Source organism: Bacteroidota bacterium (assembly GCA_016722565.1).
GTDB lineage: Bacteria > Bacteroidota > Bacteroidia > 2-12-FULL-35-15 > 2-12-FULL-35-15 > 2-12-FULL-35-15.
The window spans coordinates 173015-230685 of sequence record JADKIU010000002.1; the positions used below are offsets into that span (position 1 = coordinate 173015).

Annotated in this window: 49 protein-coding genes (2 of these 49 running past the window's edge); 25 read left to right on the forward strand and 24 right to left on the reverse strand. The window is 35.6% G+C overall.

Going from position 1 to position 57671, the window contains the following annotated elements:
* From nhaD to IPP64_06120, 6 genes are all read right to left on the reverse strand, one after another.
* Positions 1-910, reverse strand: the 5' portion of a protein-coding gene (nhaD, locus tag IPP64_06095; protein ID MBL0328979.1) for a sodium:proton antiporter NhaD. It extends 371 nt beyond the left edge of the window; 910 of the gene's 1281 nt are visible here — the first part of the coding sequence; the start codon lies at positions 908-910; its stop codon lies beyond the left edge, outside the window.
* Between the two features lie 329 nt (positions 911-1239).
* Positions 1240-1524: a hypothetical protein gene (locus IPP64_06100; protein MBL0328980.1), complete on the reverse strand. Its 285-nt coding sequence runs from the start codon at positions 1522-1524 to the stop codon at positions 1240-1242.
* A 62-nt stretch (positions 1525-1586) separates the two neighbouring features.
* Positions 1587-1739, reverse strand: coding sequence for a hypothetical protein (locus tag IPP64_06105; GenBank protein MBL0328981.1), 153 nt, complete (start codon positions 1737-1739; stop codon positions 1587-1589).
* A gap of 51 nt (positions 1740-1790) precedes the next feature.
* Complete coding sequence (locus tag IPP64_06110) at positions 1791-1952, reverse strand: hypothetical protein (protein ID MBL0328982.1); 162 nt, start codon at positions 1950-1952, stop codon at positions 1791-1793.
* A complete protein-coding gene (locus tag IPP64_06115; protein MBL0328983.1) occupies positions 1953-2297 on the reverse strand; it encodes an aspartate 1-decarboxylase in 345 nt (114 codons plus the stop codon). It lies immediately after the preceding gene.
* A 4-nt stretch (positions 2298-2301) separates the two neighbouring features.
* The gene (locus IPP64_06120; GenBank protein ID MBL0328984.1) at positions 2302-2997 is read right to left on the reverse strand and encodes a Crp/Fnr family transcriptional regulator; all 696 of its coding nucleotides are present in this window, start codon (positions 2995-2997) and stop codon (positions 2302-2304) included.
* Positions 2998-3146: 149 nt separating this feature from the next.
* On the opposite strand from IPP64_06120, the gene IPP64_06125 reads away from it, so the two are divergent.
* Both IPP64_06125 and IPP64_06130 read left to right on the forward strand, forming a co-directional pair.
* Positions 3147-3356: a hypothetical protein gene (locus tag IPP64_06125; GenBank protein ID MBL0328985.1), complete on the forward strand. Its 210-nt coding sequence runs from the start codon at positions 3147-3149 to the stop codon at positions 3354-3356.
* Positions 3357-3435: 79 nt separating this feature from the next.
* Complete coding sequence (locus IPP64_06130; GenBank protein MBL0328986.1) at positions 3436-4773, forward strand: lysine 2,3-aminomutase; 1338 nt, start codon at positions 3436-3438, stop codon at positions 4771-4773.
* A gap of 160 nt (positions 4774-4933) precedes the next feature.
* Here IPP64_06130 and IPP64_06135 read toward each other — a convergent pair whose 3' ends face one another.
* Positions 4934-5395 (reverse strand): hypothetical protein, encoded by a 462-nt coding sequence (locus IPP64_06135; protein MBL0328987.1) that lies wholly within the window; start codon positions 5393-5395, stop codon positions 4934-4936.
* Between the two features lie 224 nt (positions 5396-5619).
* Positions 5620-6132, reverse strand: coding sequence for a hypothetical protein (locus tag IPP64_06140; protein ID MBL0328988.1), 513 nt, complete (start codon positions 6130-6132; stop codon positions 5620-5622).
* A gap of 123 nt (positions 6133-6255) precedes the next feature.
* Between IPP64_06140 and IPP64_06145 the strand changes: the two genes are divergently transcribed.
* Complete coding sequence (locus tag IPP64_06145; GenBank protein ID MBL0328989.1) at positions 6256-8034, forward strand: chloride channel protein; 1779 nt, start codon at positions 6256-6258, stop codon at positions 8032-8034.
* A 164-nt stretch (positions 8035-8198) separates the two neighbouring features.
* Here IPP64_06145 and IPP64_06150 read toward each other — a convergent pair whose 3' ends face one another.
* Positions 8199-9647 (reverse strand): hypothetical protein, encoded by a 1449-nt coding sequence (locus IPP64_06150; GenBank protein MBL0328990.1) that lies wholly within the window; start codon positions 9645-9647, stop codon positions 8199-8201.
* A 362-nt stretch (positions 9648-10009) separates the two neighbouring features.
* On the opposite strand from IPP64_06150, the gene IPP64_06155 reads away from it, so the two are divergent.
* The 3 genes from IPP64_06155 to IPP64_06165 all read left to right on the forward strand — a co-directional run bounded on the left by IPP64_06155 (position 10010) and on the right by IPP64_06165 (position 11156).
* Positions 10010-10312 carry a hypothetical protein gene (locus tag IPP64_06155; protein MBL0328991.1) on the forward strand — a complete coding sequence of 101 codons (303 nt, stop codon included), beginning with the start codon at positions 10010-10012 and terminating at the stop codon, positions 10310-10312.
* Positions 10313-10408: 96 nt separating this feature from the next.
* Positions 10409-10630 (forward strand): hypothetical protein, encoded by a 222-nt coding sequence (locus IPP64_06160; protein ID MBL0328992.1) that lies wholly within the window; start codon positions 10409-10411, stop codon positions 10628-10630.
* A gap of 124 nt (positions 10631-10754) precedes the next feature.
* The gene (locus IPP64_06165) at positions 10755-11156 is read left to right on the forward strand and encodes a hypothetical protein (protein MBL0328993.1); all 402 of its coding nucleotides are present in this window, start codon (positions 10755-10757) and stop codon (positions 11154-11156) included.
* Positions 11157-11223: 67 nt separating this feature from the next.
* Here IPP64_06165 and IPP64_06170 read toward each other — a convergent pair whose 3' ends face one another.
* From IPP64_06170 to IPP64_06195, 6 genes are all read right to left on the reverse strand, one after another.
* Positions 11224-12474, reverse strand: coding sequence for a hypothetical protein (locus IPP64_06170; GenBank protein MBL0328994.1), 1251 nt, complete (start codon positions 12472-12474; stop codon positions 11224-11226).
* Positions 12475-12478: 4 nt separating this feature from the next.
* Complete coding sequence (locus IPP64_06175; GenBank protein ID MBL0328995.1) at positions 12479-14902, reverse strand: DUF2339 domain-containing protein; 2424 nt, start codon at positions 14900-14902, stop codon at positions 12479-12481.
* 81 nt (positions 14903-14983) lie between these two features.
* Positions 14984-15376: a hypothetical protein gene (locus IPP64_06180; protein ID MBL0328996.1), complete on the reverse strand. Its 393-nt coding sequence runs from the start codon at positions 15374-15376 to the stop codon at positions 14984-14986.
* A gap of 81 nt (positions 15377-15457) precedes the next feature.
* Positions 15458-16054 (reverse strand): DUF255 domain-containing protein, encoded by a 597-nt coding sequence (locus IPP64_06185; protein MBL0328997.1) that lies wholly within the window; start codon positions 16052-16054, stop codon positions 15458-15460.
* Positions 16055-16148: 94 nt separating this feature from the next.
* A complete protein-coding gene (locus IPP64_06190; GenBank protein ID MBL0328998.1) occupies positions 16149-17837 on the reverse strand; it encodes a peptide MFS transporter in 1689 nt (562 codons plus the stop codon).
* 107 nt (positions 17838-17944) lie between these two features.
* Positions 17945-20131 (reverse strand): S9 family peptidase, encoded by a 2187-nt coding sequence (locus tag IPP64_06195; protein ID MBL0328999.1) that lies wholly within the window; start codon positions 20129-20131, stop codon positions 17945-17947.
* Positions 20132-20237: 106 nt separating this feature from the next.
* Between IPP64_06195 and IPP64_06200 the strand changes: the two genes are divergently transcribed.
* Positions 20238-21644 carry an FAD-binding protein gene (locus IPP64_06200; protein ID MBL0329000.1) on the forward strand — a complete coding sequence of 469 codons (1407 nt, stop codon included), beginning with the start codon at positions 20238-20240 and terminating at the stop codon, positions 21642-21644.
* Between the two features lie 84 nt (positions 21645-21728).
* Positions 21729-23177: a T9SS type A sorting domain-containing protein gene (locus IPP64_06205; GenBank protein MBL0329001.1), complete on the forward strand. Its 1449-nt coding sequence runs from the start codon at positions 21729-21731 to the stop codon at positions 23175-23177.
* A gap of 64 nt (positions 23178-23241) precedes the next feature.
* Here the strand turns inward: IPP64_06205 and IPP64_06210 are convergent, their stop codons facing one another.
* From IPP64_06210 to IPP64_06235, 6 genes are all read right to left on the reverse strand, one after another.
* Positions 23242-23637: a hypothetical protein gene (locus IPP64_06210; GenBank protein MBL0329002.1), complete on the reverse strand. Its 396-nt coding sequence runs from the start codon at positions 23635-23637 to the stop codon at positions 23242-23244.
* Positions 23638-23714: 77 nt separating this feature from the next.
* Entirely contained in the window at positions 23715-24758 is a 1044-nt protein-coding gene (locus IPP64_06215; GenBank protein ID MBL0329003.1) for a DUF2235 domain-containing protein, read from the reverse strand.
* Between the two features lie 13 nt (positions 24759-24771).
* Complete coding sequence (locus IPP64_06220; GenBank protein ID MBL0329004.1) at positions 24772-25917, reverse strand: hypothetical protein; 1146 nt, start codon at positions 25915-25917, stop codon at positions 24772-24774.
* 36 nt (positions 25918-25953) lie between these two features.
* On the reverse strand, positions 25954-26505 hold the full coding sequence (locus tag IPP64_06225) for a C40 family peptidase (protein MBL0329005.1): 552 nt from the start codon (positions 26503-26505) through the stop codon (positions 25954-25956).
* A gap of 89 nt (positions 26506-26594) precedes the next feature.
* On the reverse strand, positions 26595-28019 hold the full coding sequence (locus tag IPP64_06230) for an energy transducer TonB (GenBank protein ID MBL0329006.1): 1425 nt from the start codon (positions 28017-28019) through the stop codon (positions 26595-26597).
* Positions 28019-28603 carry a sigma-70 family RNA polymerase sigma factor gene (locus IPP64_06235; protein MBL0329007.1) on the reverse strand — a complete coding sequence of 195 codons (585 nt, stop codon included), beginning with the start codon at positions 28601-28603 and terminating at the stop codon, positions 28019-28021. The genes IPP64_06230 and IPP64_06235 overlap by 1 nt, the downstream gene beginning before the upstream one ends.
* Positions 28604-28717: 114 nt before the next feature.
* Between IPP64_06235 and IPP64_06240 the strand changes: the two genes are divergently transcribed.
* The 16 genes from IPP64_06240 to IPP64_06315 all read left to right on the forward strand — a co-directional run bounded on the left by IPP64_06240 (position 28718) and on the right by IPP64_06315 (position 54259).
* Positions 28718-30406, forward strand: a complete 1689-nt coding sequence (locus tag IPP64_06240; GenBank protein ID MBL0329008.1) for a DUF4139 domain-containing protein — start codon at positions 28718-28720, stop codon at positions 30404-30406.
* A 202-nt stretch (positions 30407-30608) separates the two neighbouring features.
* Positions 30609-31139: a YfiR family protein gene (locus IPP64_06245; protein ID MBL0329009.1), complete on the forward strand. Its 531-nt coding sequence runs from the start codon at positions 30609-30611 to the stop codon at positions 31137-31139.
* 27 nt (positions 31140-31166) lie between these two features.
* Entirely contained in the window at positions 31167-32054 is an 888-nt protein-coding gene (locus IPP64_06250; GenBank protein MBL0329010.1) for a tetratricopeptide repeat protein, read from the forward strand.
* Positions 32055-32086: 32 nt separating this feature from the next.
* Positions 32087-33877, forward strand: a complete 1791-nt coding sequence (locus IPP64_06255; protein MBL0329011.1) for a SpoIIE family protein phosphatase — start codon at positions 32087-32089, stop codon at positions 33875-33877.
* Between the two features lie 97 nt (positions 33878-33974).
* Positions 33975-35138 (forward strand): hypothetical protein, encoded by a 1164-nt coding sequence (locus tag IPP64_06260; GenBank protein ID MBL0329012.1) that lies wholly within the window; start codon positions 33975-33977, stop codon positions 35136-35138.
* Positions 35098-36582: a gliding motility-associated C-terminal domain-containing protein gene (locus tag IPP64_06265; protein ID MBL0329013.1), complete on the forward strand. Its 1485-nt coding sequence runs from the start codon at positions 35098-35100 to the stop codon at positions 36580-36582. The genes IPP64_06260 and IPP64_06265 overlap by 41 nt, the downstream gene beginning before the upstream one ends.
* A gap of 25 nt (positions 36583-36607) precedes the next feature.
* Positions 36608-38686: a collagen-like protein gene (locus IPP64_06270; protein MBL0329014.1), complete on the forward strand. Its 2079-nt coding sequence runs from the start codon at positions 36608-36610 to the stop codon at positions 38684-38686.
* Between the two features lie 23 nt (positions 38687-38709).
* Positions 38710-40587, forward strand: coding sequence for a hypothetical protein (locus IPP64_06275; GenBank protein MBL0329015.1), 1878 nt, complete (start codon positions 38710-38712; stop codon positions 40585-40587).
* On the forward strand, positions 40550-42592 hold the full coding sequence (locus IPP64_06280; GenBank protein ID MBL0329016.1) for a hypothetical protein: 2043 nt from the start codon (positions 40550-40552) through the stop codon (positions 42590-42592). The genes IPP64_06275 and IPP64_06280 overlap by 38 nt, the downstream gene beginning before the upstream one ends.
* A complete protein-coding gene (locus IPP64_06285) occupies positions 42525-43952 on the forward strand; it encodes a tail fiber domain-containing protein (GenBank protein MBL0329017.1) in 1428 nt (475 codons plus the stop codon). The genes IPP64_06280 and IPP64_06285 overlap by 68 nt, the downstream gene beginning before the upstream one ends.
* Positions 43953-43989: 37 nt before the next feature.
* On the forward strand, positions 43990-45696 hold the full coding sequence (locus IPP64_06290; protein MBL0329018.1) for a tail fiber domain-containing protein: 1707 nt from the start codon (positions 43990-43992) through the stop codon (positions 45694-45696).
* A gap of 19 nt (positions 45697-45715) precedes the next feature.
* Positions 45716-46489, forward strand: coding sequence for a gliding motility-associated C-terminal domain-containing protein (locus IPP64_06295; GenBank protein MBL0329019.1), 774 nt, complete (start codon positions 45716-45718; stop codon positions 46487-46489).
* A gap of 27 nt (positions 46490-46516) precedes the next feature.
* Positions 46517-47482, forward strand: a complete 966-nt coding sequence (locus IPP64_06300; GenBank protein MBL0329020.1) for a type IX secretion system membrane protein PorP/SprF — start codon at positions 46517-46519, stop codon at positions 47480-47482.
* Positions 47483-47512: 30 nt separating this feature from the next.
* Positions 47513-47890: a hypothetical protein gene (locus tag IPP64_06305; protein MBL0329021.1), complete on the forward strand. Its 378-nt coding sequence runs from the start codon at positions 47513-47515 to the stop codon at positions 47888-47890.
* Positions 47891-47925: 35 nt separating this feature from the next.
* On the forward strand, positions 47926-50199 hold the full coding sequence (locus IPP64_06310; protein MBL0329022.1) for an OmpA family protein: 2274 nt from the start codon (positions 47926-47928) through the stop codon (positions 50197-50199).
* 172 nt (positions 50200-50371) lie between these two features.
* On the forward strand, positions 50372-54259 hold the full coding sequence (locus IPP64_06315; GenBank protein ID MBL0329023.1) for a hypothetical protein: 3888 nt from the start codon (positions 50372-50374) through the stop codon (positions 54257-54259).
* Positions 54260-54328: 69 nt separating this feature from the next.
* Here IPP64_06315 and IPP64_06320 read toward each other — a convergent pair whose 3' ends face one another.
* From IPP64_06320 to IPP64_06330, 3 genes are read right to left on the reverse strand one after another with little or no spacing between them, the layout of a single operon-like run.
* Positions 54329-56437, reverse strand: a complete 2109-nt coding sequence (locus tag IPP64_06320; protein ID MBL0329024.1) for a T9SS type A sorting domain-containing protein — start codon at positions 56435-56437, stop codon at positions 54329-54331.
* Positions 56438-56491: 54 nt separating this feature from the next.
* On the reverse strand, positions 56492-56938 hold the full coding sequence (locus tag IPP64_06325; protein MBL0329025.1) for a hypothetical protein: 447 nt from the start codon (positions 56936-56938) through the stop codon (positions 56492-56494).
* 56 nt (positions 56939-56994) lie between these two features.
* Positions 56995-57444, reverse strand: coding sequence for a hypothetical protein (locus tag IPP64_06330; protein MBL0329026.1), 450 nt, complete (start codon positions 57442-57444; stop codon positions 56995-56997).
* 41 nt (positions 57445-57485) lie between these two features.
* Between IPP64_06330 and IPP64_06335 the strand changes: the two genes are divergently transcribed.
* On the forward strand, positions 57486-57671 hold the beginning of the coding sequence (locus IPP64_06335) for an oxidoreductase (GenBank protein ID MBL0329027.1). It continues 819 nt past the right edge of the window; only the first 186 of its 1005 coding nucleotides appear in the window; the start codon lies at positions 57486-57488; its stop codon lies off the right edge, out of view.

Here is a 57671-nt window from a genome sequence, read left to right on the forward strand (position 1 = left end):
CAGAAATAGAAATAAGAATTCCAAGAAAAAACAGGACGCTCGGCATATCAATTTTACGAAGAGCATGAAGAACGGAGTATGTATTCTTATCAGATTCATCTTTGTCTTTGTGAATAAGTTCTGAGATTATCCATAGTATTCCCAAGCCGAAAAGCATTCCCATAAATGGTGGGAGATGAGTAATGGTTTTGAAAACAGGAACAAAAAGAAGAATTCCTAATCCTGAAAAAAAGATGGTGTTTCTTTCAAAACGAGATGCAATAGATTTATGGTCATCACCAGACAAAACAGGTCTTTTTATGCTTCCTTTCATATTAAAAGAAATGGCTAGAAGCGGAACGACTAAACAAACCAGACTTGGAATAAACAGATTTAAGATTATATTTTTTGTTGTTACTTGACCCCCTATCCAAAGCATAGTTGTTGTAACATCTCCAATTGGAGACCAAGCACCACCAGCATTAGCTGAAATTACCACCATCCCGATAAACAACATTCTGTCATTCTTACTATCAATAAGCTTTCTTAAAAGAGAAACCAAAACGATAGTTGTTGTAAGATTGTCAAGAACAGCAGACAGAAAAAATGCGAGAAAGCAAATTATCCAAAGAAGTTTTCTTTTACTTAGTGTGGTAATAGCATTGGTAATTACTTCAAACCCATCGTGCGCATCAATAAGCTCAACAATAGTCATTGCTCCCATAAGAAAGAAAAGAATTCCAGAGATTTCACCTAAATGCTCAGTTAATTGTTCATTAATAAGATGGCTGTCTGTCGAAAATAATATATATATAGTCCAGCAAAGAACACCAGTAAGAAGAGCAATTGCAGCTTTGTTTATGCTAATCGAATGTTCAAGAGTAATGAATAAATAACCAAGAATAAAGAGTGTAATAATGGCAATCCCCATAAGTATCTATATTTCAATTAAAAAATCATTGTCAAAAAAACGAAAGAAGGCGAAGTATTGAATCAGCAAAACAATACTTACACCTTCAATCGTAAAATCACAATAAAATTAAAATTCACAAACAAAAAAGTAAATTTATTATTGCGTATCATTAAAATCAATTATAAAATATTTGCTCTAGCTCCAGTTCAATCTGCACTTTAACTATAACTAGCGATTCTGTAGTCATCTTTTCCAAATCCTCTCTCACAGCAATCTTACTATACTCTAATATATATTTTATCAAATATTCTCTATCCATATAATTAAAGCAAAATCATTAAAATTTGTTACAAATTAATCTTTTTCTTTATATAATTCATGGCAAACAACTCAATTTCTTCTTCGATTAAGAATATTTTTGGCTTTCTATCTCCATCCATAATAAGCTCTCCTTGAGTGAAATTAACTATCTCTCCTTCATGAAAATCATAAGGACTAGAGAATTTAAAATAGCAAAGAAATCCACCATCTTGAATAGGCTCTGGCTGCTCTTTTTGAAAACAATATAAAGGCTGTATGATTAACCATACAGTAATGTTATTAATATTAAAATTGGACACTATTATGTTCATTTCTGTTTTTTTGCAACGAAAAAAATATATTTAAAACTACTAGCGATGAAAAATTAAAAAAGCTAATTAGACGCTTTGTAATTTTTTTTCATTATTTCTATTTCTATATTCACCTGAATCATTTTAAGAGCCTCAATACTAAGTTTTTCCAATTCTGTTTTTTCAGCGTTGACATTAAAAACTAAAATAAAATTTATTAAATCTTCCTTTTCCATAACATTCTAAATTCTTTGGTTTCGAAAACCAACTAGCAATGATTCAAACCGTCAAGAAGACACTTCTCGAATACTAATAATTTTACCACCTGGATAAGCAATCAAAACTTCGACATAAACATCCGAATAACGCTCTCCTGTGAAGATTTCTTCCTTTATTTCATTATTATACTCAAAAATCACCATCCATTGTTTCATATTACTCTTAGACAATTAAATTGAATTATCTCTTTTAGGAAAAATAATTTTAGGCTTAAATGTTTTCGCTTTTGTTAAAGTCATTCCAGCATAAGCAATAATAATTACCTTATCTGTTTTACAGATTTTTAGGGCAGCAGGACCATTCATGCAAATTTCACCGCTTCCTCTTTTACCTTTGATTACATAGGTTATTAATCGTTCACTGTTTCTGTGATTCACCACATGAACTTGCTCACCTTCAATAATATCAACAGCTTCCATTAAATTTTCGTCAATTGTAATGCTCCCTATATAATCTACATTTGCTTCCGTAATAAAAGCATTATGAATTTTTGACTTTAAAACTTGTAATTGCATACTCTTATAATTCTGAAACAAGGTTCAATAAAGCACGAGGTTTAAGAATAATTATTTTAGTGCCTTTAGATGTAATAATTTTGTCATCTTTAAATATTCTAAGCATTCTAACCAATGTTTCTTTGGCTGTCCCAACAAAACCTGCAAAGTCATCCCTGTTAATTGAAATTGCTATCGACTTTGATTTATCTTCATCGCGCTGATATACTTTATTAAGTATGAGCAAACTTAATGCAACTCGTTCTTTCACTCCATATTGAGAGAAAACAGTCATTTTGTTTATCCAAACAGAAAATTCTTTTGAAAGAGTGAGTAGTAATTCATTTGCCAACGTAGAAGACTTGTCTAATAAACTTAAAAACAACTCTCTTGAAATAAATGAAACAACTGTATTGTCCATTGCAACAGCAGAAACAGGATGAGGCTCATTCGCTAATATTGGCCTGTACCCAAAATAGTCTCCTTTCTTGTATATGTATACAATGCTTTGCTTTCCTTCATTGTTCATTTGAAAAATTTTCACTTTCCCTTTTCTAACAATATAAACTCCGCGAGAAAAACTTTTTTCTTTAAAAATATATTCTCCTTGTGAATACTCTTTCCTAGCTAACCTTCCTTTTACAAGCCTAGATTCTTCCTCTGTAAGATAGTCAAACAGAGAAGACGATTTCAAATGATAGTTATCAATATTCAGCTCCATGATGTAAGTTTAAGAATCTTTATATAAATGAAAATTGACAAATGTCAATTTATACTTCAAAAGTAGGATGTATATTTGTGTCGTTAATAATTTTACAACCCCCATATGACCTGTTAATGCGCTACGGCATTAACAGGTTTTTTTCTTTGATGAGCAATTTTCAAACTAAAATATTACAAAAGGTGCTGAATGCCATTGATTCTGATGACATTCTTACAATTGCTTTGCATGTAGAATCTAATTTATCAAAAGAACAGATTGATAAATTACAAAAAATGTTAAAAACAGAACTTCAACAAAAAAATGAATCTTCCGATAACATTCATTGCATAAAACAATTTCTAAATTTTATAGAGTAATCAATTTTCGTAATTGACAATTATCAATGCATTTAAAAAGTTGTATGCTTTTCTTTGCAATATAATTAATTTAATTCCAATGAAACTACAATCCTATTCACTTCACAATTATAAAAACATTCCACAGATTAAAAATCTTTCAGCTGAACAGATTGAGGCAATAGAAATTGTAGGTAATGTTCTGCCATTTAAAACGAATAATTACGTAGTAAATGAATTGATTGATTGGAACAACTTAGAAAATGACCCAATGTTCAAACTTACATTTCCTCAAAAAGGAATGTTAAGTAAGGAACATTACAAAGCAATGAAAATTGTTTTAGACCACACTACTAATAAAGATGAAATAAAAAAAGTGGCAATGGCAATTCGGAATGAATTGAATCCACACCCAGCTGGACAAATTGAACACAATACCCCTGAAGTAAATGGCGAAAAACTCATGGGTATGCAACACAAGTATAAAGAAACCGTATTATTTTTTCCAAGTCAAGGGCAAACATGTCACGCCTACTGCACGTTTTGTTTTAGGTGGCCTCAGTTTGTAGGTATGGAAGAATTAAAATTTGCTACAAAAGAGGCTTCATTACTGAAGCAGTATGTAATAGAAAATCCACAAGTAACAGATGTTTTATTTACTGGTGGAGACCCGATGATAATGAAAGCAAAAATATTTGCAACATATATTAACCCACTATTGGAAAGCAACATCCCCAACTTGCAAACCATTCGAATAGGAACAAAATCATTGTCCTATTGGCCTTATAAATTTACAAATGATGATGATGCCGATGAAATGTTAAATCTTTTTGAAGCAATCATAAAAAAAGGAATTAACTTATCTATCATGGCACATTTCTCTCATCCTGTGGAACTGGAGACAGAAGCCGTAAAACAAGCAATTAAAAGATTGAGAAGTATTGGAGTACAAATCAGAACGCAGTCTCCGGTTTTAAAACACATTAATGATTCGCCTGAAGTATGGGCTGATATGTGGAGAAAACAAGTCAATTTAAATTGCATTCCATATTATATGTTTATTCCGAGAGACACAGGTGCGCAAGATTATTTTGCTATCACACTTGAAGATGCTTGGAATATTTTCAGAAACGCATATCAAAAAGTAAGTGGCGTTTGCAGAACTGTTAGAGGGCCTAGCATGTCATGTACGCCTGGCAAAGTACAAGTTCTTGGGATTTCAGAAGTAAATGGAGAAAAGATTTTTGTTTTACGCATGTTACAAGGAAGAAATCCAGATTGGGTAGCCAAGCCATTTTTTGCAAAGTTTGATAAAGATGCAATATGGATGGATGAGTTAAAACCTGCTTTCGGGGAAAATAAATTCTTTTTTGAGGATGAACTCGAATGGCTTTTCAATGAACATGTTTATGATGATGAAAAAAATCGATTTGAATAAATGAACTATTTGCACATAACAGGATTTATCTTTTTAACAGCACTTGGGATAACAATTTTTCTCGGGATTGTATCGTATTGGTATTTAAAAGGTAAGAATAAAAAAAATAAAAACAAAAACGTTGATGCAGAATCCGATGATCCTCATTTTGGAATATAAACTAAATAAGATTATCCAACTTTTCATCATACACCGTTTTAGTTGACATAATTCCAATCATCATCATTACACTAGAAGCTATAATTACAAAAAAGAGAATTCCTTCATTAAAATAGCTTGTTTGAAAGTGTGATGGAATACTGTAGAAAAGAACAATTGTAATAAGGCCTCTCGGAGCAATAAAAATTTCTGGGAAGACATTTGATTTAGAAATAAAACGAAGGAAGATAAATCGTGTTAAAAGAATGCAAATTGTTATTAAGCCTCCAATCAAAATAACGTTTATATCATTCAGCAAAATCAAGTTGATAGAAAATCCAAATAAAATAAAGAAGAACGTTCGAACTATAAATGCGGTTTCTGCTGTTATCTGACTTAGTTCTTTTGTTACAGATTGTAACCTTTCTAAATGCAAATAATTAGCCAATTTACCTTTGATAAATTTGTCGACATTATTAAGCATTAATCCGAAAATGAGAATGAACAGCAAAGAAGGCAAATGAAACATTTTACTAATTGAATAGATTAAAATGAGTATCGCAAAAATTAAATAAAATTTTATGTGTGTTCGTGTATAATTTAAAAGAAACAACAGAATGATTGTGCTCACAGCCGAAATTGATAGAATTAGTAATAGATTAATAAAAAAGGACAAGATGGAACTTCCGCTTGTTACGTTACCAATTATTATATAATTAAAAAGCATAATCCCAATAATGTCTGAGAAGGTGCTTTCATACACAATAAACTCCTTTTTTCTTCGGACAATTTGTTTACGCTGGGTATTGCTATTGCACTACTAATAACACCTAATGGAACAGCATACACAACTGCAATTTGTAAAGTTAGTCCAACAAATTCAATCAATATCAATGCGATAAGGCTCGAAGTAGCCAACAATATAAGCAAAGCAGAAAGGAATGATTTTCCTATCAAGGGGAGTTTTTTACGAGTAATTTTTAAATCTAAAGAACCTTCAAGCACTATAAAAATTAGCCCAATAATTCCTAAAAGCTCTAGAGGAAGCTTTGTACCTACAAAATCAAATCCTGATTCTTTTGCAAGAAATTGCAATCCAACACCCGTTAACAATAATAAAATAACAGAAGGGACTTTAATTTTAGCAGATACCAGATTAAAAAGGTATGACAAAATAATTAAAACACTAACAATAATAAGGATATGATATGGATTACTCATTTTGTAAAATTAAGCATTTTATATCACTAAAGTGCCTATATTTGCTATCATTTAAGCACTATTATAAAATAATGATTAATATTATTTAATCGAAAAATAGAATTTCAAGATCAAATCGTTAATATGAATTTAAATAAGATTAATTATATTGAAAAAAGCATTAATTGGATTCATGAAAAAACGAATGAAAAACAATTTTTAATATTTTCTAGTGTTTTAGTTGGATTAAGCGCAGGACTTGCAGCAGTTATTTTAAAATCATTTGTATTTATTATCCGACAATATTTTTTGGAGGATTATTTATTAAAATTTGATTACAAATATTTATACCTCATTTTGCCATTAATAGGAATTGGTATAACGGTATTAATTGTAAAATATTTTTTTAAAAATCAATTTGAACGTGGTACATCTTCCATTTTATATACAATTGCAAAGAAAAGTAGTTTTCTTCCTTTTCATCAGATGTATTCTCATATTATCACAAGCGGTTTAACGGTTGGATTTGGTGGGTCAGCTGGACTTGAGTCTCCAATTGTAAGTACAGGTTCAGCCATAGGTTCAAATTTTGCAAAAACATATAAGTTAAGTTACAAAGACCGTACGCTATTATTAGCAGCTGGTGCAGCTGGAGGTATAGCAGGAGCATTTAACGCACCCATTGCAGGTGTTCTCTTTGCTTTAGAAGTTATTTTGGTAGACATTAGTATTTCAGCATTCATTCCCTTGCTAATTGCAGCTGCATCGGGAGCCTTATTATCAAAAATAATTTTAAATGAAAGCAATTTATTGTTTTTCAAATTGAAACAGCCATTTGATTATCACAACGTTTTACTATATATCATATTAGGATTATTAGCAGGTTTAGTTTCTTTGTATTACGTAAACTTCTTTGATAAAGTAGAATCAAAGTTTTCTAAAATTAATTCTAAATTTTCAAAATGGATAATTGGAGGAATTAGTTTGGCCTTTTTATTCGCTCTCTTTCCTTCATTGTTTGGGGAAGGTTATCAAAGTATTAAAGCCCTTTCAGAATCAAGAGCAATTGATTTATTTAAAGATAGCTTGCTAATAAGTTTTATTAATGATAAATGGATTTTATTAATCTTTATCACAATTACATTACTGCTTAAAGCTGTAGCAACAGGACTGACATTAGGAAGTGGAGGAAACGGAGGGAATTTTGCGCCCTCATTATTTGTTGGTGCATATTTAGGATTTGTATTTGCTTTTTTCCTATCATTAATTGGTTTTGATGATGTTCCTATCAGCAATTTTACAATTGTTGCAATGGCTGGTATATTGAGTGGGGTATTTCATGCGCCACTAACAGGAATATTTCTTATTGCTGAGATTACGGGTGGATATGAGTTAATTATTCCTTTAATGATTGTTTCTTCTATTAGTTATGTAGTTGTGAAATATTTTCATCCAGAATCGTTAGATGTTAAAAGATTAAAAGAAAAAGGTGCTGTTGTATCTGACAATAAAGACACAAACATTTTGAGTAAGATAGATGTAAAGGAAATGATAGAAACAGATTTTGCTACGATTCATTTTAAGGCCACTTTACGTGATATTGTAGAAACGATTAAACATTCTAAAAGAAACACATTCCCGATAGTTAAAAAGAACAATAAGCTGATTGGTATACTATTTCTTGATCATATAAGGGAAGAAATGTTTAATACAGAGCATTATGATACTGTAACGGCAAAAGAACTGATGAGAAAACCATCAACAGTTATTGATTCAAAAGAAGATATTTTTTCTATCATGAAGAAATTTGAAGAATCAGGTCAATGGAATTTGCCTGTAGTTGAAAATGAGATATACATTGGATTTTTATCTAAATCGACCATTCTTGATAAGTATAGACATGAATTATTGACAACGATATAATCCATCTATTCTATAGATGTCGTTGTTTTAATATTTCTCTATTTGGTGCTTCTTATTTTTTCAATTAACCTTAAAAAGTGTTCAATTTCATTCCCATTGGCCACCCTTAAAAATCTCAGCGAAAGCTGAGATTTTTTTTATTTAAATGAATGAGACTTTCTCTGTTACTTCTTACCCTCTAACCATTCATGAAAAGGAATTAATTCTGGACTATAATGCTCCCAAGAGGTAGGTTTATCTTTTTGGGAAAGAATTTTAATCATTTTTGTTACCTCTTTGTTTTTGATATCATAATTAAATCCATCCTTTTCCAATTCTCGTAGGGTTCTTACAATTAGTAAATCTCGTTGTTTGATTTCGGACGTTTTTTCATGACGTTCTACATATTTCCTCAATGATTCCAATAATCGGGAGGCTTCATTGATCTTATTGAGTTCAATGCAAAGCATAATGTTCGTGATTCTCAACGAAATGTTCCAACGAGATTTATCTTTTTCAATTTCTAGCGATTTATTTAGTAGAGCGTATGACTGTTTATATTGCTTTTGTGCAAATAGTAATGCAGATTGATAATAGATATATTTAGCTCGATTGAACTGACCGCTATCTATAAGTTTGTGGGTTAAAAGCTCTTTCATGCACTCGGTTGCTTTTTCATATTTTTTATGATAAAAGTAGATTGTAAATTCCTGGTCTTTAGAGGTAAGGTAATTATTACTGTTTTCTAGATAATGTTTTTGAGATTCTTTTGCATATTTAACAGCTTCATTATAGTTTTCTGTAAACGTCCTGTATTGGCTTAAGTTGATAAGAATATTTCCCAATCGCTCTTCTCTGTATACAATTGGTGAGTTTTTGACAATATTCAATAATAACTTACAATATTTTGCGGATAATACATATTTCTTCTGCTTTTCGAAATAGTACATTAAGATAATATGCAGGTAGTAATTAATTTGTTGGGACTTATATTTCTGATAGTCTAGCTTTAATTGGCGGATGGATCGGAGAATATAGTTATGGAAAAGTCGATCATTTTTTATTTTTAGTAGATTGTTGTTAAAAATGATTTTGAAATAACAATCATTAGCAAAATAGGCCCTTTTTTGGCACATTTCGTAGTATGAAATTTTTTCATCTAACTTTTGAAATTGATGCACCCCTTCCTTTAAAGCGAAGTAATATTTTTTTAATAAAAGGGCTTCTATTAAAACCTCATAAACTTCATTTTTTTCAGCTTCAGTAATAATTGAGTTTAAAATTGTTTTAAACGGAGCAGTTTTACCTTGATTTAGGTTTTTGGAAAGGATCCTTGCTAAAAGTATTTTTTTCTTTAACCTCAGTAATATTTGATCATGCGAAGCGAAGTTTTCCTTGTTTTGGATGTGATAGTTAGATGTTAAAATATCTGTTATGCTTTCAAAGGCTCTGGATTTTAATGTATAGTTTATTTTTTTATTTATAGGTTCTGAGTTAGGTATGGTAGACACTTCAATATATTTTCTAACCAATAGTTCATCGGAATTACCTTTGTTAGAAAAAAAGTGGGAGATTGATTTTTTCTCTGATAAGTTAAGATTACTAAGTAAATCTTCAATGTAAGGAGATGGCATAGATTCGTTTTTTAATTTCGTTCGATGTAAAAAAAATGTATGTTATTTTTAAAATGCTAATAAAATCAATTGTTTCATAGATGTTGGATGGATAGTTGATTTGTCCATTGAAAGCAATGATTAATGTCTAATCTTTGTAAAAGCAAAAATAGTTCTTTTAAATATTAAATATTTCTTTGTGATTGCAAATATAAGCAGAACTGATTTCTAATACTGTAAAAAAAAGCCATAATTTTTGACTAAATTCAATAAAATTAGCCTTTTTGAGAATGTTGGATGGATGCTTCATTTGTCCATGGATTATGTACTTCTGTGTTGTTTCTTTGTAGTATAATTATTACTCATACTTAAAATTCTACAACATGAAACGTACAGCAAATTTTTTACTTAAAGGATTATTAGTAATTGTTCTTTTTACAAGCACAACAATTGGATTATCAAGTGTCGGTGTTAATACAGTGTCTGAAGCTAAGGCCGCAGTATCATACCAAGAAGTATATCAATATCTAGTAAACCGAGGATATGAGGTCATTACTTTAAATCCGATTGTTGGTTATAAATCCGAAAATTGGATTGCACATACAATATTAAATGGTAGACATTGTATGACAACCATTTATGTGCAGGGAAATGAAATAATTGGAACAACAGATGTAATAATGTAATTTTTTTAATGCAAATAATACAATTAAGTCAGTCAAATTTGGTTTTTATAATCGCTTTTAGCTTAGCAATATTAAGCTTATTAGCAACCATGATGTATGAACGCTATAAAGGAAATTAAATTAAATAAACAAGAACCTCTTTTTTCAAAAAACATCAAACGTTTTTTGAAATCTAAAGGATACCATGTTTGTAATGTCATTAAAATGACAGATAGTAATAAATGGATGGCAGTTATTACGAAGAATAAAAATTTTATCGTAGCCACAATTAGTGCAAAAGATGAACACATTGCCGGTTATGAACTTTCAATATTGTGACATAATGGGTTAACATTAATTTATTACTCATTATAGGCATTTTGACGATATATCGGCTTCTCTAGGAGTAGGGAGTACCATATTAAGTTGAAATGCCTTTTTTATTTTTCTAAATTTTTTCAATATGGAAATAAATAATCTTCCTCAATCGAATTCTGCTTTTTTGGAAAATCGATTTTCTCCTGAACACAGTAGAAAAAACGGAATTTTTGCCGACTATTTTATTTCTTCAACACAGTTGCTGAATCAAGCGAATAACTTTATTATGATCCTTTCACCGGAAGGGAGAATAAAAAGTGTTTCTAACTCTTTTACAAACCTAGTAGGTTATACCGAACTTGAAATACTTACACTGCAGATGGAAAAATTGTTTGCAGAAGGAGCGTTTTCAGTAGAACTTCTCCCAAGATATTATTATTTCAATAGTTGTATTGTAACGAAAGAGAAGCATTCTAAAAAAATTGTCTGGCGACTGCTTCCCGATGTGCTGATAAATTCTTACGTATTTATTGGGTATTTAGAATAATTGCTAAAGTTTTTGAGATGAAACGAAACTAAATCCGAAAGAAAGAGTAGTTTAGAACTTTAATTATTTATTCTTTTTCACTTTGCTCTTTCTTTAGCATCGTCAATGCAAAATATCCAATAATTACTAATACCACACCCATTGCAATCCAAAGCCAAACTTTGCTTTTGATCAGTGGTTCTGAATTATTGGCCAATGTAACTTTGATTTGCTCTGCCCCATAATCTGCGTTTGAAAGTTCGTTAGGAATTTTATCCTTAAAATGAACTAAATCATACTTAGGCGAATTATCATTTTCCTTGCCGTATACTAAATATAAATTTTTAGAAACAGGGAGTTTAGCGACTAATTGACATTGTTCTGCAAATGCTTTTATTTCATCTATTACTATAGGCTCGTTATCATAGTTGATGATTTCTAGTTTTAGTTTTTTTGTTTTTGAATTATTGCAAAAAATAATATTGTCTTCTAAAGATGAAAAAACAGAGGTAGTAATAATGTACCAGCTTTCTAATTCTCCTTTTTCTGTTTTTATTGTTCCATCCGAACCATAGATATTTATGTTTCTATAAAAGTCGTTTTTTGAACTATTTCTTAATGTAATGTAATTCACTAAATATGGAAAAGAGAAATCAACAATGATTTCAGATGTTTTTTCTTTTTTGTTTTCACTTTGCTTGGTGTCAGTAATTTTTAAATTGTCGTATTTCCCTTCAATTAACTTGTTTTCGAAAGCATAGGCTTCAGTGACATTAATACGTGGACTTCCATCATCGTCAAATTTTATTCGGAAATACGTAAATTCTGAGCGATTAAAGTTTAGAGTGGTGTAGGAGTAGTCTTCAGAAGCATTTCTAAAACGAACAATCCTTAAATGCTCTTTTATTGTAAACCATTGTTTGGTATCATCACTGCCTTCAATTTTTAATTGTTTATCAAAATTTGAATCCGAAACATTCAATTTGATTTGATTGATACTTTGTTTTTTAGGAAATTTTAATGTAACATAAGAACAACACTTCTCATTGTAAGTATCATTTATTAATTCGAAGGGGATAGAAACTTCCTGAATATTGCTTCCCATCCAATTCAATAAATATGGTGCTTCGGTGGTATCTTGCTCAATAATATTGTATATTCGAATGTCAGATAGATTGCTTTGGCAACGAGCAGTTATTTCAGGTGACAAAGAAACTTTGTAATAGTCCTCCTTCTCAATCTTGTTAATAGGTCGTTTAAAAGAATAGCTTTCAATTTGCGCAAATGTGATGGATGCGCTTACCCACATGAATAATGTAATAATTGTTTTTTTGCTCATGGTATTATTTGTTTTCTTCTCCGAATATAAAACCTTTAAATTTTTGATACAAGAATGCTACAACTAAAAGAATAACTCCCAAAAGCATATATGCAATAACCTTATATCCTGTTGATAAATCCCATGTGTCAAACGTTAATAATTTTATTAATGTTATTCCAAAAAGCAAAATTGCTGAAATGCGCATAATTTGATTCTTTTTATACATCCCAATAGCAATCATTGCAAAAGAATATACTCCCCACAATGCCGTAAAACCAAGTTTGTATACTGTATTGTTTGCGTAATAGTGATATACACTATTTCGTGCTTCCTGCAAGAATACAAGCTCGTAGCTCAAAACGACCAATATGAAGAAGTGGACAATTGCTCCGATGTAAATTTTTGAAATTGTAAATCGTTGAAAGGTTTCTGTTTTTAATAATCTATAATTTACATAGAGAAATAGTCCAAATAAAGCATAAGAAACATAACGCAGATAGGTTAAAGATGTATTTAATACGTAATATTCTGTCTCTATATGTAAAGAATGGTCGAGTGCTCCCAGGTTACTCAAGCCTTCTGTAATAAAAGCGATGGCAATAAAGAGGTTGAGAGTTAAGCATGTCCAACGTACTACATCTGTTTTGAATTTTGAAATGACAAGCATGCAAAATCCGGAAAAGAAAAGGAGATTGTACATTCCAAGAACCACTGATTTGATATTAAGTGTCGAATAATCACGGATTTCCATAATTGCACCTGGATCTGCCCATGCTTCAGTGGATGGTACTTTGATGAGCGACTTATTATAAAGCATTTCAAAATATAAAGATAGCTCATTGCTAAAGGTGAAATAAGTAATAAGAAAGAGTGAGATGCCCATTGCATATTCTGTAAACGAATAAATAGAGAATTTTTTAGTTTCTATATCAACTAGCGGCTTCTTTTTGTTCACATAGATCATAGTGCCAAGCATCATAATCACAAATACAGAAGTAAATAATGAAATATTTGCAAAAGGTGTAGATTGAGCATATAGTTCAGGATAATAACGATACGAATCAGCTATCACTGTCCAATCTTGTAATAGACTTAATATGGCTAACAGAATCATCGAATAACCCATCCATTCATAAAAACGAATCCCTTTATATCTTCCGATAGAAAATAATATAACGGCTTCTGTTGCCCAGAATAATGTAACCCAATCACCTTCAAGTTGAACAGGAACCGCAATTGTGATAAAACTTAATACAAGTGCGATTAATAAATAGAATAGTTTTCTATCAAGTAGTTTGTTTTTGAATACGATGAATGCAAAAACGAAATGAACAAGTGCATTGGCAACTGTAAATACGCCTAGGTAATCGTTGGTGTTCTCGTAGTTAAGAGTTGCATATCCTATTCCGAAAAAAATGAAGCTATTCGAAACAATGCGAATCACATCCCACGCACTAAATTTTTCCTGTTTAATAATTTTATAAGCCATATTGCTCATGTAAAAAATTATAAAAAACAAGGAAGAAAAGATGATTGAGATTTTAGAATAATTCTCAAAGCGATAATTGGTTACCATCCATATGAAAAAAATCAACCACGTAAAGCCAAAGGCAAGATGGTTGAGCACTTGCCAATATTTCTTAAAGGATAAAAACAGGATTCCAATATTCACAATCACCATATACGAAAACATCACTTCAACCTTTCCAGATCCATCACTCAAGAGCATCGGAACAGCATAAGCACCAACCAGTCCAATAATACCGATTACTTGTAAATTGTAAACCGTGGCCGCATAAACTGTGAACATGGTAAATACAACCATAATAGCAAATGCCGGAATTTGTCCGAACATGCCATATAAACTATAAGCGATAAAAGTGGTAAAGTAGAGTGAAGCCATCCCGCCACTAAGTAATACTGCACTAAATGCTTTATAATTGGGTTTTAAGCGCAATGCAATAAATAACAAAATTCCTCCTGCTACATAAGCAAGTACAATGCGTGCGAGTGGCCCCAACATGTCGTTGTCAATGGCATATTTAACACCAATCCCTAATCCAATTACCAATATTACGATACCGATGATGGTAATTAGTTTACCACCCACAAATGCTTCAAAATTAAAATCAGATTTTGGTTTGGGTGTAATAGGTGGAATGTATTGTTGCTGAACAGGAGTGACAATTGGTTGTTCTAGTTTCACAACAGGCGTTTCCTCTTTCACTTCTGGTATCACTTCCTTTTTGATTTCAGGAACGATTTCAATTTTAGGTTCCGGGACAATTACAACAGGTGGAATACTGATTTTTTGTTCCGTTGTACCTTTTTGAAGTACTTCTAATTGTTGTTTTAAAGCAGCGAGTTCTTGATGGTATTTATCTAAATTGTTTGATAAAATCAACATCTTCTGCCCGATGAGATTTATCTTTTCTTCGTTTGTCATATTTTATTTTATCCGATATTAGTTTCAAAAAAAATGCTGATTCTAAAGAAAATCAGCATTCAATGGTTGATATTAGGAAATCTATTTTTTTATAATCTGTGCTTCTAAAGCATCAATCAATAAATCTTTTTGACGAACTTCCGCACGCAATTCTTCAATTTCTTGGCGGAGTGCTTTTAATTCAAGTGTAAATTTTGCTTCTTCCTTACTCCAAATATTTACGTTATAGTAAGGCTCTTTTTCAAAATCAAACCCTTCAAAATTTTCACGAAAAAAGCTATATAAAGGGATTCGTAATTCTTTCGAAATTAATTCGAGTGTTCGTATTTCGAGGGTGTTATTTTCAAGGGCATAATCCAATTCCGACTCGGAAATGTTCAGATACGATGCTAAATCAGCATACGTAAACTTCTTCATCTCTAATACTTGAAGTATTTTAGATTTCAAGTTCATCATATTCTCTACAGTTTTCATAAATCAAGCACTAAGTTACAAATTTTAACTTTAATACGGATTTTAGTCTATAAAAGTTATGAATTCAGCGATTTATTTCGATTATTTACCCGGAAAAGTAGCCGGCTCTGGTTCTTTGGTCTCTGCAACAAAGGTGTTTAGAAAGTCCTCCCATTTTGTATCTTTATATTTCCCACTTCCAAAGAATTTCAAATATGGCTCAAATTGATCGGCTTTGTAGTAGCCAACTACTGTATGAAGCTTTTTGATGTCTTCGTTTAAAAAAACAACGGATGGATAGGAGAGTTTGCCTTCAAGTATGGATATAGCAAAGTCGTGAACCGGTCGTGGTGTTCCTTCCGGATTTTTATTCGCAAATACATATCCATTAAATTTAACGCTATCACGCGTTTCTGCATCAAATTTAACAGGATAATAGTGTTCATTCAGATATTTGGCAATAATAGGGTGTCCAAAGGTGTTTTTTGACATCATTTTACAAGGCCCGCACCAGCTGGTATAGATGTCTACCATTATAGGCTTGGGATTTTTCTTTTGAAGGGCTACAGCTTCTTCAAATGTATACCATTTTACTGGTCCGGCTGTTTCATCCTTTTCAATCATGGCTTTGTCAATAAAACTTTGAGCAATAACCACAATTGTTGCAATTCCTAAAGCGAAAAGTATTTTTTTAATCATGACTTTAATTTTAGTTGAGTAAAGGTAGCGTTTTAATGCAAAAAGGTCAAACATTGTACCAATGTTTGACCTTTTTTGTGATTAATTAAGATTCTTATTGTACTCCGTGCATTAGCTTTTTTAATACCGGTTTTAATGAGAATAGTAAAATGGCTGCAATACCTGTTAAAACAACAAATACCATAAAGAATTCGTACAAATTGTGGATTTCAAATCCTACAAATACAGGGTTTTCTGCACTAATGTGGTTCTTAGATAAGATGTCCAATTGTTCTGCAGTAGGAACAACTTTTTTATCCAATACATCTTGTAAGTTAATACCTAGTTCAGTCGCTTTTAAAAATTTATCACCAGTGTTAGGTAAAATGGAACCAAGTGTTCCTGCTAAAGCATATCCGGCAGCATTGGATAGGAAAAACACACCGAATAATAAAGATGCGAATCGTTTTGGAGATAATTTACCCACAAGTGATAAGCCGATAGGTGATAGACAAAGCTCAGCAAAGGTTTGAATCAAATAAAGTAAAATCAACCATTTGATTCCTAATAAACCACTGTTTCCTAAATCTTTTACATTGTTCGCAATAATGAAATAACTCACAGCAATCAATGCTAATCCGATGGCTTGTTTCATTGGAGACATTGGTTCTTTCCCTTTTGCTCTTAGTTTGTCCCATAAAATACTAAATGGCAAAGCAAATGCAAATACGAATACCCCATTGAATACTTGTACCATGGAAGCCGGCATGTCCCATCCAAAGAAATTTAAGTCCGTTTGGTTATCTGCAATAAACGTTAGTGACGATCCTGCTTGCTCAAATGCTGCCCAGAAGAAGATAACAAAGAAGGCAACGATATAAATTACGATGATTCGGTCTCTTTCTACTTTTGTTAATGAGCTATCGGAAATAATCAATCCAGCTAACGTAATACCACTAGCATAGATAATCGGATAAATTAATGTTTTGATAAAGTTATTTCCATCCAGAATGTAACGGAAAAGGAAGAATAAAGCAATAAAAGAAATAACTGCAATGATCAAAGATTTTGTAGAGAAAACAGCTTTTTGTGCTTCTCCTTCTTCATAATCTGAATGATCATTTTTAGAAGGTAATCCTCCTAACGGTTTTCCCTCAGGAGTTACTACATATTTGTTTTTTAAGAAGAAGAAAACCAAGGTTCCAACAATCATTGCAATTGATGCAGCAAGGAAGCCCCATTTGAATGCATGTACATCTCTAATTCCACCAACTTCAACATCACCAATATAAGGACAAATGGTTTGACCTAAAAAAGCTCCTAAGTTGATACCCATATAGAAAATAGTGAAGGCTGTATCTAGTTTACTTTTTTCTTGTTTTGGATATAAACTTCCAACCATACTTGAAATATTCGGCTTAAAGAATCCGTTTCCAAATACAATCACCCCCAATGCTGTCCACATTAATGTATTGGCTAACCCCAAATTTGTAGAAAAAACGCTTGCACTAAAAAATAATAATAACTGTCCGGCAGCCATCATTGCCCCACCCAACATAATACAATTTCTATTTCCGAAAAAACGGTCAGAGATAAATCCACCTAACATCGGAGTTAAATAACATAAACCAAGAAAACCACCATAAAGTAAGGAAGCATCTTCCTCTTTCATCATTAGTGAGTTTACCAAGAATAAAGTAAGAATTGCGCGCATTCCATAAAAGTTGAATCGCTCCCACATTTCTGTTCCAAATAATACCCATAATCCTTTTGGGTGACCCTTTTTAGCTGTTGCTGTAGACATATATTTTATAGTATTTATTAATTGAACCCTGCGAATATATATAAATTAGCATAAAGTACAAACTCTTATGCATTCATATTGCCTTACAGCGGTTTATTGTCGATAGATTAAAGGTTATTCAAGATGAAGTCCGTCATTTTTGTGTACAGGTGGAAAGAAGTGTTTCCTCCATAAATGCTATGATTTTTATCCGGATAAATAAACAAGTCGAATTGCTTATTCGCTTTCACTAAGGCAGTTATCATCTCCATCGTATTCTGATAATGCACATTATCATCTGCACTTCCATGAATTAACAAGTATTTGCCTTTTAATTTATCTACATGATTGATAGGCGAATTATCATCATATCCACTTGCGTTCTCTTGTGGCAAACTCATAAAACGCTCAGTATAGATATTATCGTAATACCTCCAATTCGTAACCGGTGCTACAGCGATTGCTGTTTTAAAATAATCGGCTCCTTTGGTAATACAAAGTGAGCTTAAATAGCCGCCAAAGCTCCAACCCCATGTTCCTATTCTGGATTTATCAACATAAGGTAATGTGGCTAAATATTTAGCTGTTTCAATTTGGTCAGTTACTTCTAATTTTCCAAGTTGTTTGTAGGTACTATGCTTAAATGCTTTTCCACGATACATTGTTCCTCTGTTGTCCACACACATAACAATGTATCCCTTTTGGGTTAACATTTGGTGCCAGAAATAATTTCTTCCTGCAAAGGAGTTGTTTACCTGATTGCTTCCCGGGCCACCATAAAATGTTAAAAATACAGGGTATTTTTTTGTGGGATCAAAATTAGATGGTTTCATCATCCATGCATTTAGCTCAATTCCTTCAGATGTTTTGAACATAAAGAGTTCTTTTTTACTCATGTCAAATTCCGCCATTTTTTTTACCAATGCGTCATTATTTTCAAGCACACGTATTTGTTTTCCTTGTGCGTTGTAAATAGCTATAAAAGTAGGTGTGTTTGCGGTTGAAAAGAAATTGATATAGTACTTCATACCGTTGCTGAAATCAGGGGCATGCGTACCTTTTTCTGTAGATATCTTCTTCTTGCCGGTGCCGTCCAATTTAATAGAGTAGATGTCCTTTTCAGTTGGCGTTGTTTCAGAAGCGGTATAAAAAATGGTTTTTGTTTTTTCGTCAATGCCTTTGAAATTGACAACATCCCAATGCCCTTTGGTGATTTGATTCAATAATTTACCGGTCATATCATACCTGTAAATATGGTTAAACCCATCTTTTTCATGCGTAATGATAAAACTACTTTTGTCTGCCGTAAAATAAACATAATCTCCTTGTGCCTGGTGAATGTCAATATACGTATCACAACTTTCGGTGTATACAACTTTGGATTCACCGGTTGTTGCATTGTTAAATAATAATTCCAATTTATTTTGATAACGAATCATTCTAACAATTGAAAGGGTATTGGATTCCATTGTCCACTTAATTCGAGGAATGTACTGATTTACTTCTTTCCCGATATCCATTATTTTGTCGGAAGCACTGGCTAAATCAAACGTATGAATGGTTACGATTGAATTGTCCTCTCCAGCCTTAGGATATTTGAATTGATAAGCAGAAGGATAAAGTTGGTTGTTAAATTCGTCAAACGAAAATTCTTTTACTTTGCTTTCATCAAATTTATAATAGGCAATTTTTTTGCTATCAGGGCTCCAGAAATAGGCAACTGAAAATGCAAACTCCTCCTCGTGTACCCAATCTGTTGCACCATTGATGATATTGTTGTGCAAACCGTCTTTGGTTACTTGTGTTTCTTTACCAGAAGTTAAGTCTTTGATGTAGATGTTATTTCCTCTCACAAAGCCTACTTTACTACCGTCAGGTGAAAAGGTAGCATACATTTGTTTTTCACCCGTGCTTACCGGAGTTACTACTTTTGTTTTTCTATCATATACATAATAGTTTTTTCGAGTAGAATGACGATAAATTTGTTCCGTTTCAGATGCTAGAAGCATTTTTGTTTCATCCGGACTAAATTGATAACTATCGATACTGATTGATTTGCCATCTATTTTGAGGTCAGCCTCTGAAATTATCACTACCGGATCAGATGCTTTGGCATATTCATATTGCAAAATTTTACCGCCAGCCATTGTCGAATAATGAAGTCCATCCTTCATAGAAACAAGTCCATATACACTGTTTGCTGTAAATGTTCCTGTTTTAAAAATATCCTCTAGTGTAATGTTCTTTTTTTGTGCATTCAGGTTAACTGAAAACAAGAGTGTAAAAGCGATAATAAAAAGTCGTTTCATAATCATTTTATTTATTTAATTTTGATTGGAACGAAAATAGCAAAATTCACTTGAAGAAACAGCAAAAAAGTGATGAGCGGTTGGGTAAATGGATACAATTATTAAAACAGATATGAATTATAATAAAATAACACCATTGATTCTTAAAAAACTAAAGGAAATAGTTGGCGAAAACTATGTTTTAGTTGACACAGATAGTTTAAACAATTATGGACATGATGAGACGGAGTCGCTTGTTTTTTTACCCGAAGTGGTTGTGAAACCCAAAACCGCAAAAGAAATATCTGAAATACTAAGGCTTGCAAATATAGAATTAATACCAGTTACTGCTCGCGGAGCCGGTACCGGTTTGAGTGGGGGAGCTTTACCAATTTATGCAGGAATTATTTTGTCAATGGAACGATTCAACCAAATTTTGAAAATTGACGAACGTAATTTACAAGCAACTGTTGAGCCGGGAGTAATCAATGAAGTTTTTCAAAATGCTGTGAAGGAATTAGGTTTATTTTATCCGCCCGATCCTGCAAGTAAAGGCAGTTGCTTTTTAGGTGGCAATGTTGCAGAAAGTAGTGGAGGTCCTAAGTGTGTGAAATATGGAACAACAAAAGATTATATTTTGAATTTAGAAGTTGTATTGCCTACAGGAGAAATTATTGAAACAGGCGCCAATACGCTTAAAAATTCTACAGGATATAATTTAACACAATTGATGGTGGGGAGTGAAGGAACATTGTGTGTCGTAACAAAAATCATTGTGAAATTATTACCGCTTCCTAAATACGATTTATTAATGCTTGTTCCCTTTAAAAGTTTGGACGAAGCATGTGCAGCAGTGAGTGAAGTTTTTAGAGCCGGATTTACCCTAAGTGCCATGGAATTGATGGAACGTGATGCATTGGATTGGGTGAGCAAGTATGTGCAAAGTAATGTCGTAAAGTTAGAAGATGATATTCAAGCACATTTACTTATTGAAGTGGATGGAAATGATTTGGATGTATTGATGAAAGAAATGGAAGCCATTGCGGAATTAATGAATAAATATCACATTGCGGATATTCTTTTTGCTGAATCTGCTGCTCAAAAAAATGAATTGTGGCGGTTGAGACGTGGTATAAATGAAGCTGTTAAAAATAATGCAATCAGCAAAGAACAAGATACTGTGGTTCCAAGGGCTGAACTTCCCAAATTGGTGAAGGGAGTAAAAGAAGTAGGGGAGCGGTATCATTTTAAAACGGTTTGTTATGGTCATGCAGGAGATGGAAATCTTCATATTCGATTGATAAAAGGTGATTTAACCGATGAACAATGGAATGGTGACTACATTAAAAAAGCGATTGCTGAAATATTTACAATTTGTAAACAACTAGGAGGAACAATTAGTGGTGAACATGGAATCGGTTTGGTACAACAGGAATACATGCATCTTGTTTTTTCGGAAAAGGCATTAGAAATTCAACGAAATATTAAAAAAGTATTTGATCCGAATGGGATATTAAATCCTGGAAAAATGTTTGGATAGTTTCTCTATTCAATAGTTGGCAATGCAACTATTCTAAAAGAGAATGCATCCTGTACATGAACCCGAATTAAAATCTCCATCCTCATGAAAAGATTCTACCTTATAGTTTGTTTTATTTGCTTTTCTAAAATAATTCAAGCGCAATCTCCTTTAATTGATTATTCATTTTTGGCTGTGCCGCCTAACGTAGTTGTTTATAAAATTGTTGAACAAACGGATGGGAAAATTTTGGTAGGTGGAGGGTTTTTCAATTATGCAGGTTCTGGTAAACAAAATCTGGTTCGCCTTAATTATGATGGCACCGTTGACACAACCTTCAATATGGGAGGAGTAGGTCCAGACAATACCGTTCGTGACATTATTCTTATGAATGATGGACGAATTATTGTTTGCGGAAATTTTGTATCTTATAATAGTACAGGATGTTGTTTTGTTATAAGATTACTTCCTGATGGTTCAGTAGATAATACTTTTAATGTACCTCCAGGTGTAATTAATGGAGCTGTTTTAGCTATTGAATTGCACACTGGGGATAAGGTTATTGCGGCAGGTGAGTTTTTTACTTGTTATGGATCAAGTCAACCACACATAACCCAGTTCAATAGTGATGGGTCACTCGATACTACTTTTAATATTGGCACAGGCTTTAATTTAAATGTGTTCGATCTTCTTGTTCTCCCTGATTCTCGAATTCTTGTTGCAGGGAAATTTAATTCGTTTAATGGAACAACATGTGGAAATGTTGCACTGCTTTCGCCTAGCGGGCCTTATGATGTTTCTATGAATAATGCACCTGGTTTCTCGGGAATGGGAATAAGTACAGCTTATGATTTGGAACTTCAAGCAGATGGAAAAGTATTGGTAGCTGGTGATTTTAATTATCATAACGGACAATTAATTACAGGAATAGCAAGGTTAGATATTAATGGTTCTCGTGACTTGACTTTCACTCCACCATTATATCCTTATGCAATTGTAAAAGCGATTGCTGTGCAAACTGATAATCAAATCTTAGTGGGTGGAGAATTCACTTCATCAATGTATAATGTTGGTATTACAGGGCCAAATAGAATAGTCCGTTTAAATACAGATGGAACTATCGATAATACTTTTGCAGCAGGAATTGGAATGCCATCTCCTGCAGCATTTGTAAATGATATTACAATTGAATCTGATAATAAAGTTTTAGTTGGTGGACTCTTTGATAGTTTTGATTCTGAGACATTATATCAACAGATTATTCGACTGAATGAAAATGCAACTTCAATTTCAGAAACTATTGTATCCAATGAGCAATTTAGATTATATCCTAATCCATCTTCTGGTAATTTGTTTGTTGAAAATCCTTTTGTCGGAATAAAAGATGTATCGCTGATTGTGTATTCTGCTAATGGACAAAAATTGATTGAAAAAAATATATCCTTTGAAACAGGAGCATTCTATCTGTTTGAATCAAACCTGCAGTCGGGAATTTACATGCTGAGAATACAAGCAAAAGGAAAAGTTGCATCTAGAAAAATAATTGTAAAATAATAGATTCATAATTAATGAAAAAAGCCACCCTTTTTTAGGGTGGCTTTTTTCTGTTAGAAAAATATTATTTCTTCATTATCACTACTGAATCCTTCTTTACCATTTTATCTTTACAACAATCTTTTTTCATGCCTTCTTCATTCATTTCTTCTCCGTTGATAATGATTCGTTTTTCAATGCACATTTCTTCTGAACCACCTTCGCACTCATTCATCCCACTGCATGCTTTTTTGTGTTTTTTCTTTTTGTGACAATCATTGTCTTTTTTACAATGGCTTTCATGCTGTGCGGCCCCGCGTTTCATAAATTTCTTTGCCATAAAAATTGCTCCTCCTCCGAAAAGGTTCAAGAAGCCTACCAGAATAACAAAGTAAGAAACATACTTAAATAAATTTGAAAGGTTTTCTTTTTGAGTTTTTGCTAATAAAAACATACCCGCAACAATTACGAGTAAAGACATAGAGGCTGCAATTAAGATCATTTGTTTTATGTTTTAGTGAATAGTTACAATTGATTTTTCAAACGAATGTACAAAAATTAGTTGTCAATTTCCACCTCTTTCGAATCATAGCTTAAAATCCATGACGAATACGTTGGTGAAGTTTCATTGGATTGGTTTCTTGTCCTTTTTAAAACACTTTCATGTATGCATAGTTTGCCGTTTGTCTTCTCCTGCCAGTTTCTTTTTTCACGTCTAAATAATTTTCCAACAAATCCGATTTGCTCATTGTGCATCATTCCTTCAGGATTTTTTGCTGCTGCTAAAAAACGTTGATATTCGGGCGACTTTGAATAAATGAGTAATCCTTTGGATGTAGCTTCGTGCATCATCCATTTTAAAGTGATATTTGACAACTCCTCTTCTTTATAACCTCCGCCAACATCGGTGTGAACTCCACAAAACCAAACTTGCTTTAGTCTGTCTTTCGGTTGATCTTCTTTCAATTTATTCCATAAAACAGGATGAAAAGTTTTTCGTTCATCATCTATTGAGAGTGCATGGCGTGCATATTCAACACTATCACTCAATTCAAACGAATGAAACTTATGTGGAAACAATTTATCTAAAAGTGTGCTTATCCATTTGTTCGGTAAGCCTAGAGCTGCTACAGTATCAAAAACACCCAAAAATTTAATTTTGCACCACATGGTATGATGTTTTGCTATAAATTCTTTCGCTTTTTCTTCTCTTCGCTCTTTGTTGTGAATCTTGTATATGTCAAACGCTTCTTCTATAATGTCGGCTCTTGAAATGGGAAGAATGCCGAATAAATGGATGAACCCGGATAAGCTTCTTACGGTTGCAGCCCCGCGACTAAACCCAAACAGGTAGATATGATCGTCTGCTTGAAAATTTTCAAATAAAAAGCGGTAGCAGTCCAACATGTTTCTTGAAAACCCCCTTCCGCCAATCAGTCCTGCAACACCTTCCATGCCTGTCCCCAAACCTGCATCATAATAAGCAATTTGATTTTCCGTTCGGTCTTCAATCATGTTGAAGAGTTTGTAGATGTTTGTATTGTAGCTTTTGCCACCTTTTTGTCCGGTTCCGTCCGAAAAGATAATGATGTTTTTTCCCATGGCGATCTCCCTTTTATGGTGTTTTAGATAACTCGTTTAATTTCAATTTAGGAGTAAACATAAAATATATTTCTGACGAATCATTGGCATACTGATAAAATGTATTTGCAACCTGAACGAAATTTCTTTTTTCAGGGTATGCAGGCACTCCGAGCTCCATCATGCACCAATACTTAATTGTGATTTGATTCTGATTGAGTTCTCCAATCGAATAGGGTTTGATATGTTGCGGAAGTTTTGCTTCGACAGCATCTGAAATATAGATGACTGCTCCGCTCGTATTTCCGGAATATAGATTGTGAGAAAGATAAGAATCCCAAAGATTGAAAAAGTTAAACAAAGGCATTAAAATAAATAACGCGGCTACAATTTTTATGGAATGATAGTGCCACATATTTCTTATGTGCTGAAATGTTATCAGTTCGTTGTTGAAAAACAGTATAAAAGAAAAAGCCATCATTGCAATGTTCCATGGCCAAACAACAGGATTATAGTTGTGTCCCAATGGTCCTAATACAATTAATATAAAAACATGCATAAGGAAGAGCACACCAACGGCCGCTTTTTTTGTAGGTGATAGAAAAAGCGCAATTCCGGTTAACGTTTCGATAAGTGGGAACATGTTTCCCAGCCATTCAAAATGTTTAATAGCGCCTTCTTTCAGATGATTTGTAATAGGTTCCATTAACCATGGAAATGTATCTGTAATAAACTGAGGGTTTAATTTTTGAAGTCCACTCCAAAAATAAATAGCACCCAGCATCAATTGAAAAATAGTGATGATTGCCTGCTGTTTTTTTGTGTCATCACATCTGTAATTGAAAAATGAAACAATAAAAAACATTAAAAAGTATTGGTAAAACCATGGTTGCCATCGATTCTGATCTAAAATGGCTAAGAGTGTCGCGCAAATTAAAAAAACAAAAATCGGCTTTTGTGGATTTCTGAAAAGCACAATTGCAATGAGCGACAAAAGTGTGAGGCAAAACAAAATAATATCAAAAGGGTGATTTATTGGTGGAAGAAAGTCGAAAACCGGACTTAAAGGAAAGTTGCGTTCACCCAGCCAAAGCTTATACGACAATAGCATACTTGCGATGCAAGCAAGTGCGATTATGCGTGTAATGATTCTGATTTGTGAACAAGACCGATCATTCATAAGTTGTTTGTTTTTATAAAAACCAATATTGCTATCCTATTTCAGTCGTCCAGCTTTGTAATAATATTTTTTATAATAGTCTTCATCTAAGTCGTCTATCATAACACCTTTCTTTGTGGTAGCATGAACAAATTTGTTGTTTTGTAAATACACGCCAATGTGCGAAATTTTATTTCCATCAATTTTGAAAAATACCAAGTCGCCTTCTTCTAAATTACTTTTTGAAATCACTTTGCATTGATCGAAAATCGATGCTGAGGAGCCTGAAATGGACTTACCGTAAATTGTTGAGTAAAGTGTTGCTGTAAAGTTGGAGCAATCGATTCCGTTTTTGTTTTTGCCTCCGTATTTGTATGGAACACCATACCATTCGTCTATAAAGGAGTAGAGTTTGATGTTCTCAATTTTGCCTTCACTCACATTGAGAAGTGTAGCGTATTTTTCTGTTATTTTTTTTGATTTGGTAGAGGAGGAGGAGGTATGCGATGAAGTTGCATCTTTACCGGAACGACATGCACCTATCGAAACTGCAAATAGTAAAAGCAGCGGAAGAGCATATTTAAAGGATAAATGATTATTCGGGCGCATCGCAACGTTTTCCCAAATGTACTTTGTAAAAAAGGGGATTAAACGATGAAGAATGAAAGGTTATTAAGTCACTCTTGTTAATAAGCGACTTATTTGAACTCCAGTTTTATCGGTAAGTTCATGGTTGTAGATACCTTTTTACCGTTTTGAACAACTGGTTTCCATTTCGGCATCATTTTTACAACCCGAAGTGCTTCATTGTCCAATACCGTATTAATTCCCTTTAGAATTTTAGGATTTTTCACCGTTCCGTCTTCCCCAACGGTAAATTGGACATATATTTTATTGGATGCAGGAGGATTGGCTTTATACAACGCCTTATCGTAATTGAAATTTTTCGCTAAAAATTTTCGTAACGAATCTTGTCCACCTGGAAATTCGGGCATCATCTCCGTGATAAGAGGTTTTTCTTGCATCGAGATGGAGTCTGTAACTACTTTTTCAATGACTGCACCAATAGTCACTTCTGATTTTAATCCTTCTGCATCTTGACTTACACTTTGTGGTTCATAACCACTAACACCTCCATAATTTGCATCTTCATCAGCGCTTTCTTTTGTTACAACTTTGTCTTTTGCTTTTCCTTCTGATCTGTATTTCCCAACCTTTTCTGATTTTTTTGCCAATTCAACGGGTTCAATATTTTTTGATTTGCGACTATCCGTTGTGCTGGCAGGCTGTTGTTTTTGGTCAGGTATTACGACAGTTGTGGTTGTTGTTGTGGTTGGTGTTGAAAATGTATTGCTGGTAGTAACCACCGTTTTTTGTTCCAAATTTTTTGAATCGTCCAATTGTGCATTTTTTTCGCGTTCAGGGGCATTTGCTTTTGGTAGTGCAATGGACTCTACTGCATCGTCTCTCTTGTTATTAGAAATGGTAACATCATACACGCCTGATGCGCTGCCAACACTTTCAACAGGCGCCACTCCGTTTCCGTTTTGATTCACTTTGTTGGTTTGATTGAACTGTTCTTCTTCAGCTAAAGCCACTTCGCTATCCATTATTTTGGCTGGAGTTGATTTACTGATTTCTGATGAAGATATGCCTGTTCCTGGTGCCGATTCATCCGAAGCTCCAGTGCTATTCTGTTCAGCTTCAAAAGAGGGTGGTGGTGGCGGGGGAGCTGGACTTTCTTCTTTTAGCTCTGCCAAATCACTCATGGATGCCTCTTTTAAATTAATTTTATTAAAAAAGAAAACACCAACAACCAGTAGCGCAATAGCAGCCGCAATAGAAAATACCATTTTGTAATTAAAAGAAACTACAACTGCTTCTTTTTTTGATGTGCCGGCAATGCGTAAATTGATAAGTCCCTTGATATGTGATATGCGAGTTCTGTCTTTTGTGATTTCCAATCCTTCTAAAGCATCAGCACATAATTCACAATCAAGCAAATGTTTTTCAATCACATGTCTTTCCTTTTGACTCAATTTATCATCGATGTAGTCAAATAACTGTTGTTCCGAAAGACAATCGGATTGTGAATGGATGGTATGTTTTAAGTTGTTATTCATTATTTTTTTGCACTCTTATTTTCAATGCAAATTTTTAAATTTCGTTTTCCGTTTTGAATGTAGCTTTTTACATTATTCATACTAAAGCTGGTTAGTTCCGTAACTTCTTGATAACTCTTTTCCTGTAAAAAAAACAATTCAACACATAATTTCTGCTCTTGATTTAAACCTTTAATGCATTCTTCCATGAAGGTTAATTGCATTTCTTTTGTGTTTTCGATTGTAAGATGCAGTTCAGTATCCGATTCCATAAACGATGCCAAATCTTTTTGCATTTCTTTTGTACGCTTTAGTTTGGATGCGCCTGAACGAAGCTGCATCAGGCAGAAATTCTTGCAAACCATATGAAGCCAGGCTTTAAATTGCTGCACCTCATGTTTTTTTAAATCAATTAAAAGTTTCTCGAAAATTTGCATGCATGCATCTTGAGCCTCATCTTCATCTTTAAGGTATTTCATGCATACACCAAATATTAGGTGTGTATATCTGCGGTGTAATTCTCCTACATAAATATTGTTTCCGGTTTGCTTGAATTCAGCAACCAGTTGCAAATCGTCAAGTTTATTTAATTGAGAAGCCTGCATATAGCGTAATTACAAAAATAGGCATTTTATAATTTGTTATGGAATTTTTATTTCTGTTGCATCTTCCTTTCGAATTATAAATGAAATACGTTAAATCTTTAATATCATAATAGTATGAAAACACTAAAATCAACGATTCTTGCAACCGCATTTATAACATTGCTGGCAAGTCATCATTCAGCTGTAGCAAATGGATCTACAGAGAAAAACATCAAATCAAAAATTGAAAATGTAACTGTTTTTACACAAGGTGCACAGATTTATCGAAGCTCTTTGGTAAATATTAATTCGGGAATAACAACATTGGTTTTTGAAGGATTAGAATCAACCATTGATGCAAGAAGTATTCAAGCAAGTGGGTTCGGAAACTTTGTGATTATGGATGTACAACATAGTATCAAGTATCCTGAACCAAAAGAAATCGATGTAACAAAGAATCCAAAAAATTTAAAGCAAATAAAAATGTTGCAAGATTCAATTGTGATGATTGATTTCGATTTAGAAGAAATAGCTACTAAACAAGCAGCTTTAAATATCGAAAAAACCACCTTGTTGAATAATCGAATAATAAAAGGGGAGACAAAAAAAGACACTTTAAATCTGGTGAAAGATGCACTCGCTTTTTTAAGAGAAAAATTAAATAATATTAATTCAGAATTGTTAAAATTAAAAAAGGAAGAGTATCGGGTGAATGTGAAGAAAAAACGAATGCAGTCTGATTTATTAGCATTGCAAACGTATAATGCAAATACCGGAGACGTTGTCATGGACGTTACTAATTATCGAGTTATTATCACCGTTTCTGCGGACGTTGCAACAAACGGAACGATGAACATCAATTATATGTTGCAAAATGCAGGCTGGACACCCTCTTACGATTTACGTGCAAAAGGTGCTGGAGGAAATATGCAATTGACATATAAAGCACAAGTGTATCAGAATACAGGAATCGATTGGAATGACGTTAAACTAACCCTTTCAACTGCAAGTCCGAATCAAAGTAATGTAAAACCTGTTTTAAATACGTGGTGGTTGAATTATTATAATCCGTATGCATACGATTACAAAAGAAAACGTTCGGAAGGACAAAATGAGGATTTATCAAAGGTGGCTTCCGGTTCATATGCACCAACTTCAGTTAATGCAGAAGTAGATGCAATGACTGCGGCAGATTTTACGGTTGCCGAGGAAAATATCACAACCGTTGAGTACGATATCAAATTGGCATATAATATTCCATGTGATGGTAAAACACATTTTGTTGCGGTTCAAACCAAAGAAATTCCTGCAAATTATATTCATTTTGCTGCTCCCAAAATCGATAAAGATGCCTTTTTGGTTGCGAAAATTACAAATTGGGATGAATTAAATCTGGCTGCAGGAAGTGCAAATATCTATTTTGACGGAACGTTTGTTGGTGAATCGTATATCGATCCAACGAACTTGTCAGACACCCTCGATTTGACATTGGGTAGAGATAAAAATATGGTGGTTACGAGAGTGAAACAAAAGGATAAAACGAAAGAAAAATTGATTGGTGAAGATAAAGTGAAAACAGTAACCTATGAAATCACGATTCGAAACACCAAATCTTCTGTATCGGTTTTCAATTTGCAAGATCAAATTCCGGTTTCTCAAACAAAAGAGATTGTTGTAACCTTGGCAGAATCATCTGGAGGAGAGTTGGATGAGACGAGTGGAATTGTAAACTGGAAGTTTAATTTAAAGCCTAAAGAAACAAAAAAGGTAATCATTTCTTATACTGTTAAGTTTCCGAAAGATAAAGCCTTAGCTGGTTTGTAAAAGGTAAATCCGACATACTTAAAAATGCCCCGAAAGTTCTTGAATTCAGGAATTTTTTGGGCATTTTTACTTTTTACTTTTTGCTACGTCTAAATTGTGATTTTTATCACGACAAAAAGGTGGATTTTTAATCAAAAAATCGTATATTTGCACTTTAGCGAAAAAAGATGGCTTATAATTTGATTTGAGCCAAAGTATAAAAATGAGAAAACTACTCTTCATATTTGTTTCGATGGTACTTTTGTCCTCTTGGATGATGGTTCCTGCTGACCAATCTGAAGAGGCGAATGCTAAAATCAAAGCGATTTACATCTATAATTTCACAAAATACATCGAGTGGCCAGGAGCCTACAAAGAAGGTAATTTTGTTGTTGGGGTATTGGGCACAAGCATCCCTTTGGTGAATGAACTCAATAAAATGGCGACTTCCAAGACTGTTGGAACTCAAAAATTTGAGATAAAAACGGTGTCAACTCCTGCCGAGTGTGCAAAATGTCATATTATTTATATACTTTCTGATAACTCTTCGCAGCTTCCTGACGTATTAGGGAAGGTGAAGGGTAAGAGTGCTTTGATTGTAACCGATAAATCCGGTTTGGCAACGAAAGGTTCAGCCATCAACTTTTTTGTTGACGGGAATAAGCAGAAGATAGAATTGAATCGATCAAACATTGAAAAATACAAGCTTAAAGTGGCGTCTACACTCGTGGAGATGTCGGTACAGGTCAAATAAATTTATTTTTTATATATTTACACATTAATGTTGAAAATTAAAAGAACAATTATTTTAGGATTTCTGCTTTTACTGGCAGCAATTTCTAATGCTCAGCAGTCGCGAGTGACTGCTGCGTATACGTTCTTGCAACAAAATCAACTAGATAGCGCAAAAGCAAATATTGATGCAGCTGTGGTTCATCCTGAAACACAAGAAGATGGACAAGCATGGTACATTCGTGGATTTGTTTATAAAACCATTTATAACCAAAAAGAAAAAGGGAACAAGGAATCGACTGCCAGAATTGAAGCGTTGGTGTCGTTTAAAAAGTCGCTTTCGATAGATACCACCAGAGAAAATGTTCAGGAGAATATCAAGAATATTAAGTATTTGGCTACAACGTTATACAATGATGCAGCTGCTAGTTTAGATACAATTGACTACAAAATTGCAGTTAGAAATTTTGATATTTTTAGAGAATATTATTTACTTGTTGATCCTTCTGTTTCAAATTTCAAACAAAAAGAAATTGATTTTGCCAATGCCATTGCTACGGTTTATACACGAATTTATGAAGGTGACCGAAAAGGGAAAGTTGATTTCTTAAATCTTGCTAAAGCAGCTTATAACCGAGCATTGTCATTTGATCCGAACAACATCAATGCGAATTACAATATGGGTATTTTATACTATAACCAAGCTGTTAATTTAATTAATCAATCCGATTATGATTTGGATATCGTAGCCTTAAATGATGTTCAGGATAATTCAATTAACTTATTTAAAGCCTCTCTTCCTTTTATGGAAAAAGCATACTCTCTTGATCCAAACAGGAAAGAAACATTGTTGGGTTTATCGGGGATCTATTTTAGTTTAAATGAAAAAGAGAAATCGAATGAGTTTAAACAAAAATTAGAGCAAATAGGAAAGTAATCGTACGATAAACCAATACCCATCATTATTTTATGAAGTTAAGATTTACAATTGGCAGAAAGATCGGATTAGGCTTTGGCGTAATCATTCTTTTGGTAATTGTAGCATTTTGGCTGACCAATGTTACACTAAATGACAGTCGTAAAAAAACGGATCAGGTAACGGAAATTTATAATCCTTCCGTTGCTTCCCTTAAAGAATTAAACTACCTTTTAATTCGTTCTAAGTTCTTAATCACAAAGTGGTTTTATGTTCAAACCGGTGACGATGCTATTGATAAAAAGAAATTGCGTGTTTTAATCAATGAAGAGTATCCTGCTTTAAAAACAAAAATTAAAAAATATTCGCTAAACTGGGGTAAAGACGAGCAAGAAAGTATTGAAGGAATTCTTGCACTTGTTGAGCAAATGTTTAAAAGCTACGATGAGGATGTAATGCAAACCTTGAATTCATTTGAAACGTATAATGACTTAAATATCAAGTTTTTAGCGCAAATTCCGTTCGAAGATTTAGATTCAAAGTTTAAAGTAATCAATGAAAATTTAAGTATTTTAATTGATAAACAGAATGCAAACGCATCCACTAATTCGGATGAAATGTTGCAGTCGTTTTCTTCCTTACAGCGGATTGTAATTTGGTTGTTTTTTATTCTTCCCTTTGGTGCAATTCTGATTGCAATTTTCACAGTTAGAACCATTGTACGACCAATTCATCAGTTGAAAAAAATATTGGTGATGATGGGTAGAGGAGTGTTACCTACCGAACGAATTAAAGACAGAAATGACGAAATCGGGGAGATGTCACTCGCCTTGAACGACCTTATTGATGGGATGGGACGAACAACCGAGTTTGCCAAACAAGTCGGTTCCGGTAACTTTGATTCCCACTATCGTGCATTAAGTAAAGACGATACGTTAGGTGCTGCCTTGTTAAAAATGCGTGAAGATTTGCGTGAAAATGAACGTGTATTGGAAGCGAAAGTGATTGAACGTACCGAACAAGTTGTTCGTCAAAAAGAAGAAATTGAAACACAAAACCAAGAGTTAGAGGTTTTATACAAACATGTTACAGATAGTATTAAATATGCCAAACGTATTCAAGAGGCTATTTTACCTCCTGAAAGTTTAGTGAAACGGGTGCTGCCCAACTCATTCGTTCTTTATAAACCAAAAGATATTGTATCCGGTGATTTTTATTGGTTCGATGAAAAAAACGGGAAGTCCCTTTATGCTGCAGTTGATTGTACAGGTCATGGTGTTCCCGGTGCTTTCATGTCGATTGTTGGATATAACCTCTTGAAACATGTTGTGAATAGTAACGATAGTACAACTCCATCTGAAATTCTTGATCGATTGAATGAAGGTGTGAGCGAAACTTTGCATCATGGACACGAAGAGTCGCAAGCAAAAGATGGAATGGATATTTCATTTTGTACCGTTGATTTTAAAACCCTTGAATTACAATATGCAGGAGCGTATAACCCTTTATATTTGATTCGTGATGGCCAATTAATTCAAACCAAAGCAGACAAATTTCCAATCGGATTGTTTTTGGGTGAAGAAAAGAAAAAATTTAAAAATCATACGATTCAATTACAAAAAGGAGATTCTGTTTTTATTTTCTCTGATGGTTATGCGGATCAATTTGGTGGGCCGAATGGAAAAAAATTCATGGCAAACCACTTCCGTGATTTATTGATGCAAGTGCACAATGAACCCATTGAGCTTCAAAAAGAGATTTTAAACAAGACCATTGAAGAATGGAGAGGACCTCTTGATCAAGTGGATGATATTCTCGTTATCGGACTTAAAATTCCTTACTAAAATTCGGTTTACCTCTGCATTTTTATCTTTTGTCGACTAAAAGTGTATTTTAATCAAAAAATGCTTATTTTTATTCCGTAGAATACTAAAGCAAGAAATGATTAAAAAGCTACTCTTTTTTACCCTGTTTACTTCTTTTATTTCAACTTCAAAAATTATTGAGGCCCAAGGCAGCGATTTTCAATGCACTCCCACTGATTTAGGGTTATTGCCTTTCGCAACGCCTCCATGCTCTTCAAGTTCAGGTATTGCTTACAGTTCTCCGGTTACTCAAACAGGAACAACCATTGGTGCCACCAACGATTCTTTGAGTGGATATTTAATGTCGTGCTACTCAGGAGCTCCTTTACGTGATGTATGGTATTCTTTCAATGCATCCGAAACACATGTAGAAATACAGGTTCAGGGCTTAACTGTTACACCCTTGCAAGATTCATATGTTGCCATTTATGAAGCGCTTACCGGAGAATGTGTTGGTTTGATTCCTCGTGAATGTTCCATTGGATCGGGTTCCGGCTTGCATACAATGGAATTTGGACCGCTTACATTGGGGGTAAAATACTATTTGCAAATAGCAAGTGGTTTAGCTACCGGTGATGGAAATTTTGCCTTATCAATTAAAAGCAAAAGTATCTGTGCCGATTGCTCAAAAAAATCTGTATTAAATACCTATCCTCTCCCTGTAAATGCAGCATATCCTCCGGATACAACGGTCGGTTTTTGTTATTCAGTGATAGGTTACAATGGCTTATTTGGAAATGGATTTCATGGAATGGTGCCTTTGTTAGGAAGTGGTTGGGATGCATCAACCTTAACCGTTTACGATGCAGCTGATTCGGCTGATTTTGCAGGGCAATGGAAATGGTTCAATAATTTGGATATAGGAAGTGATACCGTTAGCGGTTTCTTTTATGATATTGGAGGGGATAACAATCCAACAAATAATTTAGGTGACCATGGAACTTTCGCAACCATTTGGACATTTTGTTTTACTGTAAGAACCCAAACTGCTGCTAATTGTGCGATGGGTTTAAATGATTTAAGCATTCGATTTTTAAATTATGCTGATGGCGAATCTGGTTCATTGGTTTCTACCTTTGATTGTTCGGGCGATGAAGATTATGTTTTTGATGCACATATGGAATGTTGTCCAAAACCTTTTGGCGTTGCCGGATTAGCTGCAGGATGTAACAGTACCCCTGATGGCTCAATCATTGCTTATGCAGGTTTTTCTATTTTGGACACGATTATTTTTGTATAATAGTGATGGTAATTTAGTAGCAACCTATACTTCACCTGCTTTTTCAACTGCTCCTTATACATTTACCGGTTTATTTGAAGGCAATTATTATTTATATTTTAATGAAAATACTGCGGGAGCTTGTATGACGGGATATAATGTGTATGTGCCGGGGCCTGTGATTTATGATATCCAACAAACTGTTTTTGGTTGTCCTTCTGCAACAACTTGTTCGAATGCAGCTGAGGTTATTATTGAAAGTGGAGGTATCGCCAGTATTACATGGAGTAACGGAGAAACAGGTTTGATTGCGGATTCGTTATGCACCGGTTGGAATTATGTAACCATTGTAGACACTGGAACAGTAGCATGTGTTATCGTGGATTCTGTTTACATTATGAATCTCCCGAATGCAAGTCCATTCTTTGATTATGGTCAATTCAATTATTGTACAGCCGATTCATTTGCACTGGTTACAGATTTCCCTGCCGCTGGCGGTGGAACATTTACAATGATGACACAGCCGGCCGGAATGACCGCTGCAGATGTTGATCCGATTACCGGTGTTGTTGATATTTCCGGAGCTACTTTTGCCGGTTATGTGATTATTCGATATACATCAGCACCTCCTTGTAGTAATATTTTTCAAGATACACTGTATGTTGATGTGAGTCCACCGGCACCTCTTGCTTCCTTGTTTCCTAGTCAGAATATATGCGTAGGTGAGGTTGTATCTCCCTATACGAACTCTTCTGTTTATGATGTTTACTGGTATAATGATACTGCATTATCCTCCAATATCAATGTGCAATTACCCGGCACTACCTACGATTATTTTTCAGGTGCACCCATAACAGTTCCCGGTTCTTATCCTTTCTTTGTCCTTAATCATGGACTAACAGGAAGTTGTAAAAGTGCGCCTTTACCATTGATGATAACAGTAGCTCCTTATCCTACAGTAGATGCGGGAGCACCTATTACTGTTTGTCCGGGGTTTGGGGTGAATCTAAATTTAGCAACAACTGGAACGTCTTTCTTGTGGTCACCCTCTTCCGGTTTGAGTAATCCAACTGCATCAAATCCGATTGTTACCGTTACAAGTACAACCTTATATACCGTTGTTGTTACAGATGCTTCTGGTTGTTCGGCTTCTGATACAGTAACTGTGAATGTTGATCCAAACGGGCAATGTGATATTGTTTATTATTCTGGATTCACTCCTCACGGAGACGGAATAAATGATTATTGGCACATTGATGGTATCTCCATCGATCCGAAAAATGAAGTGTATATCTTCAATCGTTGGGGTGATAAGGTATGGCAAACAGTAGGCTATGATAATGCTTCCAACCGATGGGATGGTAAAGCAAGTAGAGGAAGAAATATTGTACCGGATGGAACTTATTTTTTCATCATTAAATTCCAAGATAGAAACATCAATGGATATATTGAATTAACGAAATAAAAAAAGAATTTTTAATTAGAAGATTATGAAAAAAATTATTTTACTCCTCGTATTTGTTTGTGTAAGTGCATTTTCTTTTGCGCAAGCACCTCCACAGGGAATCAACTATCAAGCAGTAGCGCGTGATAACTCGGGTGCTGCCTTGATAAGTACTCCATTAACGGTGCAATTCAGTATTCATGATCTAACTGCATCAGGTACAATTGTCTACCAGGAAACACAAGCTGTTACAACGAATATCTATGGTTTGTTCACTGCGAAAATAGGGATGGGGACCCCCGTGATAGGAACTTTTTCTACAGTAAACTGGGGAAGTGGGGATAAATACTTAGAAGTAGGTGTAAATGACGGAAGTGGAATGGTATCAATGGGAGCTAGTCAAATGATGAGTGTTCCTTATGCTTTGTATTCATTAGTTTCAGCGAATGGTCCAACCGGAGCAACAGGTCCAACATCAACGATTCCTGGTCCAACAGGTCCAACCGGTGCAACCGGAGAAACCGGACCTACGGGAGCTGCTTCTACAGCAGTAGGTCCAACAGGTCCTATCGGTCCTACCGGAGCTGGTGCAACCGGAGCAACGGGTGCCGATGGTCCTACGGGTCCAACTGGAATTGCAGGTGCAACCGGTGCAACAGGTGCAACGGGTGTGGGTGCAACAGGTGCAACTGGAGTAGCTGGTCCGACCGGAGCAACTGGTGCGAATGGAGCAACCGGTGCCGTTGGTGTTACAGGAGCTACAGGAGCTACGGGTTCAACAGGACCTGTAGGCGATCAATATGCAACAACATCTGTTACTTCGATGACTATTTCAACTGGAACAGTAACCTTTACATGTGCCGATTTAGGACTAGCTTATTCTATCGGTCAAACTGTAATTATTGCCAATTCTGCTGCTAATCAAATGGTTGGAACAATAACTGCATTTAATCCTTTAACTGGAATAATGACTGTGAATGTGACCAGTATTTTAGGAACAGGAAGTTTTACCTCTTGGTCAGTAAACTTAAACGGTGCTCCCGGTCCGGCTGGACCAGCAGGGCCAACAGGTGCAACCGGATTAGCAGGAGCAGCAGGAAGTGTTGGTCCAACAGGAGCAACAGGTGCAACCGGAGTTGGAACAACAGGTGCAACAGGCGCAACCGGAGCTACTGGAACTGCAGGAACTGCAGGAGCCGTTGGTGCAACTGGCGCAACTGGTGCTACTGGGGCGACAGGAGCCACTGGGTTAGCCGGGGCTGTCGGAGCAACAGGATCTGTTGGTGCAACTGGTGCTACAGGAGCAACTGGCATCTTAGCAAATGGAGCTGCAGCTGGTAATACACCTTATTGGAATGGTTCTTCTTGGGTTGTTAACAGCAGCAATATCTTTAATAATGGGGGGAATGTGGGTATCGGAACAACAAGTCCGGCTCAGTTATTTACATTATCACAAGCAACAACAACTCCTTTCCGATTAGAAAGATCCAATGCGACTGCATTCGATTGGGAAATTGTAGCCGATAACTTAGGATTTCATGTGAATGGAGGAGCAGATGGAACAGGTGGTAGTTTGTTTTCTTACTTCAATGTGGATGGATTCGGAAAAGTAGGAGTAGGAACAAATACACCAGTAGCTTCGGCATTGCTTGAAATGGTGTCAACCAATAAAGGGATTTTGATTCCGCGTATGACGACCGCACAAAGAACGGCTATTGCTGCACCTGCAACAGGGTTATTAGTTTATGACAATACACTTAATCAGTTTTATTTTTATAATGGTTCAGCTTGGACAGGACTTTCTTCTGCAACAGCAGTAACAGCAGTAACGGCTTCCGCTCCGATTACGAGTTCAGGAGGAACGACTCCCGTTATTGCATTATCAAATTCAGGAGTAACTGCCGGAACGTATGGAAGTGCATCACAGATTCCAACCTTTACAGTAGATGTATTCGGTCGTTTAACTTCAGCCGGAACGGCAGCAATTGCAGGTTTGTTGCCAGCAGGATTAACGGGCCAAACCTTGTATAACAATGCTGGAATCTGGACCGCAACCAATAATTTGTATAACAATGGAACAAATGTGGGAGTTGGAACAACTGCTCCAACGCAAATTTTCAAGTAAATAGTAATTCAGGTCCAACTTCAATGAGCATAACCTCACCAGCCGCATCAAATTCTCAATTGATGTTGGGTACTCCGGCTTTTCCAAATATGGGTGTTATAAGATATACGAACTCATCAAACACAATGGATTTTTGGACAAACAATACTTCAAGAATGTTCATAGATGGAACTGGTTTGGTAGGGATTGGAGCCCCTTCAACCGGAGCGGGATTATTAGTGTCAGGTTCTGCAGCTTGGGCTTCTTCAATTGGAATTCAGAATTCAGGTGGAGGAACAGAGTGGAGGATATTGTCTGATACAGATGCAGGATTAAAATTTGTGAAGGCATCCGGAGCCACTTTTACTGCTTTAGAAATGAATGGAACTACTGGTGCTGTCACAATTAACAATTTAGCACCAGGAGGTATAGTTACTGCAAATGCTGCTGGAACTTTAACCACATCAGCAGGTTTACCAGCTTCTGTTGGAACAGGTATTACGAATTATACAGCACGTTGGATTACAGCATCAACATTGGGTACTGGTGCATTAACGGATAATGGAACTAAAATCGGTGTTGGTATTGGTGCAACGGCTCCTAATTACGATATCACATTGGCTTGGGGTAATCCTTATATTGGTCCAAATCCTCCTTCTGCAGCGAATTCGGGTAGTGATTTGACAATAAAAGGTGGGGATGGATTGGGATCTAATCGCGCTGCGGGTAGATTGTTTTTAAGAGGCGGTGCTTCTACAGGAACTGGTGGCGGTGCTGGTGCATCTGCTATTAGCTTTCAAACTTCTCCAGGAGGAGCTTCCGGTTCTGTATTAAATCCATTAATGACAATTGCAACATTTACTGATGACGGAAAATTTACAGTTAGTTCAAACTTTTCCGGTTCTAGTAATTATCATATGTGGTCAGAAACAACAACTGAGCAATTTGCTTTGGTTGGTGAAAATAATTCAGGTGCTGCCACTTCTATTAACTATGGTGTTTATGGTAAAACGAACGGAGCCGGTGGTGCAACGAATTATGGTATTTACGGAACAGCAAATGGTGCTACCACTAACTGGGCAGGCTTTTTTGAGCAAGGAAATGTTTTTATTCAAAATAGATTAGGCATAGGAACAACCACTTTTACACCGACAGGTATTTTACATGTTAAGGGCTCCAACTGGAATGCAAATTCAGTATTAATAGAAGGCGACAATACTTCAGCCGGAGCTACAATCAGATTTTCAGCTGGTAGTAATGTTTATGATATTATTGGTAGTACTGGAACAGGTGCTTCTATGGGAGCTGGAGCATTTGGAATTTGGGACAATACAAGTGCTGCTTATCGATTTACAATCACACCTACAGGAAATGTAGGTATTGGTGTTACTGCTCCAACACAAAAATTGGATGTATCGGGTAATATAACAATACCTGCTGCAAATGATTACATGTACGGTGCGGCTAAAACAGATTATTACGGGGTTGCAGCGGCCGGATTTGATTTGGTTTCAAGTTCTGGTACTGCAATCACAACAGGTGGTTTTTCAACCGGAAATTCCAAATGGATAATTGGTGGAACAATCGGAGCAAATTCGATTATGGTGGCACCAATAAATTTGCCAAATGGTGCTGTTGTTACATTGATTGAAGCAACTGTTTGGGATTCAGATGCTGCTTATGAAGTTTCGGTTGACTTCGTGAGAGCGACCTATGGTGCAACTGCGGTAACTGCATTGGCAACTACAACAACTTCGGGTGTTGCTTATTCTGGCGGACTCGCTAATCTAACTGCGAGTCCAGCTGTTATAATTGATAACGCTTCCTATAATTATTTCCTAAGATTTAATACGAAGGAAGCAAATATAAATTTAAGAATTGTGAATGTTAAAATTACATATACCGTTACTAGTGCCGATTAATAGTGTTAAACCCATTTTGAAGTATACCATGAAAAAAATTATTTTTGTAATAATCATTGTGCTTAACTGCTTAATTGGTCATGCGCAATCACCCCCAGAAGGAATTAATTATCAAGCAGTCGCTCGAGATAATTCCGGAAATGCCTTGATAAGTGCTCCATTAACGGTTCAATTCAGTATTCGTGATGGCTCAACATTAGGAACAATTGTTTATCAAGAAACACATTCTGTTACAACGAATATTTATGGTTTGTTTACTGCCAAAATAGGAATGGGGACTCCTGTTTCAGGCACCTTTTCCTCAATCAATTGGGGGAGTGGAGATAAATATTTGGAGGTTGGCGTAAACGATGGAAGTGGTTTGGTTTCAATGGGCGCAAGTCAAATGATGAGCGTTCCTTATGCTTTGTATTCAAAATATGCCTTGAATGGTCCTACAGGAGCAACCGGTCCAACTTCGACCGTTCCTGGGCCAACAGGAGCAACCGGCCCAACGGGTGCAGGATTAACCGGTGCAACCGGTGCTGACGGTCCAACCGGTCCCGCTGGTCCAACGGGTGCAGGTTTAACAGGTGCTACTGGTGCAACCGGTGTTGATGGACCTACTGGTCCTGCAGGTCCAGCTGGTGCTACTGGTTCTGTGGGTGCAACGGGAAGTGTTGGTGCTGTAGGTGCAACCGGAGTAACAGGTGCAACCGGATTAGGAACAACAGGTGCGACAGGTGCAACAGGAACTGCCGGAGCAGCTGGTGCTACAGGCCCAACTGGATTAACCGGTCCAACAGGATTAACGGGTGTAACAGGAGCTACAGGATTAACTGGTGTAACAGGAGCTACAGGCGCTACTGGTATTGCAGGCGCTACAGGCAGTACAGGTGCAACCGGCTCAAACGGAGCAACTGGAGCTGTCGGAGCAACTGGAGCAACTGGTATAGCAGGAGCAACTGGAGCAACAGGATCTACGGGTGTTTTAGCATCAGGTACTGCTGCAGGAAATACCACTTATTGGAATGGTTCAATTTGGGTATTAAACAGTAGTAATATTTTTAATAACGGTGCCAATATTGGAATCGGAACATCTGCACCTGCATGGAAATTGGATGTTGTTGGAGAATTAAATATTTCTTCCGGAAGCTTCTTTCGTATCAATGGGGCTAAAATTTTAGGTGTTGGTGGTGGAACTTCCTTATATGTTGGTGATCAAGCTGGAAATTTAAATACCGCAGCAGGTAATATATTTGTCGGCTATCAAGCTGGTGTGACCAACACAGCCGCATCTGCTCAAACATTTGTTGGATATCAATCCGGACAATCGAATACAACAGGTGCCTCTAATACTTATTTGGGATATCAATCCGGTAACTTAGGAACAACAGGTGGTTCAAATACAAGTGTGGGGTATAATTCCGGACAAGTAAACGTAAGTGGAAATAACAATACTACTTTGGGGTATCAAGCCGGATCAACGAATACAGGAAGCAGCAATACGTATATTGGTTCGAATGCAAGTGGTACAGCAACTTTAACAAATGCCACAGCTATCGGTGCGAATTCAAGTGTAACAAGTTCCAATAGTATGGTATTAGGGTCAACCGGTATTAATGTGGGTATAGGAACTACTACTCCGAATACCTCTTCTGTTTTAGATTTAACATCTACCACCAGAGGAATCTTGGTTCCTCGCATGACAGCCGCCCAAATGAATGCGATTGCAACTCCTGCAACCGGATTGGTAATCTATCAAACAGGAACGAATGATTTCTTTTTTTACAATGGTACAGCATGGGTAGCCGTTGGTGGAGGCGCTTCACCTAGTTGGAGTTTAACCGGAAATGCAGGAACAACTGCTGCTAATTTTATCGGAACAACCGATAACGTTGTTTTGAACTTTAAAGTAAATAATTTACCTGCCGGAAAAATCGATCATACTAATGGAAATGCCTTTTTTGGAAATTCAGCTGGGCAAAGTAATACAACTGGAACCTTGGAATACTTTTCTTGGTAGCAATGCAGGATCTAGTAATACTACCGGTTTTAATAATACCTATATCGGTAGAGATGCTGGTGCAGTTGGTGCTGTAGGTTTCGCAAATGTTTTTATCGGTTATTTTTCCGGTGTTAGTAACACAGCAAATTACAACACATTTGTAGGTGAACAGTCGGGTAGTAGCCATACATCGGGTACTTATAGTGCTTTTTTTGGTCGTAATGCCGGTTTGGATAATTCTACAGGAAGCAATAATACCTTTATTGGAGGAGAATCAGGTTTAAATAATACAACAGGTGCAGGTAATACCGCTTTGGGTTATAACTCCGGTTTTGCAACTGGTGCCTTAACCAACGCTACAGCCATCGGTGCTAATGCTGTAGTAAATACAAGCAACTCAATTGTTTTGGGTAACGCTGCGAATGTGGGTATCGGAACATCTGCTCCTACAAGTTTATTACATGTTGAAGGAAATACTTACATTAATGGAACAGCCTCTATCGGTGGAACAACGGGTTTAGCAGCAACTTTGAAAGTTTTTAGTGGATTTGGTGCAGGTACTGCTTACTTCTTTGATTCTGGTGGTGCTTCTAGTTTGTCTGTTTTGTCGGGTGGTGATGTTACCATTGGTAATTCAACCAGTGTAAGTAAATTGTTTATTCAAGATAATGATGCAAACACAACTGGAGCAACTGGATCTTTTGTGAGTGTGCAGAACTTATCGAATACGACCAATACTACTGCAGGTATTCGATTTAGAACAGGTGGTTTAACTGGAATCAATGGAGATTTCCATTATAAGGGCGCTATCTATTTTCAAGACAATGGTTCTACAAACGGAGAAGGAAATATGATTTTTGCAGTAAATAATGTGGCAAGCAGTGCAAATGTGACAACAGCAAATGCTGTAATGACAATCACCAATACTGCTAGAATTGGTATCGGTACTACTGCTCCTCTTTATCAAATAGAGTTAAGTACAAACTCTGCTGGTAAGCCAACTAGTAATACCTGGACAATCACATCCGATGAACGCTTAAAGAACATAGAAGGAAATTACACCAAAGGATTGAATGAAATACTTTTGCTTCAGCCAATAACCTATCATTATAAAAATGTTGGAGACAGAACATTTGATGAGGCCGTTTTAAAAGAACAAGCCTATGGTTTTAGTGCTCAAGAAGTAAGAAAAATATTCCCAGAAGCAGTTAAAACTGGGGAAGATGGTTATTTGAATTTCGATATTCATCCAATTCTAATTGCCTATGTGAATGCCATTAAGGAACAACAAGAAATGATTAAGAAACAACAAGAGCAGATAGAGTTATTGATTAAAAAAGTTGGCACTCTTGAAGAAACGAACAAAAGTCAGAAATAAAAAATAAAAATTTAATGTATCATAAATTAAAAATAATATGAAAATAAAAAAAGTATTATTTGTTGCTACTATTTTATTGGCAGCAAACTCAATAAAGGGTCAATCAACAATTGTATCAAATACTTTAAGTGGTGCGACATCTACAAGCACCATAGAGTATTTAGGGTCAAGCAATTCATATGATGTATTGTTTAAATCCAGTGGTGCTGAAAGAATGCGAATAGTTTCAACAGGTAACATTGGAATAGGTACAACTCTGCCTCAAAGAAAATTAGTTGTTAGTAATTCAGCCGAAGGAATGGAGTTACAACCTTTTACTGGTTATAATCAAATGATATCATATAATAGAAGTACATTAGCATATATTCCCCTTGTTCTGCAGGATGCATCTGGCGGAAATGTCGGAATTGGTGTGACAGCTCCCTTACAGAAACTGGATGTTAATGGAGATATTAATATTCCTACAAACAAAGGATTCCGAATCAATAACTCTACAATTCTTTATAATTCTGGGTTTCGTAACATTTTTTTAGGAGGAAATATTGTATATGCTGGAGCTGGTTATGACAATAATTCTTTTGTAGGATTTAACTCTGGTGGTGCTGTTAGTAATAGTGTATGTATTGGAGCATATTCTGGTTCAGGTATGACTTCGGGGACTGCAACAGGAAACACATTTGTTGGTTTTCAAACTTGTATATCAGGATTAGCAGGAAATGACAATGTGTTGGTAGGAAAAAATTCAGGTTACTGGGGTTGTGGTGGTAATAATGTTTGTGTTGGTTCGTCTTCTGGGGCAGGAGGAATTGGGAGTAACAATACATATATTGGGTATGGAGCAGGTCCGAATGTGCCAGCAACCTTAAATACATCATGTGCTATAGGTTATAATTCATTTGTTGGTGCAAGTAATTGTATGGCACTTGGAGGAACTGGTGCTAACGCAGTGAATGTTGGAATAGGAGTATCCGCTCCTGCTTATACTTTACAAGTAAATGGTACTGCTGGTAAACCTGGGTCAGGAACGTGGACTGTTGTTTCTGATAAACGATTAAAAAAAGACATATCTGACTTTAAAGATGGCTTAGATGTTTTAAAAAAAATAAATCCAGTTTGGTTTAGCTACAATGGTCAGGCAGGAATAACTGCAAAAGAAAAATTTGTTGGAGTTATCGCACAAGAAATTCAAAAAGTTGCTCCATATACAGTTGGTGCTTTTACATATCAGGATTCTTTAGGAAATAAAACAAACTATTTATCATATGATCCTAATGCTTTAATTTATATAATGGTAAACTCAATTAATGAACAACAAAATTTAATTGAAGATAAAGATAAAAAAATTGAAGAACTAGAGAATCGTCTTGATAAACAGGATGCTGAAATGAATGAAATGAAAAATACGATTAGAGATATTGCTTCCTCTATGGATGAGTGTTGCAAAATTTCACAGCAGGCCGTTTTAATTGATGGTAAAAATGAAACTCCATACTTGGAACAAAATAATCCGAATCCGTTTTCTGAAACAACTGTTATTAAATATTATTTACCGTTTAATGTTGGGACTTCAATAGTTTCTTTAAAGGATATAAATGGTGTAGAATTGAAAAGATTTACAATTGTTGAAAAAGGAAAAGGGCAAATTGTTTTGACAAACGGAACATTAAAATCTGGAACATATATATATGATTTGATTATTGAAGATAAAGTGATCGACTCTAAAAAGATGGTAGTCGTAAAATAAGTTTCATAAAAAAAATATGATGAAAAATAAAGTATTCATAGGTGGTTTTTTGTTTTTTTTGCTATTTTCTTTTTCTAGTAAAGCGCAATTCGATACCATCTCACAACAAGTTATTGGATCGGCTGGAGGAACTGCAGCTGTTGGAGTTTTTTCTTGGGGAACTTTAGATTATACAGTAGGAGAAACTGTTATTTGGACATACGATACAGCAACAACTCCCTTTACCGTGAAAGTGCTTACACAAGGTTTTCAGCAACCAAATACAGCAAACAGTTCATTAGATGTGAATGTATCTTCTACGGATGCAACGTGTATTGGCGGGAACAACGGAAGTGCCATCTTAAATCTATTGTCTGCAACCGGACCTGTTTCGTATTATTGGTTAGCTCCGCTGAATGACAGCACCCCACTTCAAACGAATTTGGCTCCCGGAACCTATTATTTCCATATGGACGATGGTAATTTTACAATTGACGATTCGGTTGTGATTGGCGAAACACAAGTAGATTGTGCCGACTCGCTTGGTTTTTATACCGGTATTACCCCTAATGGCGATGGATTTAATGATACTTGGATTATTGAAGGGATAGAATTAGTAAAAGATAATGTGGTATCCATTTATAATCGATGGGGAGATTTAGTTTGGAAAGCAAAAGATTACGATAACATTACCGATGGTAAAGTATGGAAAGGTACCAATTCAAGAGGAGAATTATTACCGGATGCAACCTATTTTTATTTGATTGAAGTCAGCGGAAAAACCGAAAAAGGCTGGGTAGAATTAACACATTAGAACAGACGATATATAAAATATACAACAATGAAATACGAAGTATTCATGAATGCATTAAAAACTTATTTTCCCATGAGTAAAAAACATTTAGTTTTTGCTTTTATTATTGTGAGCGCAATGCAAACTTTTGCTCAGCAAGACCCACAATACAGTCAGTATATGTTCAATCAGATGGCGATTAATCCAGCGTATGCCGGAAGTAAAGAAGCCATCAGTGCATCGGCTTTTATTAGAAGTCAATGGACAGGTATTGATGGAGCTCCGAAAACGGAAACCTTTTCTATTCATGGTCCTTTGAAAAAGAAGAAGGTTGGATTAGGATTTTCTGTCATTGCAGATCAAATTGGTCCGAAACAAAGTGTTGGTGCAATGGGATCATACGCATATCGTATTCCAATTAAAAATGGCAAGTTGTCTTTTGGATTAAGAGTAGGGGTGTTTAAATACACCTATAATTGGAATGATATTACGTATAAAGATTCGCAAGATCCATACGATAAACTGGACCAAACATCTACGATTGTTCCTACTGCCGATGCAGGAGTTTACTATTATACCAATTCAATGTATGTTGGGTTGAGTGCAACTCATTTATATAGTGGTCGATTAACTACAGTTTCTACATTAAACGGTGATAATGGAAAATTAGCACCACATTTATTTTTCACGTTTGGTAAAGCATGGGCTTTCTCTGAAAACTTAATTTTTAATCCGTCCTGTATGATTAAAGCTGCAAAAGGTTCTCCTTCCACTGCTGATTTAAATTTAAGTTTCTTATTAAAACAGCGTGTTTGGGTTGGTTTATCAATGAGAAGTACGTATGGTTTTGTTGCCTATGCTCAGTTTAATGTAACAGATAAATTTAAGTTGGGATATTCTTATGATTACGGAATTAATAAAATTGGTAAAGTGGGCGGTGGTAGCCACGAAATTATGTTAGGATATGATTTTAATATTACAAGATCTCCTATCACATCGCCACGCTATTTGTAATTATAAAGATATTCATTGTTTAAGTTATATATGAAAAAGATAAAGTCGTTAGGTTTAATAGTGTTGATAGTGATATCAAGTACTTCCTTTGCACAGTTAAAACGTGCAAACAAGTATTATGATAATTACGAATACATCAAGGCAATTCAGCTTTACAAAAGAGCCGTAAAGAAAAAAGATAATAAGGAGGCGCTCGAGAAAATTGCGAACAGTTACCGCCTTACGAAAGATTATAAATCTGCTGAAGGTTACTATGCTCAGTTAGTGAAACTATCCAATGTGGCACCAATTAATAATTTCTATTATGGGATGGTGTTGAAGAATAATGGAAAGATTGATGAGGCGAAAGAACAATTTAAAATTTATGCAAATTCAGCTCCAAGCGATAAAAAGCAGAACTCTCTGTAAAATCTTGTGAGGATATTAAGTTGTGGGTTTCGAGAGTGCAACAATTTGAAGTAAGTAAGATTGAAAATTTAAATTCTTCTCATGCAGATTTTTGTCCAACACTATACAAGAATGAATTAGTGTTTGTTTCTGAGCGTACTCAGGATTTGGTAAATTATGCTACGAATGCATGGAACAGACAACCTTTCTTAAATGTGTATTCTTCTCCAATTTCCGTTGGTAAAGATGGCAAACCTGCCATGTCTAAAAAAGTAAAAACATTCTCCTGGAAAATCAACACGAATTATCACGATGGTCCGGTTTGTTTTAATGCTGAACAAAATACCATGTATCTTACTCGAGTGAGTTATGTCTTGAATAAAAAAGATAAGAACTTCGTAAATCGTCCGAAAATTTATGTGTCAAAATTATCCGGTAACTCCTGGAGCAAAGCGGTACCGTTTGAACACAATATGGAAGGCTATTCTACTGCGCATCCAAGTCTTTCTGCTGATGGACAATGGTTGTATTTTGTTTCAGATATGCCAGGTGGTTACGGAGGTACAGATATTTACGTATGTAGAAAAGAAGGAAATGGATGGAGCAAACCAACAAATTTAGGTGAGATCATCAATACTCCAGGCTCTGAAGTATTTCCTTATATCCGCAAGGATGGTACATTTTACTTTTCTTCTGACGGGCATTCTTCTTTTGGTGGATTGGATATTTTTTCAACAGCAAAAGTGGATGGAAAATTTGTACAAGTAAAAAATCTTGGACTACCTTTAAATTCTACTACCGATGATTTTGGAATTGTATTTACCGAAGATCTAACAAAAGGATATTTTTCTTCCGATAGAGAAGGCGGAAAAGGTTCGGATGATATCTACAGTTTCGTAGCATTGAATAAGTTTTTATCCGTTGCAGGAAAAATCTTATTTAGTAAAAACCTCAACGACCCTGCTAAAGATGCAGAGGTGATGTTGTTGACTGAAGACGGAAAGATTTTGAATGTAACCACTACCGATAAAACTGGATTCTTTAAGTTTGATAAATTGGATCCGGATCAAAAATACATGGTGAAACTGGATGAAAGTGATCCTCGTTTTAAAGACAAAGAAAAATATTATTTGACGGATGAAAAAGATAAAATCATTCGTGTGACTGTTATTAACGAAAAGGGTGGAAAGTTTGTATTTCAGAATTTACCTGCCGATCCGAATGGACTTCCTGAATTGGGTGCGGAAGATGATGTAACCATTGCCGGTAACTTATTGTATGGTGAAAATCCTTCCATGCCGTTTTCTAATACGAAAGTGAATTTAGTAAACGAGAAAGGGGAGATTGTTCAAACAACAACTACCAATGCTTTTGGTGCATTTGTATTTACGGATTTGCCTCCGGATCAAAATTTCTTAGTGAAAGTGGACGAAAGTGATACCAAGCTCGCTCCGAATACAAAAATCATTATCACGAATAAGTCCGGAAAGGAATTGCAAACCACGAAATCTGGTCAAACAGGTGAATTTAAATTCTCCTTCTTAGCGGCAGATAAAGTGACCTTGAAGTTGATGACGGTAGAAGATAGTGAATTGCGTTTCGACTTGAAAGGTAATTTGGTAACAGAAAGTAAATCTCCTTTGGCAAATTCAACAGTGAATTTAGTGAATGCAAAAGGCGAAGTATTGCAATCTGTGAAGACTGACGCAAATGGTAGTTTCCAATTTACCAACTTGCCTGCGGATCAACAAATTTTATTTGCTTTGGATGAAGGAGATGCCAAATTAAAAGCGTTGAATAAAATTTTGTTGACGAATGCAAAAGGGGTTGTTGTAAAAGAGTTTACTCGCACCAATGGTAAATTTAATTTCACCATTTTACCATCCGACCATAATAAGATGGGCGTTTTGTATGTGGATGACCCTTGGTTGAAAGTATTGTTGTTAAAAGATCAAGCGAAAAAGGATAGTTTAACCATTGTTGAAAATGTATATTACAATTACGGTGAATCGAAAATTTTACCTGAAGCCGCTAAAACATTGGATAAAGTAATTAATATTATGAAAAATAATCCGATGTTGGTGATTGATATGGCTGCTCATACCGATTCTCGTTCAACTGTCGAGTTCAACCTGAAATTGTCAGAACAACGTGCAAAAGCAGCTGTGGATTATATCCTAAAAGGTGGTATCTCCAAAGATCGTATTTCCGGTAAAGGATATGGTGAAAGCCGATTGATTAATAAGTGTGCCGATGGGGTAGAATGTACCGAAGATGAACATGCTAAAAACCGGAGAACCGAGTTTAAGATTTTAAGCAAGAAAAAATAATATCTTTACAGTTATAAAGTATTAAAAAAGTCCCTCGTTTTGGGACTTTTTTAGCGAAAACAAACCTGCCAACAGGCTAAAAAGAAATGGCACAATTAATGTAAATGCCATTAAAAATATCCGTTTTATGAAACAAATTCTACCTACGAATTCTCTTAGAAAAAATATCAAAATGAATAGAAAATTACTTTCTTCAATCGCTTTTTTTGCAATCCTCTTTTCATCTATTTCTGCCATTGCACAAACCACGCACCCTGTTGAATTAGGATTTAATGTTGGGGCTTCCTGGCTACAAAGCGATGTTAAAATGAAAAAGCTGGGCGGAGCCGGTGGTTTTACTTTGGGACAAATGTATCTTCAAAACGATAAAAGTGCTTTGGATTGGGGATGGCGATTCCGTTATCTAAATGCTGTAACTTATGGACAGGATACCAAAAAGTCTGGAATTGTAAATAATCCGATTTTAAATGGAACCTATGATTCTTCTTTGAATTACAATTCAAATGGTGGTATTCTCTATCAAAACTATAAAACCAATATTAATGAATTGGGATTAGAGTTGGTAATTGGTGCGAACCGTATGCGTAATAAAACAAAAGTATATCCCTATGTTTTTGGTGGTATTGGAATTACGAAAGCGGTAACAAAAACAAATCAATTAGACGGAAATAGTTTGCGTTACGATTATTTTAGTGTGGATTCCAATGGAACTGCTAATGGTTCTCAAATTACTTCTTCATTAAACAGTATGTATGATGGCAGTTACGAAACTGCTGCAGAAGGAAGCGAATCTCCACGTTGGAAGTTTATGCCTTCCTTAGGTGTTGGTTTAGGCTACCAGTTTACTCCCGGCTTTTCAATGGGCTTGGAACATAAAATGACTTGGGCCATGCACGATGGTTTGGATGGACAACAATGGAACAATGATAATACACTAAGTGCTACAAAAGATAAATACCATTACTCTTCGGTATGGTTAAAATTTAGTTTTGGTAGAACGACACGTCATACCACAACAACTACTACAACAACAAATACTACAACGACTAATATTGTAAATACCACAGGTGATAAACCGGTTGTGAATATTACAACTCCAAGTGTAAATTCATTTACCTCTTCTTCACAAAGTTTCACTGTAAGAGCAACTGTGAAAAATGTATCATCTAAAAGTGATATTGCTTTACTGTACAACGGTGTAAACAATACCAATTTTACTTACGATGCAACCACACATGCATTTGCTTTCCCATTGATGTTGTTACAAGGAAGTAATACATTTAGCATTACAGCTACCAATGCAAATGGAAGCACAACGGATAATGCGACAGTGCTTTACGAAACTCAAGTAGTTGTTCCTCCTTCTCCTGCTCCGATTGTGACCATCACAAGTCCGACCAGCAATCCGCATTCAACCTCAATGAACAATGCAACTGTTGTTGCTACTGTTTTAAATGTGGCTTCACAAAGTCAAATAGGAATTACAATCAATGGCGTTACAACCAGCAGTTTTATTTTTAATCCTTCCACACATGGATTAACAGTAAGCAGTAATTTAAATCCGGGTGCAAATACATTTGTGATTTCAGCAACCAATGCTTCAGGTAGTGATTCGAAATCCATCACCGTAATCTATTCGGTTGCTCAAGCAACACCGCCACCGTTTATTACTTTTGTGAATCCGGGCGTGAATCCGTTTACTTCTTCTGTTCCCGTATTGCCAATCAATGCAATGGTGCAGAATGTAACTTCGGTAGGACAAATTGCTGTTTCAGTAAACGGAGGAACAATGCCAACAAGCATGTTGAGTTTTAATCCGTCTACCAGCCAGTTGAGTTTCAATGCGAATTTAATGGCAGGTGCAAACAGTATTACCATTGCTGCGACCAATGTAGCTGGTGCTGATTCAAAATCAATAACTGTGATGTATTCACAACCGGTAGCCGTAAATCCTCCTCCGGTAGTTACCTTTGTGAACCCTTCTGTGAATCCATACACAAGTGCTGTATCTCCGATAACAGTGAATGCCTTGGTTCAGCATGTAACATCGGTGGGACAAATTTCGGTGACAACTAATGTGTCAACCATTCCAACAAGTATGTTGAGTTTTAATCCGACAACCGGACAATTAAACTTTAATGTGAATTTGGCTCCGGGTGCAAACACCATTACCATTGGTGCAACCAACGTTGCAGGTGCAGATTCGAAATCAACAACAGTGATATACAGTCAGCCTGTGGTAACAACACCAGCTCCGATTGTTACCATTACAGCACCATCGGTTAATCCATTTAATACTACTTCAAATGTTGCTGCGGTAAATGCGATTGTGTTGAACGTGACAGCTCCTTCACAAATTGCAGTAAGTTTAAATGGTGTAACTACCAGTGCATTTACTTATAACATGGCAACAAAACAATTAGTGTTTAATGCAAGTTTAATTGCAGGGGCAAACATTGTTACGATTGCTGCAAGTAATACTGGTGGCAGCGATTCAAAATCGACAACCATTATTTATTCGCAACCGGTTGCAACACCTGCTCCGATTGTTACAATCACTTCACCAACTACGAATCCTTTTAATACAACCATTTCAACTACTTCGATAACCGCGAGTATATTAAATGTGACTACATCATCACAAATTACGGCAACATTAAATGGTGCAAACACACCGTTTACTTACAATATGGCAACCAAGCAATTGTCGATGCCGGTGAGTTTAATTGCAGGTGCGAATATCGTTACCATCACGGCAACAACTCCATCGGGTAGTGATTCAAAATCAACAACCATTATTTATACAGCTCCGGTTGCAACACCAGCTCCGGTTGTTACTATTACATCACCAACCACGAATCCTTTGAATACAGCTGTTGCAACAACAGTTGTAACTGCGACAGTATTAAATGTAACTTCCTCTTCTCAAATCACGGGCACATTAAATGGTGCCAATACACCATTTACTTACAACATGGCAACCAAGCAATTGTCAATGCCAGTGAGTTTAATTGCCGGTGCGAATATCGTTACCATCACGGCAACAACTCCATCGGGTAGTGATTCAAAATCAACAACCATTATTTATACAGCTCCGGTTGCAACACCTGCTCCAGTTGTTACAATTACATCACCGGCTACAAATCCTTTTAATACAAGCGTTGCTACTGCTTCAATAACAGCAACCGTATTAAATGTTACAGCTTCATCGCAAATTACAGTTATGGTAAATGGCACAAATACACCGTTTACCTATAACATGGCAACCAAACAATTAACGATGTCGGTGAGTTTAATTGCCGGTGCTAATATCGTTACCATCACGGCAACAACTCCATCGGGAAGTGATTCAAAATCTGCTACAATTATTTATACGGCTCCTGTTGTGTTGCCTTCACCGATTGTGACATTTATTTATCCTGCAGCTGCATCCAGCACATTTGGAAGTGCTGTTTATAATGTGGAAGCAACAGTATTAAACATTACATCCATCAGTAATGTGGTTGTGAAATTAAATGGAGTAGTTTTATCAACTGCAACTTATAATTCTTCAACGAAAGTTGTAAAGTTTCCTGCAAACTTGGTGGTGGGTGTTAACACGATTACAATTACTGCAACAAATACTTCAGGAACGGATACCAGAACGGTTACAATTAAATACAGCCCAGGACCAGGTACAATTACTCCGATAACTCCTGATTCGACAAACACACCTGCAAATCCAGGTCGACCGAATATTCATTCACCCAATACCACAACGATTAAAGGCGGTGGAACTGCTGCAAGTGGGGTAGGTGCCGGACCAACAATTACTTTTAGTGTTGTAAATCCGTATGCGACTACAACTCCTGTTGTAACTATTTCGGCTGTGGTAGCAGGTGTAACGATGAGAAGTGATATCATCGTTAAATTAAATGGGGTAGAGATTCCTTTCTCACACATCATTAAAACCAATACTGTAAGCGTAACTACTCCTGTAAATGTAGGAGCGAATACGCTGACTATTACTGCAACCAATGCTGGCGGTACCAAAACAGAAACGTTGGTGATTAATAGATAAAATTAATTACGAAATAAAAAAGCCTTCTTGAATTTCAAGAAGGCTTTTTTTATGGATATCACTTTGTTGCTATTTCTCTAGCAAAACAATCTTTTTAACGATTGATTTTTTAGCGGTGCTGATTTTGCAAAAATACGTTCCAGGAGGAAGTTGATTGGCCTCAACGGTATGGCGATAAATTCCAGCTTGCAAATCACCAGTTCGGGTTGTTTGAATTAATTGTCCCATTACATTATACAGCTCAATTATTAATGCTGCATCTTCTTTGAACCAGATTTCAACGGTAGTTGTTGTGCTAAAAGGATTAGGAAAGCAATTTGCCAACAAGCCGTTTTGCATTGGATTTTCTTTCCATGCAACACTTAATGGAGGGAAATACCCGAAGTGAAGAATGATTCCATTATCGTCCCATAACGATTGAATAACTGCGATGGGGGATCCGAATTCATCTTGTGCTTTTATCAATGCTAAATCTTGTCCGTTATCCACAACAAAACTCATCATATTGTTTAGCGGTAATTGGGATGAAGGAACAGTGATTGTTAAGGTATCGTTTGATATTTCTGTTGTGAAACGAATGCTATCTCTTCCTCTCCAGTAGTCTGCAAAGGTTTCTAAATCGGTGGTAAACACATCGGGAGGCAACTGGTCAATTAAATCTTGTTGTGCCCATAATTTATAAATCCGGTTCGGATGAATGAGTAAATTGTTGGGTGCATAATTCGCTCTGTTGCGATTAATCACATCCAACCAGATGGCTTGTTTTGCAGAATAATTGGTGAATGAAATAGGGTCAGAAGCGAATACATCTGAAATGTTCAAAGGAATTTCCCAAACATTGCTAATTGCACCGGATGAACTTCTGTCCTTGTGATTCGGGTAAGGAAAGCTGGTTAATACATCTCCGGCTGCATAGTTGGTACAATATTCATATCCTAATGTATCCAATGCATTCACCAAGTATTTGTTATAACATAAATGTCCAGCTCGAAACGAGCGAATAGGAACTCCGAAATCCGTTTCTAAAATATTTTTTGATACTTCTGTTTCGCCCAGAACAGTTCCTCCTGTTGTTGGACCCATACCGCTGTTAAACGGAATATAGCTGGATGCTGTATTTCCCAAAACTCCGAGTGGAAAGATAACATCATCATAGAAGTCGGTAAAATGCCCCACCGAATGACTTGCTAATTTATGGCCTTTATTGATTAAATATTGTACTTGAGGAATGCTGGAAACGTTGTAAAAATCAGAGAGTACTCCATCATTAATATAATGTGTGGTTATGGTATAGGTGCTAGAAAGATTAATTGCATTTTCATAATCCGCATAATAGCTCATGGTGTCGTAAGCTGTGGTGGCATCCACATCATGTGTAACCATCAAGGTGGTTTTACTTTCAAACGGACTCGTATGCAACCAAACGGTGTTGGGAGTGTGTTTGGTGCAGATGGCTTTCAGAAACAAAATCAAGGCATCGGTAGTGGGTTCAAATCCATTGGAATAAATTCGTTGTGCATCGGCATCTTTATTTACCTGGTTGAGTAATACTAAATTTTTAAAAGAAAATCCTAATCCGTAAGCGATCCCCGCTCCGTAATTGTTTCTGGTAATTGCAGTTGAATTATCATCATAATGTGCCATTTCAATTCCTGATCCGAGCGCATACTGTCGCACAGTAATGGTTGTTGGATAGCTGAGTTTTCCGATGCTGATAGTTTGTTCCATTGTATCGTTTAACCAACGCATGGATTGATCAGCCAAAGCCATATTAAAAATAATACGGTGATGTGATGAAGAGGAGGTTGCTGTATTGATACCAAATAACGGCAAAAATGCTGAGTCGCGCACACCGGCAGAAATTAAAATACCTCCATGGTTTACATAGCTGTAAATGGAATCGTATTCGGGAGATGTAAAAACTGAATCTGTTAATCGCGATGACGGAATGACAATTCCGTATTTCATTGCTGTATTTACGCTTGTTGTAACAATGTAAGGCAATCCGGCTACCTTTAAAATATGTTTAGCTGAAAACAGTTCACCATCATTGGCTTGCATGTTTCGTGCTGTTAAATCAAGGATTGCGATGGTGCGTTTTTTTATGGATGTGCTGTCTGTCGCAAATCCGGTAGCAATAGAAAAAATAAAAAAGAAGGTGAGTAGGTTTCTTTTCATGGTAAAACAAAGGTAAGAAAAAAGTTGATAGGCCTGTTAGCAGCAATCGATGAATTAAATTTGAGTGCCAGACTCAATCGGTTTTTTCTTCGTCTTTGGGAAAATATTAAACTGCATCCCATAGGATGGTACAATGCTGATGCCTTTTAACAATACATCAGAGCCACCTAACATGGGATAACGACCATAGTTTTGATAGTACGCAGCGAGTGAGAAGTTGAAGAATACATATTTTTTTCCCACTTTCACATTGATAAAAGTTCCATACGCATCAAAACTAGCTTTACCGGAAACCGGTGCCAGTAATTCTCTCGGGACATTGTCGATAATTTGTTCGGAATAAATATTTTTGGGTGTGATTTTATAGTTGATAAAACTATGGGAATAAACCAAACCGAATGAAAAGCAACCCACACGTTCTTCGGGTCCGAAGGATTTGCTAAAAACAAGTGGAATTGTAATGTCTTTTCTATTCATATCCAATCCGAATAGTTTTTGCACCTTATCGAATTTATAAAAATTCACAAAGCGGTAATTTTGCCAAGAATATTGAACACCTACACTTCCATAAAATCCGCCTTTATCGGATTCGTTGCAATTTTGTTGGAACCTAAAAATTGATACATCACATCAAATGCATTGGCTCCTCCGGTGTTGCGATAACCCATATCAAAACGATGGCCGATACCATAACGGAAATAAGTTTCGGTATTGTAACCGATAGGATCCAAGCAATACGCCATAAAAGCAGAATTGAGATTAGCGATTTGCTGGGTATAAATAACGGTATCTTTATCGGCTGCCGTTTCCACTAAATCCATCGAACCTTTTATGGACCGTTCAATAGGAGCGGATGAAATATTTACGGTGGTGTTGCGTCCGATGCGTACTTGACCTTTTGGTAATACCTTACCTGATGTTAGCATGGAACGCGGAGAGCTGCAAGAACTTATTGCAACTGCAATGAGAATAAAAAAGGGAATGAATCCTGTGTGTTTTATCTGCATACTATAAAGTTAACGATTATATTTGATACAAAATTGATACCATGCTTCAACGTTTGTTTTTTAACATTTTTTGTTTGTTTTTAATATTAAACTCCGCATCTGCGCAAACCATTCAGATGTTGAATACTGATGGTGAGCTGTCGTTTCGTGGGTTAAGTGTGGTGGATGATGATGTTGTGTGGGTGAGTGGAAGTAAAGGAACTGTTGGTAAATCGATTGATGGTGGA

What these genes read in the sequence shown, in the direction of transcription:
- IPP64_06270 (MBL0329014.1), top strand. Translation starts at nt 36,608, where the DNA reads ATGAAAAAAATTATTTTACTCCTCGTATTTGTTTGTGTAAGTGCATTT.
- IPP64_06300 (MBL0329020.1), top strand. Translation starts at nt 46,517, where the DNA reads ATGAAATACGAAGTATTCATGAATGCATTAAAAACTTATTTTCCCATG.
- IPP64_06100 (MBL0328980.1), bottom strand. Translation starts at nt 1,524, where the DNA reads ATGAACATAATAGTGTCCAATTTTAATATTAATAACATTACTGTATGG.
- IPP64_06160 (MBL0328992.1), top strand. Translation starts at nt 10,409, where the DNA reads ATGAACGCTATAAAGGAAATTAAATTAAATAAACAAGAACCTCTTTTT.
- IPP64_06165 (MBL0328993.1), top strand. Translation starts at nt 10,755, where the DNA reads ATGGAAATAAATAATCTTCCTCAATCGAATTCTGCTTTTTTGGAAAAT.
- IPP64_06105 (MBL0328981.1), bottom strand. Translation starts at nt 1,739, where the DNA reads ATGGAAAAGGAAGATTTAATAAATTTTATTTTAGTTTTTAATGTCAAC.
- IPP64_06275 (MBL0329015.1), top strand. Translation starts at nt 38,710, where the DNA reads ATGAGCATAACCTCACCAGCCGCATCAAATTCTCAATTGATGTTGGGT.
- IPP64_06225 (MBL0329005.1), bottom strand. Translation starts at nt 26,505, where the DNA reads ATGCGCCCGAATAATCATTTATCCTTTAAATATGCTCTTCCGCTGCTT.
- IPP64_06180 (MBL0328996.1), bottom strand. Translation starts at nt 15,376, where the DNA reads ATGAAAACTGTAGAGAATATGATGAACTTGAAATCTAAAATACTTCAA.
- IPP64_06200 (MBL0329000.1), top strand. Translation starts at nt 20,238, where the DNA reads ATGAATTATAATAAAATAACACCATTGATTCTTAAAAAACTAAAGGAA.
- IPP64_06210 (MBL0329002.1), bottom strand. Translation starts at nt 23,637, where the DNA reads ATGTCTTTACTCGTAATTGTTGCGGGTATGTTTTTATTAGCAAAAACT.
- IPP64_06280 (MBL0329016.1), top strand. Translation starts at nt 40,550, where the DNA reads ATGTTAAAATTACATATACCGTTACTAGTGCCGATTAATAGTGTTAAA.
- IPP64_06320 (MBL0329024.1), bottom strand. Translation starts at nt 56,437, where the DNA reads ATGAAAAGAAACCTACTCACCTTCTTTTTTATTTTTTCTATTGCTACC.
- IPP64_06330 (MBL0329026.1), bottom strand. Translation starts at nt 57,444, where the DNA reads ATGCAGATAAAACACACAGGATTCATTCCCTTTTTTATTCTCATTGCA.
- IPP64_06215 (MBL0329003.1), bottom strand. Translation starts at nt 24,758, where the DNA reads ATGGGAAAAAACATCATTATCTTTTCGGACGGAACCGGACAAAAAGGT.
- IPP64_06220 (MBL0329004.1), bottom strand. Translation starts at nt 25,917, where the DNA reads ATGAATGATCGGTCTTGTTCACAAATCAGAATCATTACACGCATAATC.
- IPP64_06125 (MBL0328985.1), top strand. Translation starts at nt 3,147, where the DNA reads ATGAGCAATTTTCAAACTAAAATATTACAAAAGGTGCTGAATGCCATT.
- IPP64_06285 (MBL0329017.1), top strand. Translation starts at nt 42,525, where the DNA reads ATGCCTTTTTTGGAAATTCAGCTGGGCAAAGTAATACAACTGGAACCT.
- IPP64_06245 (MBL0329009.1), top strand. Translation starts at nt 30,609, where the DNA reads ATGAGAAAACTACTCTTCATATTTGTTTCGATGGTACTTTTGTCCTCT.
- IPP64_06175 (MBL0328995.1), bottom strand. Translation starts at nt 14,902, where the DNA reads ATGACAAACGAAGAAAAGATAAATCTCATCGGGCAGAAGATGTTGATT.
- IPP64_06235 (MBL0329007.1), bottom strand. Translation starts at nt 28,603, where the DNA reads ATGCAGGCTTCTCAATTAAATAAACTTGACGATTTGCAACTGGTTGCT.
- IPP64_06240 (MBL0329008.1), top strand. Translation starts at nt 28,718, where the DNA reads ATGAAAACACTAAAATCAACGATTCTTGCAACCGCATTTATAACATTG.
- IPP64_06255 (MBL0329011.1), top strand. Translation starts at nt 32,087, where the DNA reads ATGAAGTTAAGATTTACAATTGGCAGAAAGATCGGATTAGGCTTTGGC.
- IPP64_06185 (MBL0328997.1), bottom strand. Translation starts at nt 16,054, where the DNA reads ATGATTAAAAAAATACTTTTCGCTTTAGGAATTGCAACAATTGTGGTT.
- IPP64_06130 (MBL0328986.1), top strand. Translation starts at nt 3,436, where the DNA reads ATGAAACTACAATCCTATTCACTTCACAATTATAAAAACATTCCACAG.
- IPP64_06155 (MBL0328991.1), top strand. Translation starts at nt 10,010, where the DNA reads ATGAAACGTACAGCAAATTTTTTACTTAAAGGATTATTAGTAATTGTT.
- IPP64_06315 (MBL0329023.1), top strand. Translation starts at nt 50,372, where the DNA reads ATGAATAGAAAATTACTTTCTTCAATCGCTTTTTTTGCAATCCTCTTT.
- IPP64_06260 (MBL0329012.1), top strand. Translation starts at nt 33,975, where the DNA reads ATGATTAAAAAGCTACTCTTTTTTACCCTGTTTACTTCTTTTATTTCA.
- IPP64_06145 (MBL0328989.1), top strand. Translation starts at nt 6,256, where the DNA reads ATGAATTTAAATAAGATTAATTATATTGAAAAAAGCATTAATTGGATT.
- IPP64_06305 (MBL0329021.1), top strand. Translation starts at nt 47,513, where the DNA reads ATGAAAAAGATAAAGTCGTTAGGTTTAATAGTGTTGATAGTGATATCA.
- IPP64_06135 (MBL0328987.1), bottom strand. Translation starts at nt 5,395, where the DNA reads ATGCTTAATAATGTCGACAAATTTATCAAAGGTAAATTGGCTAATTAT.
- IPP64_06295 (MBL0329019.1), top strand. Translation starts at nt 45,716, where the DNA reads ATGAAAAATAAAGTATTCATAGGTGGTTTTTTGTTTTTTTTGCTATTT.
- IPP64_06115 (MBL0328983.1), bottom strand. Translation starts at nt 2,297, where the DNA reads ATGCAATTACAAGTTTTAAAGTCAAAAATTCATAATGCTTTTATTACG.
- IPP64_06195 (MBL0328999.1), bottom strand. Translation starts at nt 20,131, where the DNA reads ATGATTATGAAACGACTTTTTATTATCGCTTTTACACTCTTGTTTTCA.
- IPP64_06250 (MBL0329010.1), top strand. Translation starts at nt 31,167, where the DNA reads ATGTTGAAAATTAAAAGAACAATTATTTTAGGATTTCTGCTTTTACTG.
- IPP64_06120 (MBL0328984.1), bottom strand. Translation starts at nt 2,997, where the DNA reads ATGGAGCTGAATATTGATAACTATCATTTGAAATCGTCTTCTCTGTTT.
- IPP64_06290 (MBL0329018.1), top strand. Translation starts at nt 43,990, where the DNA reads ATGAAAATAAAAAAAGTATTATTTGTTGCTACTATTTTATTGGCAGCA.
- IPP64_06150 (MBL0328990.1), bottom strand. Translation starts at nt 9,647, where the DNA reads ATGCCATCTCCTTACATTGAAGATTTACTTAGTAATCTTAACTTATCA.
- IPP64_06205 (MBL0329001.1), top strand. Translation starts at nt 21,729, where the DNA reads ATGAAAAGATTCTACCTTATAGTTTGTTTTATTTGCTTTTCTAAAATA.
- IPP64_06140 (MBL0328988.1), bottom strand. Translation starts at nt 6,132, where the DNA reads ATGAGTAATCCATATCATATCCTTATTATTGTTAGTGTTTTAATTATT.
- IPP64_06230 (MBL0329006.1), bottom strand. Translation starts at nt 28,019, where the DNA reads ATGAATAACAACTTAAAACATACCATCCATTCACAATCCGATTGTCTT.
- IPP64_06265 (MBL0329013.1), top strand. Translation starts at nt 35,098, where the DNA reads ATGCAGGTTTTTCTATTTTGGACACGATTATTTTTGTATAATAGTGAT.
- IPP64_06190 (MBL0328998.1), bottom strand. Translation starts at nt 17,837, where the DNA reads ATGTCTACAGCAACAGCTAAAAAGGGTCACCCAAAAGGATTATGGGTA.
- IPP64_06170 (MBL0328994.1), bottom strand. Translation starts at nt 12,474, where the DNA reads ATGAGCAAAAAAACAATTATTACATTATTCATGTGGGTAAGCGCATCC.